We start from the raw sequence: 56,130 nt of genomic DNA, 5'->3' as shown, positions 1-56,130 counted from the left end.
GTTCGGGCAGGTGAACGGCTGGGAGCGGCCGAACTATTACGGTCCCGTCGATGCGCCGGCGGACTTCGACCATGACGGCCGCTCGTTCCGGCGCGGCACCTGGTGGCCCCATGCCGAGGCCGAGGCGAAGGCGATCCGCGAGGGCGCGGGCCTCATCGACGCCACCGCCTTCACCAAGCACTGGGTGAGCGGCCCCGGCGCGACGGCCTTCCTCGACTGGTTCACGACGAACAAGCTGCCGAAGGTCGGCCGCATCAACCTGACCTACGCCCTCACCGACGCCGGCACGACGCGAACCGAGTACACGATCGTCCGGCGCGAGGAGAACGGCTACTACCTCGTCTCCGCCGGCGCGTCGACGGCCTACGACGCCGACTATCTGCAGAAGTCGATGGAGGACTGGATCGCGAACGGCGGCGCCTGGGTCATGGCCCACGACGTGACGACGCAGTGGGGCGTCTTCGCCCTCGCCGGGCCGAAGTCGCGGGACATCCTCAAGGCGCTGGTGAAGGATGCCGACCCCGCGACGGCCCTGTCGAACAAGCGCTTCCCCTGGCTGTCGGCCCGCGACATCGAGCTCGGCATGGTGCCGACGCTGGCGATCCGCGTCGCCTACACCGGCGAGCTGGGGTGGGAGCTGCACCACCCGATCGAGATGCAGACCCACCTGTGGGACCGCCTGATGGAGGCGGGGGAGCCGCACGGCCTGACCCTCGTCGGCGCCCGGGCGCAGAACTGGCTGCGGCAGGAGAAGAGCTACCGCGCCTTCGGCACCGAGCTCGGCCGCGACGCGACGCCGCTGGAGGCGGGGCTCGACCGGTTCGTGGACCTCGAGAAGGACTTCCGCGGCAAGGCGGCGATGGAGGCCCTCGGCGTCCGGTCGAAATGCGTGACCCTGCTGATCGACGGGCCGGCCGACGCCGACCCGTGGGGCAAGGAGGCGCTGTTCGCCGATGGCGAGCGGGTCGGGCGGCTGACCTCGGGCGGCTGGTCGGTGGCCTTCGGCAAGCAGATCGGCATGGGTTACGTCCGCCCCGACCTCGCCGCGCCGGGGACGAAGCTGCAGGTGCGGATGTTCCGCGAGCTTTACGAGGCCGTGGTCGCCGAGGATTCGCCCTACGATCCGACCAACGCCCGTATCCGCGTCGACGGCTGACCCGGCGGAGCGGCTGACGCCGCATGCTCCCCCTCTCGCCCCGGCCGGTCGGCCGGGGCTCGGCGCGGGTGGCGACGTGACGCGCCATGGTGCGTGGCGGCGCGAGACGCCGATGTCGGAGGGGGGCTGTCTGCCCCCCGCGGCTCACGCCGCCCCCCCCGAGGAATATTTATGGCTCGATGAGAGGGAGAAGGGGCGTCTCAGCGCCGGTTGCGGCGGGCCCGCATCTTCAGCTCCCACCAGCGGCGGACGCGGATCATCATGGCGGTGACCGGGCCCTGCAGCACCGGCAGGTCGATGGCGAGGAGGATCAGGCCGATCGGCAGCATCCACAGCCCGAAGACCGGCAGGATCGCCAGGAATGCGCCGACGATGAAGATCAGCGCCAGCGGAACCCGGACCACCCACCAGCCGCGCGCCCGGATCCGCTCCAGCGGTCGCCGCAGCCAGGGGAGGGTCCGGTAGATCTGCTGGAACTGGCGGTCGAAGCGGCGGCGCAGAAGCTCGCGCCGGAGCTCGGGGTTGGGGGACTCCTCCATGATGCGCATCACTTGGAGCGGCGCACCGGCGCGGTCAAGGTGTCAGCCGGGCTGCCGCCGCGCCGCCAGCCACGCCCGCCACGACTGTGCGCTGCCGGAGAAGCAGTTGAGGTCGCAGTTCCCCGTGACCCCGTCCACGATCCCGGTCCCCGAATACTGCCAGAAGTGCCAGAGCGCGTCGTTGTAGGCCTCGTCAGGATGCATCGTCACCGCCCGCAGCCAGCGCTCGCCGCCGATCGCCTCGATGCCTGTCTCGGCCCAGAAGTCGCGGGTGGTGTAGATCAGCGGTCGCCGCCCGTAGTGGGCGGCGAGGATGCCGACGAAGCGGCCGATCTCGGCCTGCACCTCCGCCGCCGGCGGGCGCAGGGTGCAGGTCGGCGACAGGTGGTTCCACTCCAGGTCGACGACCGGGGGCAGGGCGCCCGGCATCTTCGGCACGTTCTGGATGAACCAGGCCGCCTGCTCGTGCGCGGGGCGGCAGAAGTAGTAGAAGTGGTAGGGTCCGGTGACGATGCCCGCCGCCGTCGCGCCCCGCGTGTAGTCGAGGAACCGCGGATCGGTGCGGTCGCCGCCTTCGGTCGCCTTCAGGAACGCGAAGTTCACCCCCGCGGCCCGGGCCCGGCGCCAGTCGATGTCGCCCTGCCAGCGCGAGACGTCGATGCCGTGCACGGCGTACTGCGACGGGGTGCGGCCCGGCCAGTCGACCGGATGGCTCTCGCCGAAGTTCGGCGGGATCACGCGGATGTCGCTCTCCATCCGGGGCGGCGGCGCGGCGGCGGGGCGCCGGCCGCAGGCGGCGAGGGCGAGGGCGCCGGTCAGGGCGGCTCTGCGGGTCAGCATCATCGGAACCTCGACGGGGACAGGGCAACAACGGTGGCGGGATCGAGCTCGGGCGTCCGCCCGCCCACCAGGTCGGCGAGCAGGCGCGAGGCGGCGGGCGACGACTGGAAGCCGTAGCCGCCCTGGCCCGCGCACCAGACGAAGGACGGGTCGGACGGGTCCGGGCCGAGGACCAGCTGCCGGTCGGGGGCGAAGGTCCGCAGGCCCGCCCAGTTCGCCAGCATCCGCGTCACCGGCGCCGTCACGTGCGCCTCGTAGCGGGCCAGCCCTTCGGCCAGCACCATGTCGTCGGCCCAGGCATCGTGCGGCTCCGCCGGGTCCTCGTCGGCGGGCGAGACGATGAGCGCCCCGGCGTCCGGCTTCATGTACCACGCCTCGCCCGCGCCGAAGACCATCGGCCAGCCGCCGGGGTCGAGGCCCTCGGGCGCGGCGATCCGCGCCATGGAGCGGCGGAGCGGCGTGAAACCGATGGGGGCGATCCCCGCCATCGACGCCACGACGTCCGCCCAGGCGCCCGCCGCGTCGATCAGGACCGCGGCCTCGTGCTCCTCGCCGGCCGTCACCGACCAGCCGGCATCCGTCCGCCGGATCGCCGTGACCTCGGCGCCGGTGACGATGCGCCCGCCCGCCTCGCGGATGTCGCGGGCGAAGTCCTGCACCAGCTTGTCGGTGTCGATGTCCCAGGCGTCCGGGCTGTGCGCGACCGCCGTGACGCTGGCGGTGTCGAGGATCGGGAAGAGGGCCGTCGCCTCCTGGGGCGAAATCTCGTCCAGCTTCATCGCCGCCACGTCCTCGCGGTAGGCGGCCTCCGTCTCCGGCGTGCCGACGAGCATCAGGCCGCGCGGCGACAGGACGCCGCCACGGGCCGTGCGGTGATGCTCGCGGCTGGCGTGGTTCAGGGCGATCACCGCGGGCTTGCCGTAGTTCGCCTCGAACAGGGCCGCCGACCGGCCGGACGCGTGGTAGGCCAGCGCCGGCTCCCGCTCCAGCACCGTCACGCGGCCGAGTTCGGCCAGGCGTGCGCCCGCGCTGATGCCGGCGATCCCGCCGCCGATGACGAGGAAATCGCTCACGCCTGCTCTTCCAGTCTGTCGGTGGCGGGGGGCGGCGTCGGCGTCAGCGCGCAGAGGCGGGCGTAGAGGTCGGCGTCCATCTCGAACGACAGCGCCGCGAGCGACGGCTGCAGCTGCTCGGTCGAGCGGCCCGAGACGATGGGCATCGGTCCCGCGGCATGTGCCGCGACCCAGGCGACGGCGAGCGTCGCGGGATCCGTTCCGACCTCTGCCGCGATGTCGCTGAGGCCCTTTGCCGCCGCGTGCATCCAGTCGGGCGCGTAGCGGCGCCCGTACATCGCGTTCTCGGCCAGCCGCCCGCCCTCGCCGCGGGCGTACTTGCCGGTCAGCAGGCCGCCGCCGAGGGGCGAGTAGGGCAGGGCTGCGAGGCCCTGGTCCGCCGCCATCGGCAGGATCTCCACCTCGGCCTGGCGCTTGACGAGGTTGTACATCGGCTGGATCGCGTCGATCCGGGTGCCGAGGCTCGCCGCCACGGCCTGTGCCTTCATCACCTGCCACGCGGCGTAGTTCGACACGCCGATATGCCGGATGGCCCCGTCCGACTGCAGCCGCGCCAGCACCTCGAACTGCGCCTCCAGCGGCGTCTCGGCGTGGAAGCGGTGCAGGTAGAGGAGGTCGACGCTGTCGAGGTCCAGCTGGCGCCGGCTGCGGTCCCAGTGCGCCAGCAGGGCGTCCCGGCTGCCGTCGCCGTCGTAGCCGATCTTCGTCGCGACGTAGAGCTGGTCGCGGTCGCCCCGCGCGATGCGTCCGAGGATCTCCTCGGACCGGCCCTCGGTATAGCCGACCGCGGTGTCGAAATGGTCGATCCCGGCGGCGCGGCAGGCATCGTACATGCGCCGCGCCTCGTCCTCGGAGGCGCCGGCGCCCCATTGCATGGTGCCGAAGGCGAAGCGCGAGGCGGGGCGGCCGGAAGCGAGGGTCAGCGTCATGGCCGGGACAGTCGCATGGGCTGCCCCACCCGTCGAGAGGTCCGCCGGGGCAGGCGCGGGAGGACGCCGATCCCGCGTCCGGCGCGCCACGATGATTGTTAGGTGAATGCCTGACTTTGCGCTTGCCGCCGACGGCCGGTCGGCATAACTTAGGTAAATGCCTAACCAAACCGCCCTCGATTCGACCTTCCACGCCCTCGCCGATCCCACCCGGCGCGCCGTCCTCGCCGCGCTGGCGGACGGCCCGCGGGCCGCCTCGGACCTCGCCAGCCCGTTCGATATGGCGCTGCCGTCGTTCCTGCAGCACCTCAAGGTGCTGGAGGACAGCGCCCTGATCGCGACCGAGAAGCAGGGCCGCCGCCGCGTCTGCCGGCTGCGGCCCGAGACCTTCGCCGCCACCGCCGACTGGATGGCGGCGGAGCGGGCGCGTTGGGAGGGCCTGCTGGATCGCCTCGGCGACTGGCTGGACCGGACCGCTGCGCCAGACACACACTCCGAAAGGACCAAGGAATGACCGCCCCGACACTCGACAGCCCCCGCGACACCTGGGACATCGACCGCGAGATCGTCCTGACCCGCGTCTACGACCACCCGATCGAGCGCGTCTTCGCCGCCTGGACCGAGCCGGAGGCGATCACCTCCTGGTTCTCTCCCGCCGGTTTCACCTGCGAGACGCTGGACTGCGACATCCGCGAGGGCGGCCTCTGGCGGTTCGTCTACAACGGCCCCGACGGCACACGCTGGGGCAACCGGATATTTTTCCTCTCGATCGATCCGCCCCGCCGCCTCGTGATGGATCACGGCAGCGACACGGACGACGACCCGAACCGCTTTCGCGTGACCGTCACCTTCGATGCGCAGTCCAACGGCAAGACGGTGGTCTCGCTGCGCCAGCTGCACCCGACGACGGCGCAGCGCGACGGCGCCATCGGCTTCGGCGCGGTCGAGATCGGCAACACCACGATGGACGGCCTCGCCCGCTACCTGGACGGCTGACCCTTGCGCCTCCGGCCCGGGGGGATATCTCGGCCCCCGGGGAACAGGAGTGACGCGCATGATCCACGACCGGCCGCTGGCGCACGAACCGCTCGAGGCGCTCACCGTCGAGCGCGGCACCCGCCCCGCCGCGCCGCCGATCGCGGGCGTCACTCCGGCCCAGCGCGAGGCCGGCGGCCACCTCGCCGCGATCCACCGCTACCACCTGATGGAGATCGCCCGCCTGACCCGCGTCATGGACGCCCTCGAGGCGGGCGAGTACCAGCCCGGCAAGCTGGCCGAGACGCTGCACGAGACGCAGATGCTGCAGAACCTGCGCGCCGTCGGCACCCTCTGCGGCCGCGAATGCATGGCCCTCACCGCCCACCACGACATCGAGGAGGCGCACATGTTCCCCGGCCTCTCCGCCGTGGGCGTGGCGGCGCTGACCGCCGTCGTCGACCGGCTGAAGGAAGAGCACCTCGTCGTTCACGAACTGCTCCACCGTTTCGAGGAGGCCGCCCGCGCCCTCGACGCCGCGCCGGGCGCCGACACGTTCGCCGATGCGCGTGCCGTGCTGGAGAAGCTGGCGCAGGTCGTCGCCAGCCACTTCGGCTACGAGGAGACCGAGCTGCGCGACGCCATCGGCGTGCACTTGGGGGGGATCTGAGGGCGGCCGGTCCAGGCCGCTCGGTCACTGGACGAGACGGAAGTAATCCACCTCGAAGTTGTTCTCCATCCCGTCGCCGCAGAAGCCCATCCGCATGTTCGAGGTGCCGTGCACCTCGCCGCCCGCGACAATCGAGATGCCGCGGATGCCGTCGGCGTTGGCGGCGTAGTGCACGTCCCCCGCCGCGACGAGCTGGCCGTTGTAGGCGGTCAGCGAGGACGCTACGTCGATCCCGCCAAGCGTCAGGAGTTGGGCGCCACCACCGTCGGCGCAGTCGTCGTTGCGACCGATCTGCAACCCATTTGGAGCGGACATCGACTTGTCGTTGATGCTTGTGGTCGCGACCACCGCGTCCTCGAGAATGACGCCGTTCGAGAACTTCACGTCGCAGGGGGTCACGATGACCACCGACTGGTAGGTGCCGGCGTCCAGGGTGAGATTGCTGCCGTTGCACGCGATGAAGTGGGTCGTCCCGGGGGTCAGGTCCGCCGGCGCCACCTTGCGGACGTTCGTGATGGAGCGAACCAGGGCGGACGAGATATAGTCCGGCGTCCATTCCGTCCCGCGGGTCCGCAGGTTCTCGATGATCTGCGGCAGCTGGTTGATCAGGCGCAGGCGGTAGGCGCCCGACCGCAGCGCGGCCTGAAGTCCCTCGTTCTTCTCGAAGCCGGAGTTCGGAAGGTCGATGTCCTCCTCGTTCGGCATCGACACCACGGTGCCCGGTTCGAAGAAGTTGTTCTGGTTCAGCGAGACATACTCGTTAGAATGGACGCAGAAGCCCGCGTAGAAGCCGTTGTTCGACTGCAGGTCGACGACGCCGTCCGCCGCGATACCCTCACGAAAGCATGCGGGTCGATAGGTGGCGTAGACCGCCCGGGTCACGACGTCCCAATCGTCCTTGCCGATCATCCGGTACAGGAAGCTGTCGACCGGGTTGTTCGACGCATCCGAGCGGTGGGTCGTGACCATCACCGCGCTGCGGCTGTTCGCCAGCGGCGAAAAGGCGCCGTTCTCGTACACGCCGAAGACGATCTCGGGCGTGTCGAGGACATCGCCGAAGCTTTCCTCCGGCATGCCGTACCGGACCGCCTCGATCGCGGTCAGCCGGGCCGTGTTCTCGGACCGGCTCTCGCGCGTGTAGATCGCCGCGTGTCCGGCAAGGTCCGCGGCCACCTGAAGCTGGGTCCGGGCCGCATAGAGGTGCGTGACATCCAGCGCCATGCCCCCGATGACGCAGGTCGTGACGAACAGGAACATCCCGAAGATGGTCATGCCACCGTCCTCGGCACGGGTCTTGCGGAACCCTGTCTTGGCAGCGCAGTGGGACATTCAGGACTCCAGCAGATGTTGGGACATCACCGATACGTCAAATCCGGTCAGACCGGGAATCGTCCCGACCGCCATAAGGTCGTCGATCGGCAGCAGCACGCGGGAGCGAATAACGCCCAGTTCCAGGGTGGTTTCGACCTCGGCGTTCGGGGATAGCCCGGACAGGGCGGAGCGGATGAAGGCCATCGTCTCCGCCTCGTCGGCCAGCCGTCCGACCGAGAAGGCACGATTGGCGTCCTGGACGATGCGCATCGTCTCGGCCCGCCCGTAGAATATGAACGAGACGTCCGTGATCAGGATCAGCAGCATGGCCAGCATTGGCACCCAGAGGACCGCCTCGACCGTCGACGATCCGTCGTCGTCGCTGAAGAACTTCTTGGGTGACCGCCTGCTCATTCTTGCCCCGTTCAAGATGCCACACAAGCCTATTAAGGCCATCGTGGCGCCTTTGTGGCGGCGCCGGGGCAGACGAGAGGCTAACCCCGGGTTGCGTAAAAAAAAACCCGCGCCGAGGATCGGCGCGGGTCCGGGATCGGCGTCAGTTCGGGATCTCGCCCGTCATCCCCTCGACGTAGAAGTCCATCGAGACCAGCTGCTCGTCCGTCGCGACCTCGCCCTCGGCCAGCCACGGCGTGCCGTCCTGCTTGTTGATCGGGCCGGTGAACGGGTGATACGCGCCCGACGCGATGTCGGCGATCATCTGCTCGGCCTCGGCCTTCACCTCGGCGGGCACCGCGTCGGTGATCTCGCCGATCTCGACCTCGCCGTCGCCGATGCCGCCCCAGGTGTGGGTCGATTCCCAGGTGCCGTCCATCAGCGCCTGGATGCGCTCGATGTAGTAGGGCGCCCAGTTGTCGATGATCGACGCGATCCGCGGCGTCGGCTTGAAGGCCGCCATGTCGGACGCCTGCCCGAAGGTGTAGACGTTGCCCGCCTCGGCCGCCGCGGCCTGCGGCGCGGTGCTGTCGGTGTGCTGCAGGATCACGTCGACGCCCTGCTCGAGCAGGGCCTTGGCGGCGTCGGCCTCCTTGGCGGGGTCGATCCAGGTGTAGGCCCAGACCACCACCATTTCGACGTCCGGGTTCACCTTCCGCGCATGCAGGAAGGACGAATTGATGCCCTGGATCACCTCGGGGATCGGGAACGAGCCGATGTAGCCGATCTTGTTGGTCTGGGTCATGTGCCCGGCGATGGTGCCGATCACCGCCCGGCCCTCGTAGAAGCGCGCGTCATAGGTGGCGACGTTCGGCGTGTTGCGCATGTAGCCGGTCGCGTGCTCGAACTTCACGTCCGGGAACTGGGCGGCGACGTTGTTGGTCGCCTCCATGTAGCCGAAGGATGTGGTGAAGATGATGTCCGCGCCCTGCAGCGCCATCTGCGTCAGCACGCGCTCGGCGTCGGGACCTTCGGGCACGCTCTCCTGGTAGATCGTCTCCACCTGGTCGCCGAAATGTTCCTCCAGCGCCAGACGACCCTCGTTGTGCTGGTAGGTCCAGCCGCCGTCGCCGATCGGGCCGACATAGACGAAACCGACCTTGATCGGCTCCTGCGCCCGCAGCGGGCTGCCGAGCGCGGCGGCGAAGGCGGTGCCGGCGCCCGAGATCAGTAGCGTTCTTCTTTTCATTCCCTGGTGCTCCCTGAGTGGTCGTGGAATGGGACGGCCCGTCAGCGGGCCGCGTGGAAACTCCGGCCGAGACACCCCGGGGCGCGCCCGGCCGAGAGAAGGACGAGGACGAGGATCGTCGCGATGTACGGCGACATCGACAGGATCTCGACCGGGACGCGGACGCCCGCGGCCTGCAGGTTCAGCTGCAGCTGGGCGACCCCGCCGAAGAGGTAGGCGCCGATCACCAGCCGCCCCGGCCGCCACGAGGCGAAAACCACGATGGCGAGCGCGATCCAGCCGGCGCCGGCGGTGATCCCGTCGGTCCAGGTCGGCACCCGCACGAGCGACAGGTACGCCCCGCCCAAGCCCGCCATCGCGCCGCCGAACAGGATCGCCAGCACCCGCACCCGCACCACCCGGTAGCCGAGCGCGTGCGCCGCGTCGTGGTTGTCGCCCACCGCCCGCAGGATCAGTCCGCCGCGGGTGCGGTTCAGGAACCACCAGACGCCGAGGCAGACCAGCAGGCCGAGATAGACCATCGGGTCGTGCCGGAAGAGGACGGGCCCGAGGACCGGGATGTCCCGCAGCGGTCCCAGCGGCAGATCCGGGACCGACGGCGCCCGGATCCCGACCCAGCCCTGCCCCAGCAGCGAGGCGAGTCCGAGGCCGAACAGCGTCAGCGCGAGCCCCGTCGCCACCTGGTTGGACAGCAGGTACTGCGTGAGCGCCGCGAACAGCAGCGACAGCGCCGCGCCCCCCACCGCCGCGCCGGCGAAGCCGAGGAGCGGGCTGCCGGTCTGCACCGCCACGATGAAGCCGCAGACCGCGCCGGTGATCATCATCCCCTCGACGCCGAGATTGAGGACTCCCGCCCGCTCCACCACCAGCTCGCCGATCGCGGCGAACACGATCGGCGTCGCGGCGACCATCAGCGAGGCGAGCAGCAGCAGCGGGTCGATCGAGCCGAACATCAGCCGCGCGCCCCTCTCATCGAGCCACAAATATCCTCTGGGGGTCCGGGGGGCGAAGCGCCCCCGGGGGTGCTGCCAGGACCGACGCCGAGAACGCTCACGCCGTCCCCTCCCGCGCCCGCCGCACCCGGTAGTTCGTCAGCACGTCCACCGCGAGCAGGAAGAACAGCAGCATCCCCTGGAACAGCTGGATCGCCGCCACCGGCAGGCGCAGCGTCAGGCTCGCCACCTCGCCGCCGATGTAGGTCAGCGCCAGCAGCAGCCCGGCCAGCAGGATCCCCACCGGATGCAGCCGCCCGAGGAACGCCACGATGATCGCGGTGAACCCGTATCCGACGTTGAAGTCGATCGAGACCCGCCCCGACGGCCCGGTGATCTCGAACATCCCCGCCAGCCCCGCCAAGGCCCCCGAGGCGCCCATGCAGATCAGGATCAGCGCGCCCGGATTGACCCCCGAGAACGCCGCCGCCCGCGGGCTCTCGCCCGTCAGCCGGATGTGGAAGCCGAGCAGGTGCCGCGACAGCAGCACGTAGGCCGCGATCACCGCCAGCAGCGCCGCGACCACGCCCCAGTGCATCCCCGTCCCCGCGATCAGCTCGGGGTTCGCCGCGGCCGGATACTGGGCGAGATTGCGCGAGCCGGGAAAGCCCATGCCCTCGGGGTTCCGCAATGGCCCGAGCGCCATCCACGACTGCACGTTCTCGGCCACGTAGACCAGCATCAGCGAGACGAGGATCTCGTTGGTCCCGAACCGGACCTTCAGCAGCCCCGGGATCATCGCCCAGAGCAGCCCGCCGAGCGCGCCGGCGACGATCATCAGCGGAAAGATCACCCACCGCGCCTCGGACGGGTAGAAGGCCAGCCCCACCGCCGCGGCGCAGAGCGCGCCGACGATGTACTGCCCCTCCGCCCCGATGTTCCAGATGCCGGCCCGGAAGCCGAGCGACAGCCCGATCGCGATCAGGATCAGCGGCCCCGCCTTCACCAGGAGCTGCGGCCGCGAATAGCTCGCATACTGCCCGAACAGCGGGTCCCAGAAGATCGTGCGGATCGCCTCCACCGGGTCCTTGCCCAGCGCCGCGAACAGCAGCCCGCCCGCGATCATCGTCAGAACCACGGCGAGCACGGGCGTCGCCCAGGCCCACGCGCGGCTGGGCTGGGGGCGTTTCTCCAGCCTCAGCACGGCGCGCCACCCGGTGCACGGGTCGTGCACGCCCGGTGCACGGGCTGTGCCGGTGCCTCACGCCTCCACATGGGCGACCTCCATGTCGTGCGCGCCGCCCAGCATCAGCCCGATCCGGTGCACCGTCAGCCCTCCGGTCGGCACCGGCGCCGACAGCGCCCCGCCGTTCAGCGCCGCGAACCGGTCGGATATCTCCATCAGCTCGTCGAGGTCCTGACTCACCACGATCACCGCCGCCCCGCCGGCTGCGAGATCCAGCAGCGCCTGCCGGATCGCCGCCGCCGCCGCCGCGTCCACGCCCCACGTCGGCTGGTTCACCACCAGCACCTGCGGCGCCTGCAGGATCTCCCGCCCGATGACGAATTTCTGCAGGTTTCCCCCCGACAGCGACCGCGCCGCCGCCCCCGGCCCCGGCGTGCGCACGTCGAAGCCGCGGATCACCTCCTCGGCGAAGCCCCGCGCCTTGCCCCAGTCGAGAAAGCCCTTCCGGATCATCCCCTTGCGCACGCCGCCCGTCAGCAGCGCGTTCTCCGTCAGGCTCATGTCCGGTGCGCTGGCATGGCCGTTGCGCTCTTCCGGCGCGCAAAGGAGGCCAAGGCGCCGCCGCGCCGTCGGCCCCAGCCGACCCACCGGCGCGCCCTTCAGGCGCACCATTTCCGCCGCCGTCCGCATCTCCCCCGACAGCGCCAGCAGCAGCTCGTCCTGCCCGTTCCCGGCGACGCCGCCGATCCCCAGAACCTCGCCCGCCCGCACCTCGACGCTCACGTCCTTCAGCGCGGTCCCGAAGGGCCGCGGGCTTGCCGCCGTCAGCCCGTCCAGCTGCAGCACCACCTCGCCCGGCGCCTTCGCCGCCCGCGCCGGCCTGTGCAGCGCGCTGCCCACCATCATCTCCGCCATCTCCCGCGCCGACGCCTCGCGCGGGTCGCAGGTGGCGACGACCTCGCCGAGGCGCAGGATCGTCGCGTGTTCGCAGAGGGCGCGGATCTCCTCCAGCTTGTGGCTGATGTAGAGGATGGACGTACCCTCGCTGCGCAGCTTGCGCAGCGTCTCGAACAGGATCTCCACCTCCTGCGGGGTCAGGACGCTCGTCGGCTCGTCCATGATGAGGAGCCTGGGATCCTGCAGCAGGCATCGGACGATCTCCACCCGCTGCCGCTCCCCGGCGCTGAGGTCGCCGACGATCCGGCCGGGATCCAGCGGCAGGCCGTAGGTGTCGCTGACCTCGCGGATGCGCGCCGCCAGTTCGCCCATCGGCGGCGGATTCTCCATCCCCAGCGCCACGTTCTCGGCCACGTCCAGCGCGTCGAACAGCGAGAAGTGCTGGAACACCATCGCGACGCCCGCGGCCCGCGCGTCAGACGGCTTGCCCGGCGCGAAGGGCGCGCCCCGCCACGCCATCCGGCCCTCGTCGGGCTTCACCAGGCCGTAGATCGTCTTGACCAGGGTCGACTTGCCGGCGCCGTTCTCGCCCAGCAGGGCGTGGATCTCGCCGGGCCGGATGTCGAAGCTGACGCCCCTGTTGGCGACGACGCCGGGATAGGCCTTGGTCAGCCCCGAAAGGCGGAGCAATGGCTCCGTCATGCCGCGCCGTCCCCCTGTCGCACGTCCGTCCCCGCCGACCTCAGTAGCGCGGCCACCGTCCCCGCGGCAATGGCCTCGGGCCGCTTGCCGAGGGCCTTGTCGCCTATCGGACAGGCAATGCCCGAAATATGGGCGTCGTCATGGCCCAGTTGCCGGAGGCGGCTGCGGAACCGCGCCCACTTCGTGTCGGACCCGATGAGCCCGCACGAGGCAAAGCCCCGTCGCAGCAGCGCGTCGCACAGGGCGAGGTCGATGTCGTGGGAGTAGGTCATGATGAGGTGGTGCGCCTGCACCGGCGCCCGCGCGGCGAGCAGCGGCAGGTCCGCCGCCGGCAGCACCCGCGCCCGCCGGGCCGCCCACTCCGGGAACCGGTCGGCCGCCGTGTCGGCCCAGGTGATCCGCACGCGCGCCGGGGCCGCCCGGACGATCGCCCGCCCGACATGCCCCGCGCCCCAGAGCCACAGGTCGAGGCCCGGACCCGCGTCCTGCGCGGCCGGCAGCAACGGCACCGGATCCACCGCCCGCCGCTCCCGCGTGAAACGCAGCGTCACCGCTCCGCCGCAGCACTGGCCGAGGCCCGGCCCCAGCGGCCACGTCTCCTCCCGCTCCGCCGCGCCGTCCGACAGCATCGCCCGCGCCGTCTCCATCGCCCGCCATTCCAGGGCGCCGCCGCCGATCGTCCCCTCGGCCCCCTCGGCCGTCACCTTCATCGCCGTCCCGGCGTCCCGCGGAGTGGAGCCGCGGGTCCGCACGATCTCGACCCACAGCGCCCCGCTCATCCCCGAGCCCGCTTCACCGCCGCCAGCACCCGCTCCGCCGTCGCGGGCGCGTCGAGCGCCGGATAGTGCGGCCCGCACGCCGCGCAGGCGTCCGACAGCGCCAGGAACGCCGAGATGCCCAGCATGAACGGCGGCTCCCCCACCGCCTTGGAGCGGTAGATCGTCGCCTCCGGGTTCTCGCCGTCCCACAGCTCCACGTTGAAGACCGGCGGCCGGTCCGAGCAGGCGGGGATCTTGTAGGTCGACGGCGCGTGCGTCCGGAGCCGACCCTTGTCGTCCCAGACCAGCTCCTCCGTCGTCAGCCACCCGGCGCCCTGCACGTAGCCGCCCTCGATCTGCCCCCGGTCGATCGCCGGGTTCAGCGAGGCGCCCACGTCGTGCAGGATGTCGGCCCGCAGGATGCGGTTCTCGCCGGTCAGCGTGTCGATCGCCACCTCGGTCACCGCGCAGCCATGGGCGAAGTAGAAGAACGGCCGCCCCTGTCCGCGGATGCGGTCCCAGGCGAGGTCGGGCGTGCGGTAGAACCCCGTCGCCGACAGCGAGACGCGGTTTTCGTAACACAGCGTCGCCGCCTGGGCGAAGCTCATCGCCGCCTCGCCCACCCGCACCTCGCCGCCCTCGAAGACGACCGCCTCGGGCTTCGCCTGGTGCAGCCCCGCCAGGCACTCCGCCATCCGCTCCCGGATCGCGTCGCAGGCGGCCATCGCCGCCATGCCGTTGAGGTCCGTGCCCGAGGACGCCGCCGTGGCCGAGGTGTTCGGCACCTTCGCCGTGTCGGTCGCGGTGATCCGCACCTGCGCCACGTCCACCCCGAACCGCGCCGCCGCCACCTGCGCGACCTTCTGGAACAGGCCCTGTCCCATCTCGGTCCCGCCATGGTTCAGGTGGATCGACCCGTCCTGGTAGACGTGCACCAGCGCGCCGGCCTGGTTGAGGTGCGTGAGCGTGAAGGAAATCCCGAACTTCACCGGCGAGAAGCCGATCCCCCGCTTCAGGATCGGCGAGCGCTCGTTCCACGCCCGGATCGCCGCCCGCCGCCCGGCATAGTCGCAATCCGCCAGCAGCTTCGCCGTCATCCCGTTCAGCAGGAAGTCCTTCACCTCCATGCCATAGGGCGTGGTCTGCGGCTCCACCGGCCGCGCCACCGGCGAATGCTCCGCCCCGAACCGCTTGCCGGCCCCGGCGAGCGCGCCGCTCATGGCATGTCCCGACCCGGGGCTCCTATCTTGCTCCAAATACCTCTCGGGGGGGCTCGGCGCAGCCGAGCGGGGGGCAGACGGCCCCCCTCCGCCGCCGCCGCCCGCGCAATCGGCGTAGTAGTTGACCCGCCGCACCTCCACCGGGTCGATCCCGAGGACATGGGCGATCTCGTCCATCATCCGCTCGATCCCCAGAACCCCCTGCGGCCCGCCGAAGCCGCGATAGGCGGTGGCCGAGCACATGTTGGTCCGCAGCCGGTGCGAGGTGATGCGGCAAGCGGGCAGGTGGTAGGCGTTGTCGGCGTGCAGCATCGCCCGGTCGGCGACCGGCAGCGTCAGGTCCATCGACCAGCCGCCCCGCGTCACCTGCGTGAAGTCGATGCCCGCGATCCGCCCGCCGTCGTCGTAGCCGACGTCGTAGTCGATGCGGAAATCGTGGCGCTTGCCGGTGATCACCATGTCGTCGTCGCGGTCGTAGCGCATCTTGCACGCCCGGCCCGTCAGCTTCGCCGCCACCGCGCAGGCGACGGCGAGCGCGTTGCCCTGGCTCTCCTTGCCGCCGAAGCCGCCGCCCATCCGCCGGCATTCCGAGCGCACCATCGCCATCGGCAGGCCGAGGGCGTCGGCCACCTTGTGCTGGATCTCGGTCGGGTGCTGCGTGGACGTGACGACATGCATCGCGCCGCCGTCATCGGGGATCGCCAGCGCGGCCTGCCCTTCGAGGTAGAAGTGCTCCTGCCCGCCGATCTCGATCCGGCCCGTCAGGCGCCGCGGCGCCGCCGCGATGGCCGCGCCCGCGTCGCCCTTCTGCCAGACCCGCGGCTCGGCCTCGAACTCGGCCCCGGCGGCCAGCGTCTCGTCGTAGGAGAGGAGCGGCTCCATCTCCTCGTACTCCACCTTGCCGAGCCGCGCCGCCTTGCGGGCGGCGAGGTGGCTGGTGGCGATGACGAGGAACACCGCCTGCCCGGCGTAGAAGACCTCGCCCTCCGCCAGCAGTGGCTCGTCGTGGGCGCTGGGCGAGGTGTCGCAGGCGTTCGGCAGGTCCTCCCGCGTCAGCACCCGCACCACCCCGGGCGCGGCGCGCACCGCGGCGAGGTCCATCGCCTTGATCCGTCCGCGCGCGATGGGCGACAGGCCGAAGGCCAGGTGCAGCGTGCCGGCGGGGGCAGGGATGTCGTCCACGTATCGGGCGCGGCCGGTGACGTGGAGCGGGGCGCTGTCGTGGGGCAGGGGGGTGGCGACGCTCATGCCGTGATCTCCCGCACGTCGGTCGCCTGCCCCGACATGTCGGCGAAGTACCGGCGCAGCATGTTCCCCGCCGCCTCCAGCCGGTAGGCGGCGGAGGCGCGCATGTCGCTCATCGGCGCGAAGTCCTCGGCGAAGGCGGGCAGGGCCGCCGTCACCGTGTCTTCCGTCCACGGCCGTCCGGTCAGCGCCGCCTCGACGGCCGCCGCCCGCTTCGGGATGCCGGCCATGCCGCCGAAGGCGATCCGCGCCGCCGTCACGGTGCCGTTCTCCACGGCCAGATTGAACGCGCCGCAGACGGCCGAGATGTCCTGGTCGAAGCGCTTGGACAGCTTGTAGACCCGGAAGGCCGGGGCCGAGGCCGGCAGCGACACCGCCTCGACGAACTCGCCGGGGCGCCGATCCTGCCTGCCGTAGTCGAGGAAGAAGTCCTCGAGTCTCATCTCGCGCCTTTCGTCCCCCCGCCGCAGGTGCAGGGTCGCCCCCAGCGCGATCAGCGCCGGCGGGTTGTCCCCGATGGGCGAGCCGTTGGCGATGTTGCCGCCGATGGTGGCGGCGTTGCGCACCTGCTCGGACCCGTAGCGGCGGACCATCGCGGCGTAGCTCGGATGCGTCTCGCGCAGGACCGCAAGGACGTCGGTCATCGACACCATCGCGCCGAAGCGGATCGTCTCCGCCGTCCGCTCCACCCGCTTGAGGTCGGCGCAGCCGCCGAGGAAGGCGACGGAGCCGATGTCACGCAGCGACTTCGTCACCCACAGGCCGACATCGGTGGCCCCGGCGACCAGCACGGCGTCCGGGTTCTCGACATACCAGGCCGCCAGCGCGTCCGCGCTCTCCGGCCGGACCGCCTCCGACGCCTCGCCCGGGTCACCCTCGCGCGACGCGCCGGTCGCCGCCATCGGCGCCGTGTGGCCCCAGTCGCCGCCGGTGTCGGCGTAGCCGCCCGGCGCGTCGGGCGCGCCGCCCTCTGCGACGGAGGTCGCCGACCGCGCCTCCGGCGGCACGTCCCGCATCCAGTCCGGCGCCGGCTCTTCCGCCGCCGCCTCCGCCGCCCGCACGATGGGCGCGTAGCCGGTGCAGCGGCACAGGTTCCCCGCCAGCACGTCGTCCCAGTCGGTCCGCCCGTTCAGGTGCCCCACCGCCATCGAGACGACGAAGCCCGGCGTGCAGAAGCCGCACTGGCTCCCGTGTTCGGCGACCATCGCCCGCTGGACCGGGTGCATCTGCCCGTCGGGGGCCGAGATGCCCTCGACCGTCCGCACCGCGCGCCCCTCCAGCTGCGGCAGGAACAGGATGCAGGCGTTCAGCGCCCGCGCCCCGGCCTCGTCCGTCACCATGACCGTGCAGGCGCCGCAATCGCCCTCGTTGCACCCTTCCTTGGTGCCGGTGAGCCCGCGCTCCTCGCGCAGCCAGTCGAGCAGCGTCCGCGTCGGCGGCGCCTCGACCTCGCAAGGCTCCCCGTTCAGAGCAAACCTGATCCGCATTGGACGACCCGCCGCCTTACCCGAGTGAGGGGTCCTCCCGCGCGGTCGATGCGGCGTAGACCGCGGCGCCCCTGTCCCGGGGGCATGAAAGCGCGGCGGGGCGCGGTTGGCAAGGTTCGCCGGGCGGGGGAGACGCCGCCCGCCCGGCGACATGGCGTCAGAGGCCGGCCTCGGCCATCTCCTTCAGCTGGTCGGCGACCTGGCCCCAGCCGTCGTGGAAGCCCATTGCCTCGTGCTTCTTCATGTCCGCCTCGCTCGCGTGCAGCGCTGTCGCGGTGTAGCGGCATCCGGTCGCCGTCGCCTCGATCTCCATGATCGCGGTCAGCGGGAAGTCCATCTCGCCGGTCTTCACCGCATTGGGGCGGAAGCCGGGGCCGAGCGCGCTGGTCCAGGCGATCCGCTTCTCCGGCTCGGCGATCAGGACGCAACCGGCCGGCTCTTCCATGACTCCCATCTCGGGGATGTCCATCGCCAGAAGCCAGATGCCGCCGGGCGTCGGGTCCAGCTCCAGCTTCGTGATCGTCACCGGGCGCGGCGCGAACCACTGCTTCAGCAGCTCCGGCTCGGTCAGGCAGCGCCAGACGGTCGCGGGACTGGCCGCGATCTCGCGGCTGAGGGTCAGGTCGTAGGGCATCATGGCTCCTTGGGTGGGGATTCGGTTTCCAGCCGTTCGGCCAGCGCATCCAGCCGGTCGAGCCGCGCCTCCCAGATCCGGCGCTGGCGCTCGATCCAGCCTTCGGCGTCGGCCAGCGCCAGCGCCTCTATGTGGACCGTGCGCACCCGCCCGGCCTTTTCGGACCGGACGAGACCCGCGGCCTCCAGCACCTTGAGGTGCCGCAGGAACGTCGGCAGCGCGATGTCGTGCGGCGCGTGCAGCTCGCTGACCGGGGCGGGCCCGCGGACCAGCCGCTCGATCACCGCGCGGCGCGTCGGATCGGAGAGGGCGGAGTAGAAGGCATCGAGACTGTTAGTCATAAGGCTAGGTATCTCGATGTCGGGGCCTTGTCAAGATACCTAGTCGAACGGCTACCTATGGGGGCGACGCTGAGTAAGGAAAGCCTCACTGTGCGGCGAGGGGCCGCGGCCATAGAAGCCGCCATCCGAATTTCCGACAGGGAACGACATCTGAAATGGACCTCTATACCGCACTGAAATTCCTGCATGTCATGGCTGCCGTCGTCTGGGTTGGCGGGGGCCTGTGTTTCACCATCCTCACCATTCTCGCCGGCCGCGACGGCCGGCGCCTGCTGTCGCTGCTCGAGACGCTGGCGCCCCTCGGCCTCGTCATGATGCCGGCGAGCCTGACCGTGCTGCTGACCGGCGGCGCGCTCGTCTGGATCGGCGCCTGGGGCTTCCAGGCGTGGATCGTGCTGGCGCTGGCCGCGGCGCTGATCAGCTTCGTCATGGGCGCGACGATCCTGGGGCCGACGCTGAGCCGGATCGCGACCCTCAAGGCCGAGGGCGACGTCGTCGGCGCGCTGGCGCAGGCCGACCGGCTGGTCTGGCCGGGCCGAGCCGAGCAGGCGCTGTTCATCCTCGTGGTCTGCCTGATGGTCGCCAAGCCCGGCTGGGCCGAGATGCCCGCCATCGGCGCCCTGGCCGTCGCGCTGTTCGCCGGCGTGGTGCTGATCAATACCCGCGGTCCCCGGCCCACGCTGGCCTGAGGCGCGGCACTTGATGCGACGGCCCCGGGCAGCGATGTCCGGGGCCTTTGCTTTTTCCCGCGCCCTGCCGGCAACGCCTCTGCCCGGAATCAGCCGCGCGAGCGGCCCGGGCAGCGTCTGGCCGCCCCCCGGCCAGACGCTTCCTCGCCCCCTGCGAGACGATCGAGATCGTCCGGGGGACGCCGGATAAAGTGCGCCTACCACTGCGTCGGGGCGTCTGACCGCGGCCAGACGCCGCCCTCCGTCGATCCTAGACGGAGCCGAGGCGCCAAGCCGGACCCGCCCCGCCCACCGCCGGGTCGCGGTTGCCCCGGTCAGGGGACACAAGATACTGTGGCTCCATGGCCCAGCAGCCCCGATTCATCCACCTGCGCACCCACACCGAATATTCGCTCCTCGAAGGCGCGATCCCGGTGAAGAAGCTGCCCGAGATGGCGAAGACCGCGGGCATGCCCGCCGTCGCCGTGACCGACAGCGGCAACATGTTCTGTGCGCTGGAATTCTCGGAATACGCGTCGAAGGCCGGCATCCAGCCGATCCTCGGCTGCCAAGTCCCGCTGCGCTACCTGACGCCGGAGCCGGGCAAGCGGCCGGACCTGCCCGCCGGCCTCGTCCTCCTCGCCCAGTCCGAGCGGGGGTACGAGAACCTGATGAAGCTAAACTCGGCGCTGTACCTGACCGAGAGCGACGAGATTCCGCAGGTCACGCTCGACGACCTCGCCGCCCATGCCGACGGCCTGATCTGCCTCACCGGCGGCCCCGACGGCCCGGTCGGCCGCCTGCTCCGCGCCGGCCAGCGCCCGAAGGCCGAGGCGCTGGTGCGGCGCCTGTCGGAGATCTACCCCCAGCGCCTCTATGTGGAGCTGCAGCGCCATCCCGGCGAGGCCGGCCTGCCGCCCGCCGAGAAGGCCAGCGAGCGCGGCCACGTCGAGATCGCCTACGACATGGACCTGCCGCTGGTCGCCACCAACGACTGCTACTTCCCCAAGCCCGACCTCTACGAGGCGCACGACGCGCTGCTCTGCATCGCCGAGGGCTCTTACGTCGACCAGCAGGAGCCGCGCCGCCGCCTGACGCCGCAGCACTACTTCAAGAGCGCGCAGGAGATGGCGACCCTGTTCGCCGACCTGCCCGAGGCGCTGGAGAATACCGTCGAGATCGCCCGCCGCTGCGCCTACAAGGCCGAGAAGCGCAAGCCGATCCTGCCCAAGTTCGCCGACGACGAGGTGGAGGAGCTGCGCCGGCAGGCGAAGGAGGGCCTCGACGCGCGGCTGAAGGTGATCGACGCCGCCGCCCCGCGAGAGGAGTACGACGCGCGGCTGGAGTTCGAGCTCGGCATCATCGAGGGGATGGGCTTTCCCGGCTACTTCCTGATCGTCGCCGACTTCATCAAGTGGGCCAAGGACCACGACATCCCCGTCGGCCCCGGCCGCGGCTCCGGCGCCGGATCGCTCGTCGCCTATGCGCTGACCATCACCGACCTCGACCCCTTGCGCTACTCGCTCCTGTTCGAGCGGTTCCTGAACCCCGAACGGGTGTCGATGCCCGACTTCGACATCGACTTCTGCATGGACCGCCGGGAAGAGGTGATCCGCTACGTGCAGGAGAAGTACGGCCGCGAGAAGGTGGGACAGATCATCACCTTCGGCGCGCTGTTGTCCAAGGCCGCGGTGCGCGACGTCGGGCGCGTGCTGCAGATGCCCTACGGGCAGGTGGACCGCCTGTCGAAGATGATCCCGGTGGAGGGGGTCAAGCCCGTCTCCATCGGCAAGGCGCTGGCCGACGAGCCGCGCCTGCGGGAGGAAACGCGCGAGACCGAGCAGGACCGCCGCGAGGGGCGCCGCAACCCCGCCGCGCGGCTGTTCGAATATGCCGAGAAGATCGAGGGGCTGCTCCGCAACGCCTCCACCCACGCCGCGGGCGTGGTCATCGGCGACCGGCCGCTGGATGCGCTGGTCCCGCTCTACCGCGACCCGCGCTCGGACATGCCGGCGACGCAGTTCAACATGAAGTGGGTGGAGCAGGCGGGGCTGGTGAAGTTCGACTTCCTCGGCCTCAAGACGCTGACCGTCATCCAGAACGCCGTCGACCTGATCCTGAAATCCGGCCGCCCCCTGCACCAGGCGGCGGACGGCACGGTCCTCTACACCCCCGCGCCGGGGGCCGAGAACCAGATGAACCTGATCCCGCTGGACGACGAGAAAAGCTACCGCCTCTACTCGAAGGCCAAGACCGTCGCGGTGTTCCAGGTGGAATCGTCGGGCATGATGGATGCGCTCAAGCGCATGAAGCCGACCTGCATCGAGGACATCGTCGCGCTGGTGGCGCTCTACCGCCCCGGCCCGATGGAGAACATCCCGGTCTACTGCGAGGTGAAGAACGGCCTGCGGGAACGGGAATCCATCCACCCGCTGATCGACCACATCCTGGAAGAGACGCAAGGGATCATCGTCTACCAGGAACAGGTGATGCAGATCGCGCAGGAGATGGCGGGCTATTCGCTCGGCGGCGCCGACCTGCTGCGCCGGGCGATGGGCAAGAAGATCGCCGAGGAGATGGCCAAGGAGCGCCCCAAGTTCGAGGCCGGCGCGATGGCGAACGGCGTCGACAAGCAGAAGGCGTCCGAGGTCTTCGACCTTCTGGAGAAGTTCGCCAACTACGGCTTCAACAAGTCCCACGCCGCCGCCTATGCCGTGGTCAGCTACCAGACGGCCTGGCTCAAGGCGAACCACCCGGTCGAGTTCATGGCCGGCGTGATGAACTGCGATATCCATCTGACCGACAAGCTGGGCGTCTACTTCCAGGAGGTCCGCAAGGGCCTCGGCATCGAGGTGATCCCGCCGTGCGTGAACCGGTCGCAGGCGACGTTCGACGTGGTGGACGGCAAGCTGGTCTACGCGCTCGGCGCGCTGAAGAACGTCGGCGTCGACGCGATGCGGCTGGTGGTCGAGGGCCGCGACGGCCACAGCGACACCCGTCCCGGGCTCGACCCGGGACCTCGCGCAAACGAGGGTGCCCGGTCCGGCGAGGCCCCGGGTCAAGCCCGGGGCGGTTCGAGCGAGACGGCGGGTGCAGGGACCGCCCGTCCCGGGCCTGACCCGGGACCTCGCGCAAACGGAAGCGCCCGGCCGGGCGAGGCCCCGGGTCAGGCCCGGAGCGGGTCGTCGAAACCGTTCGTGAACCTCTTCGACTTCGCCCGCCGGGTGGACCTCAAGCGCGTCGGCAAGCGCCCGCTGGAGATGCTGGCGCGGGCCGGCGCCTTCGACCAGCTCGACCGCAACCGGCGGCGGGTGTTCGATTCGCTCGACCAGCTGGTCGCCTATTCCGCCGCCGTCCACGAGCAGCGCCAGTCCTCGCAGGTCTCGCTGTTCGGCGAGGGCGGCGACGACCTGCCCGAGCCGCGCCTGTCGGCCGCCGCCGACTGGCTCCCGGCCGAGCGGCTGGCCGAGGAATTCACGGCGATCGGCTTCTACCTGTCGGGCCACCCTCTCGACGACTACCTGCCGGCGCTGAAGCGGCGGGACGTGTCGACCCTCGACGAGGTGACGGCCAAGGCCGAGCGCAGCCCCTGCATCGCCAAGATGGCCGGCACCGTCGCGGGGAGGCAGGAGCGCAAGTCGGCCCGCGGCAACCGCTTCGCCTTCGTCCAGCTGTCGGACCCGACGGGGCAGTACGAGGTGACCGTCTTCTCCGACACGCTGGAGGCGTCGCGCGATCATCTCGAGACCGGATCGCAGGTGATCCTGACCGTGGAGGCGAACATGGAGGCCGACCAGCTGAAGCTGCTCGCGCGGTCGATCGCGCCGATCGACAGCGTGGTGGCGAGCGGCGAGAGCGCGGGCCTGCGCGTCTTCGTGGAGGAGCCGGCGGCCGTCGGCCCGGTGGCGCAGCTGTTGCAGAAGGCGGCGAAGGACGGGCTGAAGGGCGGGCGCGGGCCGATCTACTTCTGCCTGATGGGCGAGGGCCTGCCGGGCGAGGTGGAGCTCGACTGTGGCAGCACCTTCCCGGTCACGCCGCAGATCAAGGGCGCGCTGCGCAGCCTGCAGGGCGTGGTCGAGGTCGAGGACCTCTGACCGGATCCCGATGCAGACGATCCTGATCGCGATCCTCGCCACCCTCGCCCTGGTGGCCGTCTTTCTCGTGCTGCTCGGCCGGCGGATCTGGAGTCTGCCGGACCTGTCGCGCCGGATCGACCCGCCGCCCGCCCCGGTGCCCGAGGGCGGCGCGCTGGCCGAGGCGTTCGGCGCCGCCATCGCCGCCCATCCCGGCCGGTCCGGCGTCATGCCGATCCCCGGCGGCCCCGGCGCCTTCGCCCTGCGGGTGGCCCTGATCCGTGCGGCGGCGCGGCGGCTGGACGTGCAATACTACATCTGGCAGCGCGACGTGACCGGCCTTCTCCTGCTGGACGAACTGCGCAAGGCGGCCGACCGCGGCGTCAGCGTCCGCCTCCTGATCGACGACAACGGCATCCCGGCGCTGGACGACCTGCTGGCCGAGCTGGACGCCCAGCCGAACGCCGAGGTGCGTCTCTTCAACCCGTTCGTCCTGCGGCGGCCCAAGGCGCTGAACTACCTGTTCGACTTCCCCCGCCTGAACCGGCGGATGCACAACAAGTCGCTGACAGCGGACGGCATCGCCACCATCGTCGGCGGCCGCAACATCGGCGACATCTACTTCGGCCACGGCGAGGCGCATTACCGCGACCTCGACGCGCTCGCCGTCGGGGAGGGCGCGGCCGAGACGGCGCACGATTTCCAGCGCTACTGGACCTCGGCGTCGGCCTATCCCGCCGGCTGGCTGCTGGCGCCGCCGCGGCTCGGCAGCCTCGACTCCGCGTTGGTGCCGTACCGCGCGGGGGGCGAGGTGGCGCGCCTCCTGGCCGAGGTCGAGGCACGGGGGCCGATGGACGCGATCCTGAAGGGCGAGCTGCCCCTCGACTGGTGCCGCGTCGACCTCGTCAGCGACGATCCCAGGAAGGCGCTGGGCGACGGCAAGGATCCGTCGCGCCTGCTCGACCGGCTGATCGAGGGACGGGTCGCGCCGAAGCGGTCGCTCACCCTCATCTCGGCCTACTTCGTGCCCGAGCGGCGCGGCGCGGCCTACCTGATCTCGCTGGCGCGGGCCGGGGTCAGGGTCCGGGTCCTGACCAACGCGCTGGAATCGACGGACGTCACGCTCGTCCATTCCGGCTACATCCGCTACCGCCGCGCGCTCGCCCGCGCCGGCGTGCAGCTGTTCGAGCTGCGGCCCGTCCTCGGGCGCGAGGAGGCGCGGCGCGTCGACACCCGCCTGATCGGCAAGGGCACGGCCAGCCTGCATGCCAAATCCTTCTCGGCCGACGGGGCGCGGGTCTTCATCGGGTCCTACAATTTCGACCAGCGCTCGCTGAACCTGAACTGCGAAAACGGGGTGCTGATCGAGAGTGAGCGCCTTGCGGCGGTGCTGGAGGAGCGGTTCGACAGCGAGATCCGCCCGCTGGCGTGGGAGGTAACGGCGGCGCCGGGCGGCGGGCTGACCTGGACCGGCTCGGATGGGGCGGTCTGGCGGCACGATCCGGGCACCCGCGCCGGCACCCGCCTGCTGGTCCGCGCGGCAAGCCGCCTGCCGATCGCCTGGCTGCTGTAGACGGATTCGACCGCGCCGCCGGCCCGTGCTATCTGCTCGCCGATCCGAGGGGGATGCGAGATGATGATGAGAACCGGTCTGGCGGCGCTCTGCGCCGTGACGCTTGGCGCCTGTTCCGGCGCGGTGTCGCCGAACGTGGCAGGCCTGGCGATGACTCTCGTGGCCGTGGCACCGGGGCAGAACCTGCCCTACGGCGAGTTCGCCACCTCCTGCGAGACGCCGGACGCGGACCTCGGCACGCGGATCGCCACGGCGGCGGGGTTCGAGCTGTACGACACGCAGCCGCAATCGACGACGCTGCGGACCCACTACCTTACCGGGTTCAACGACGGCTGCCCCCGGCAGTTCACCGCCGCGCTCGCGCTGTTCGGCGACGTCGCGACGCACGAGGCGCTGCGCTACGGCGACGGCGGCGGCGCGTTCACGCCGACGGACGCGGCCTACGAGCAGGTCCGCGGCTGCGGCAGCGCCGGGCAGGCCTGCGAGTCGGGCCTGGAGGGCGTGGCGCAGCAGACGGCGTTCCTGACGGTCTACCGCGCCTTCGGCTCGTCCGGCGACTGGGCCGACGTCCTGCTCTCGGGCGGCGAGATCGTGGCGATGGACTTCGAGAACTAGGCTCTCACCAGTGCGGCGGCGGCGTGATCGGCGTGTCCTGCGCCACCTCCCGCTCGGCCTCCCGCTCCATCAGCACCTGCACCCGCCGCGTCAGCGCCGCGATCTCGCGCTCCTGCCGGGCCACGACGTCGCTGAGGTCGTCGCAGGTGCGCGTCAGGTGCGCGATCTTCTCTTCGATGTGTCGGATATCGGTCATGCCGCGGAGGTAGGAAACGTGACCGGCGCTGCCAAGGGGGGGGCGGATGCCGGCGAACCGGAACACCCGCCCCGGGCCTGACCCGGGGCCCCGCGCGATCGGAGCGCCCGGCCCGGCCGAGGTCCCGGGTCAGGCCCGGGACGCGCCACTCTACGCCGCCGGGTCGAAGGCCGGGGGCAGGTCGCCCAGCTCCTTCGCCCGCGCGACCGCACCTGCGATGTCGGCGTCGAGCAGGCCGGCGAGCTGTTCGAAGCTGTCGATGACGAAGTAGACCGGCTGCACGATGTCGATGCGGTAGGGCGTGCGCAGCACCTCCATCAGGTCGAAGTCGCGCATCTCGGCCCGGCCGGAGAAGGCGTTCTCCAGCTCGGACGGCGACGAGGCGAGGCCGGCGCCGTAGGCGCGCAGGCCCTCGTCCGTGCGGATCATGCCGAACTCGACGGTGAACCAGAACAGGCGGAACATCTGCCAGTTCATGCCCCTGGGCAGCGACAGCGCAGTCTGGCCGAACCGCTCGACGAAGTCGGCGTAGGGACGGTTCGTCAGCAGCGGGCAGTGGCCGAACACCTCGTGGAAGAGGTCCGGCTCCTCGATGTAGTCCATCTCCTCGCGGCGGCGCAGGAACGTCGCGATCGGGAACTTCCGCTGGGCGAGCAGGCCGAAGAACTGCTTCGGCGGGATGATCGCCGGCACGCCCTCGACGCCGGCGCCGGTCAGCGCGGCGAGACGGGGGTCGATGTCGGCGACCTGCGGGACGCGGGCGTTGGTGAGGCCGAGCTTCTTCACGCCGTCCAGGTAGTCCGGCGTCATCCGGCCGGGCAGGGTGGTCATCTGGCGGTCGAACAGCTCGCCCCAGACGGCATCCTCGTCCGGCGTGTAGGCGTAGCGGCCGTCGGGACCGGCGTCCTTCGAGCGGTAGGCGGTGTCCTTGGCCATGGCGGGTCTCCTCTCGCCGTTCAATGTGGCCCCCGGGCAGGAAGATTTCTTGCCGGATCGTGCGGATGGGGGCAGTCTGTGGAGCAGACATTTCGTTGAAGGCCGCATTGTGAAACTGACCGATCCCGAGCGTGCGCTCCTGAAGGAGCTGCAATCCGACGCGTCACAGCCCGTGGCGGAGCTGGGCCGGCGGGCCGGCATGGCTGCCTCGACCGCGTGGCGCAAGCTGAACGAGTTCCAGGAGGCGGGGCTGATCCGGGCACGGGTGGCGCTGCTGGACCCGAAGAAGGCGGGCGCGGGGCTCTGCGTGTTCGCCCAGGTGACGCTGGAGGACCATTCCGAGGAGGCGCTGGCCGGCCTCGCCCGGATCGTCGAGACCCATCCCGAGATCATGGAGGCGCACGCAATGGCGGGGACGGCGGACTACATGCTGAAGATCCGCTGCGCCGACGTCGAGGCGTACGAGCGGTTCATGACCCACGCCCTCCTGCGCGCGCCGCACGTGCGCTCGGTCGTGTCCGCGTTCTCGCTGCGGCAGATGAAGTACACGACGGCGCTGCCGCTCTGATCCGGCGGAGCGCCTTGCGGCGCATTTTCCTTGCGTTCGGGGGGCGTCCCGCCCCCGTCCGGCCTGAGGGGCCGGACTCCCCCTGGGGATATTTATGGCTCGGTGAGAGGGACAAGGGGAGCGGCGGACCGGGAGGTGCCTCGGGCCCGCCCGCCCCGCCGCCGAGAGGACGACGGGTCCCCTCTCACGTCGCACGGTCATCGGCTTCCCAGCCTGTACCGCGTCGCCAGCGTGCCGCATTAACCTTAACGCGCCCCTAATTTCCTCTCACCGAGCCATAAATATCCTCGGGGGGGGGTGTGCGCCAGCACGCGGGGGGCAGAAGGCCCCCCTCCGACAGCAGCCACCGGCGCTCCGCTTGGAGGACAGCCCGCCGCCCCGCGCTTGCCGCCCCGCCGCCGCTGCGGTAGAGCCGCCCGCGACCTCACCAGACGCAGCCGGGAGCCCGCCTGATGGCCAAGGACAAGGGACCGCGCCGCCCCCGGGCCGAGACGCCCAAGGGGTTTCGCGACTATTTCGGTGCCGAGGTGACCGAGCGCGCGGCGATGCTGTCGACCATCGCGGGCGTCTACCACCGCTACGGCTTCGACGCGCTGGAGACGAGCGGCGTCGAGACGGTGGAGGCGCTGGGCAAGTTCCTGCCCGACGTGGACCGCCCGAACGAGGGCGTCTTCGCCTGGCAGGAGGACGAGGGCGCGGAGAAGGCCGGCGACTGGCTGGCGCTGCGCTACGACCTGACCGCGCCGCTGGCGCGGGTCTTCGCGCAGCATCGCAACGATCTGCCGACGCCCTACCGGCGCTACGCGATGGGGCCGGTCTGGCGGAACGAGAAGCCGGGGCCGGGGCGGTTCCGGCAGTTCTACCAGTGCGACGCCGATACGGTGGGCACCGCGTCCGTCGCGGCGGACGCCGAGATCTGCATGATGCTGTGCGACACGCTGGAAGAGGTCGGCATCCCGCGCGGCGACTACGTGGTGAAGGTGAACAACCGCAAGGTCCTGAACGGGGTGATGGAGGTCGCAGGCCTCGGCGGCGAGGACAGGGCGAATGAGCGCGGCATCGTGCTGCGCGCCATCGACAAGCTGGACCGGCTGGGCCCGAAGGGCGTGCGGGCGCTGCTGGGCGAGGGGCGCACGGACGAGAGCGGGGATTTCACCAAAGGTGCGGGTCTGGGGGACGAACAGGCCGATCTGCTATTTCGCTTCATCGATGCCAGCGATGACGTCAGGCGCCTGAACACCGGTGAAGTCATCAATCGAGATCAACCGATCTACGGTGCCTCAATTCTCGACTGGAACAGGAAGATACTCGAGTCACTCGGGAGGCTTGTAGCGGATAGCAAGGAGGGTACCGCCGGCGTAAGCGAACTCCTTGAAATTGTAGGCTACGCTGAAAACCAGGGCTATTCAGAAAAGCAAATCTCGGTCGACCCCTCCGTCGTCCGCGGCCTCGGCTACTACACCGGACCCGTGTTCGAGGCCGAGCTGACCTTCGAGATCGCGGACGAGAAGGGGCGGCCGCAGCGGTTCGGCTCGGTCGCGGGCGGGGGGCGGTACGACGACCTCGTGAAGCGCTTCACCGGGCAGGAGGTGCCGGCGACGGGCGTGTCGATCGGCGTCGACCGGCTGCTCGCCGCGCTGCGCGCCAAGGGGCGGATCGGGGGCGCGGCGGCGCGGGGGCCGGTCATCGTGACGGTGATGGACCGGGAGCGGATGGCTGACTATCTCGCCATGGCGGCGGAGTTGCGGAGCGCGGGCGTCCGGGCCGAAGTGTACCTCGGCAACCCCAAGAACTTCGGCAACCAGCTGAAATACGCGGACCGGCGCGGCAGCCCGGCGGCGGTGATCGCCGGCAGCCAGGAGTTCGAGCGCGGCGTGGTGCAGGTGAAGGACCTTGTCCTCGGCGCGCGGATCGCGGCCGACGCGTCCCTGGAGGAGTGGAAGGAGAACCCCTCCCAGGTCGAGGTGCCGCGCGGCGACCTCGTCGCCACCGTCCGGGCGATGCTGGACCGGTGACCGCCGCCCCCACCCCTGACCTGCGCGCCGAGGCGGCGCGGCTGTCGGTGCATTTCCGCGCCGCCGGGGCGCAGCCCGTCGAGGCGGCGATCCTGCAGCCGGCCGACGTCCTTCTCGACCTCTACGGCGAGGATATCCGCGCGCGGGCCTACGTCACTGCCGATCCGCTGCGGGGCGAGATGATGCTGCGCCCCGACTTCACCGTGCCGGTGGTGCAGATGCACATGGAGAGCGGCGCCGACCCCGCCCGCTACACCTATGCCGGCGAGGTGTTCCGGCGGCAGGAGGTCGACGAAGCCCGGGCCAACGAATACGTCCAGGTGGGCTTCGAGCTGTTCGGCGGCGACGATCCGGCCGAGGCCGACGCCGAGGTCTTCGCCACCGTCGCGGGCGCGCTGTCGGGCCTCGGCCTGACGGGTGCGATCGGCGATGTCGGCCTGCTGATCGCGGCCGTGCGGGGCCTGCGGACCACCGAGGCGCGCAAGGCCGCGCTGCTGCGGCACATCTGGCGGCCGCGGCGCTTCCGGGCGCTGCTCGACCGGTTCGGAGGGCGCGGCGCGGTGCCGCCGAGCCGGGTGCGCCTGCTCGGCCTCGGCGACCCGTTCGACGGGGCCGGTCCCGACATCGGCAAGCGCTCGCGGGCCGAGGTGGAGGCGCGGATCGCCGCCCTGCGCGAGGATGCCGCCGCGCCGCCCTTGTCGGACGAGGAGCGCGCGCTGCTGGACGAGATGGTGGCGATCCGGGCGCCGGCGCCCGACGCGCTCAGCCACCTGCGCGACCTCGCCGTCGACCTGCCGGCGACGCGGCCCGCGGTGGCGCGGATGGCGGCCCGGCTGGACGCGATGGCCCGGCGCGGCATCGACGTGGGCACCCTGCAGTTCGAGGGCAGCTACGGGCGCACGGCGCTGGAATACTACGACGGCTTCGTCTTCGGCCTCGTCGCCGAGGGCCGGCCGGAGCTGCCGCCGGTGGCGACCGGCGGGCGCTATGACGCGCTGACGAAGGTGCTGGGGCAGGGGCGGTCCGTTCCCGCGGTGGGCGGCGTGATCCGGCCCGACCTCGCGCTGGTGGCGGGGGGCGGCGCATGATCCGGCTGGGCGTGCCGTCCAAGGGGCGGCTGATGGACAAGACCGTCGCCTGGTTCGGCGAGCGCGGCATCGGCCTGCGCCGCGCCGGGTCCGAGCGCGACTATGCCGCCGTCGCCGAGGGGATCGACGGGCTGGAGCTGATCCTGCTGTCCGCCGGCGAGATCCCGCGCGAGCTGGCGGCCGGGCGGCTGCATCTCGGCGTCACCGGCTCGGACCTGGTGCACGAGAAGGTGCCGCTGTGGGAGCTGCGGCTGACCGAGCTGGCGCCGATGGGCTTCGGCCGGGCCGACCTCGTCGTCGCGGTGCCGCAGGCCTGGGTGGATGTCGACACGCTCGACGACCTCGACGCCGCCGCCGCCGCCTTCCGCCACCGCCACGGCCACCGCCTGCGGATCGCGACCAAGTACCACCGCCTGGTGCGCGAGTTCCTGCGCGAGCACGGGGTCGCCGACTACGCCCTCGTCGACAGCCAGGGCGCCACCGAGGGCACCGTCGGGGCCGAGACGGCCGAGGCGATCGCCGACATCACCTCCACCGGCGAGACGCTGCGCGCGAACGGCCTCAAGATCCTCGCCGACGGGATGATCCATTCCAGCCAGGCGACGCTGTGGCAGTCGCGCACGGCGGACTGGACCGACGAAGGACGGCGCACGCTCAAGGAGCTTGTGACGCGCCTCGGGGTGCAGTGAGCCGTCGGCCGCTCACGCGCAGGTGAGCCGGCCGTCACATGCGGGAACGTTCTACTTCCTCCGGCATTGTCAGCGCGATGGACCGGCAGGGGCCGGCCGCCTGAAGGAGAGTAAAGATGACCCATGTGACCAAGTTCGCCGCGGCCTTCGGCCTGGCCCTGACCCTCGGTGGCGCCGCGTTCGCGCAGCAGGACGACGGCAACGTCGAGGCGCTGGACCTCGTCGGCGTGGACTGCGGCGACTTCCTGGAAGCGGAAGCCTCGACGCAGACCGACTACGCCGAATCGCTCGGCGTCGACATGGCGGCGATGGTCGAGCTGCCGGACGACGCGATCGGCGACGTGGACACCATCAACGACAACGTCCGCGCCATCGCCGCGGCCTGCGAGGGCCACGAGGAAGTGGAACTCCTGGACCTCGAGACGGTGGTCGTGGAGATGAACGGGATGGACTCCACCGAGTCCAACTGATTTCCCGATCCTGACGACGATGAAGGGCCCCTTCGGGGGTCCTTTTTCGTGTCTACAGCAGGCCCATCTCCTCCAGCGCCTTCGACAGGCCGGGCGGCAGGGGCTCTTCCTGCTCGCGGCCGGGCGGCAGATCGGGCGGGGCGTCGGCCGGGGCCAGGTAGCGCCAGCCCTGGAACGGGCGGCGCGGGACCGACGCGGTGCGATGCAGTTCGGGATCGAGGACGAGGGCGCAGCGCAGGATGCCGTCGCCGCCCCGCTGCTCCTCCAGCCCCACGATCCGCTGCCGGCAGAGGATCAGCCCCTTGATCACCCAGTAGATCGACCCGCCGGCCAGCACCTCGTCGCCGCGCTTGGGCCACATGCGGGTGACGTGGCGGTTCAGGCCGTCGGCGGACTGCGCCCGGCGCGACGCCTGCCAGCGGGCTAGGTCCGCCACGTCGTCGGTGCCGACGGACAGTTTCATCAGGTTGACGTAGCCTGCTGACCCCACGACTGCCCTTCCGTTCTTCTTTTGCCCCTATATCTGGTGTAGGGTAGGTCTCCGCCTCCGATTCTTCCAGCACCCGGGCCGTCACGATGTCGAAAGACCACGCCATGAGCCGTTTCGCCGCGCCCATCGCCGAGCAGATCTGGGACATGAAGTACCGGTTCAAGCAGCCGGACGGCACGCCGCTGGACGAAACGGTGGAGGACAGCTGGCGCCGCGTCGCCCGCGCGCTGGCGTCGGTGGAGGCCGACCCCGCCGCGTGGGAGGGCCGGTTCTACGCCGCGCTCGAGGATTTCCGCTTCCTCCCCGCCGGCCGCATCCTCGCCGGCGCGGGCACGGCGCGGACGGTGACGCTGTTCAACTGCTTCGTCATGGGGACGATTCCGGACAGCATGGGCGGCATCTTCGACGCGCTGAAGGAAGCGGCGCTGACGATGCAGCAGGGCGGCGGCATCGGCTACGACTTCTCCACCCTGCGGCCCAAGGGCGCGGCGGTCCACGGCGTCGGCGCGGACGCTAGCGGGCCGCTGTCGTTCATGGACGTCTGGGACGCGATGTGCCGCACCATCATGTCCGCCGGCAGCCGCCGCGGCGCGATGATGGCGACGCTGCGCTGCGACCATCCCGACATCGAGGCCTTCGTCGCCGCCAAGTCCGACCCCGCCCGCCTGCGCATGTTCAACATGAGCGTGCTGGTGACGGACCCGTTCATGGAAGCGGTGAAGGCCGACGCCGACTGGCCCCTCGTCTTCGGCCGCGAGACCTACCGCACGATCCGCGCCCGCGCCCTGTGGGACGCGATCATGCAGGCGACCTACGACTACGCAGAGCCGGGCGTGATCTTCATCGACCGCATCAACGCGATGAACAACCTCGCCTATGCCGAGACCATCGCGGCCACCAATCCTTGCGGCGAGCAGCCGCTGCCGCCCTATGGCGCGTGTCTCCTGGGGTCGGTCAACCTCGCCCGGCTGGTGAACGACCCGTTCGGCGCGGAGGCGGAGCTGGACGAGGCGGCGCTGGACGAGCTGGTCGCGGTGGCGGTCAGGATGATGGACAACACCGTCGACGCCAGCCGCTTCCCGCTGCCCGAGCAGCGGGCCGAGGCGCAGGCCAAGCGGCGGATCGGGCTCGGCGTGACCGGCCTCGCCGACGCGCTGGCGATGGTCGGGCTGCGCTACGGGTCGGACGAGGCGGTGGCGCGGACGGGGGAGTGGATGCGGCGGATCGCGCGGGCGGCGTACCTGGCCAGCGCGGAGATCGCGAAGGAGAAGGGCGCCTTCCCGCTGTTCGACGCGGACGCCTACCTTTCTTCCGGCACGATGCAGAAGATGGACGAGGACGTGCGCGCCGCGATCCGCGAGGGCGGCATCCGCAACGCGCTCCTCACCTCGGTCGCGCCGACCGGGACGATCTCGCTCTATGCCGGCAACGTCTCGTCGGGGATCGAGCCGATCTTCGCCACCGCCTACACCCGCAAGGTGCTTCAGCGCGACGGCACGAGGACCGAGGAGGAGGTCGTGGACTACGCCGTGCAGATGTGGCGCGACACGCACGGCGAGGCGGACCTGCCCGCCCATGTCGTGGACGCCCAGACGCTCGCGCCCGAGGATCACGTCCGGATGCAGGCCGCCGCGCAGGAATGGGTGGATTCGTCCATCTCCAAGACGATCAACGTCCCCGCCGACATCTCGTTCGAGCGGTTCAAGGACGTCTACATGCTGGCCTGGGACACCGGCTGCAAGGGCTGCACGACCTATCGCCCGAACGAGGTGACGGGGAGCGTGCTGTCGCTGGCGCCGAAGCCCGAGACGGCCACCGCGCCAGCCTCGGAGGTCGTCGCCGACACCCATGCCGGCGATCTGATCTACGCGCCCGAGCCCGAACCGATCGACCGCCCGACCGAGCTGGAGGGCGCGACCTACAAGCTGAAATGGCCGGACAGCGAGCACGCGATCTACATTACCGTCAATGACATCGTCGTCGGCGGCCGGCGCCGGCCGTTCGAGATCTTCATCAACTCCAAGAACATGGAGCATTTCGCCTGGACCGTGGCGCTGACCCGGATGATCAGCGCGGTGTTCCGGCGCGGCGGCGACGTGTCGTTCGTGGTGGAGGAGCTGAAGGCCGTCTTCGACCCCCGCGGCGGGGCGTGGATGGGCGGCAAGTACGTGCCCTCGATCTTGGCCGCGATCGGCGGCGTGATCGAGACGCACCTCGTCGCCATCGGCTTCCTCGCGTCCGAGGGGGCGGGCCTGAAGGCCGACCCCCACGCCGAGGTCACGCCGCTCGGCCGGCGCCCGTCCGCGGCTTGCCCGTCCTGCGGCTCCTTCGACGTGCGCATGGTCGAGGGCTGCCTGACCTGTAGCAACTGCGGCTATTCGCGCTGCGGGTGAGGGCCGGCTTCAGGCTACTACTTCTTCTTCCCCGCTCAGCCGGGCGTCCCACGACTGGCCCGCCCCGGCCCTCGAGCCGGAGCCACCGGCAGCGTGGCGTGCATCGATCGGCGAGGTCCCGGGTCAGGCCCGGGACGGGATCGCCCCGGCTTCAAGGTACGGCCCCCGCCGGGGCAACCGGCTCCGCCCCGGGCACCGCGGCGACCAGTCCAGCATGCCCGGCCCGTCAGGTGGCGAGCACGTTCCGGAACTGCCAGGGGTCGCTGTCGTCGATGTCCTCGGGAAAGTGCTCCCACCGGTCCTGCAGGGGCGTCCAGTCGGTATAGTGCGCCTCGACCGGGCCGAGGTAGGGGCGCTGCACCTCGAGGCACCTGGCGTGGTCCATCTCGTCGGTCTCGACGATGCCGGCGCCGGGGTTCTCCAGCGCCCAGACCATGCCGGCCAGAACCGCCGACGTCACCTGCAGGCCGGTCGCGTTCTGGTAGGGGGCGAGGTCCTTCGTCGCCTCGTTCGACAGGCGCGAGCCGAACCACAGCGCGTTCTTCTCGTGGCCGTAGAGAAGCACGCCGAGCTCGTCGATGCCCTCGACGATCTCGTCCACGTCCAGGATCTCGTGCACCGTCTGCTGCCGGCCGGAACCGAACATCTCGTGCAGCGACAGGACGGCGTCGTCGCAGGGGTGGTAGGCGTAGTGGCAGGTCGGCCGGAACTCCGGTGCTCCGGCCTCCCCCACGGTGTAGTAGTCCGCGATCGAGATCGCCTCGTTGTGAGTGACGAGAAAGCCGAACTGCGGCCCCGGCGTCGGGCACCAGGTGTGGACGCGAGTGATCGCGCCCGGCCGCTCCAGCCAGATCGCGCTGCGGCAGCCGGTGTCGTGGCGGTGGCCGTTCTCGGGGAACCACGTCTCGTGCGTGCCCCAGCCCAGCTCGGCGGGCTGGAAGCCCTCGGCGATGAAGCCCTCGACCGACCAGGTGTTGACGAACGTGCCCCGCGGCCGCGGCCGGCGGCGGACCTGGGTGTCGCGCTCGGCGATGTGGACGCCCTTGACGCCGAGGGACTGCATCAGCCGCGCCCAGCCGGCGCGGTCGGTCGGCGCCGCCGCGTCGCGGCCGGTGTCGCGGGCCAGCGTCAGCAGCGCCTCCTTCACGAACCACGAGACCATGCCGGGGTTGGCGCCGCAGCAGCTCACCGCCGTGGTGCCGCCGGGATTCGCCGCCTTCTCGTCCCGCACCGCCTGCCGCAGGGCGTAGTTGGTGCGCGCCGCGTTGTCCTGCGTGTCGAAGTAGTAGCCGGCCCACGGCTCCACCACGGTGTCGATGTAGGGCACGCCGATCTCGCGGCAGAACCGCAGGATGTCGAGCGAGGAGGTATCGACCGACAGGTTCACGACGAAACCCTTGCCCGGCTCCAGCAGGCGGCCCAGCACCTCGCGGTAGTTGGTCGGCGTCAGTCGGTCGGCGACGTGGTTGATCCGGTGCTGGCGCAGGAAGGTGTGGTTGCGCTCGTCCGGCTCGATCACGACGAAGCGGTCTGCGTCGTAGTCGAAGTGGCGCTCGATCAGCGGCCAGGTGCCCTTCCCGATGGAGCCGAAGCCGATCATCACGATGGTGCCGTCGATCCGGGCGTGGACCGGGTGGTCGGGATGTTCCTGGGCCATGCGTCGCTCCTGCTGCCGGCACCCGTCGCGGGCGCGGGCCCCGTATAGGGTCCGGAATACCGGAAGGAAACCGCGTGCCCCCTTGCCGGAAGACGGGGCGCCGTCGCAGGATCGGTCGAGTTGAGCTCAATATTTGGACCTGTCCGATGTCTCTTTCCGCCCGCCTCGCCCCCCTCGCCCTTGCGCTTCTGCCCCTGGGTCTGCCGACCGGCGCCGCCGCCTACGACCAGCGGCTCGATTGCTGGGACACCGACGGCCTGCCGGCCCCGGTGATCGCCCAGTGCCTCAAGGCCGCCTCGAACATCGACGCGAGCCGCGCCGCCTACCAGGCGCAGAACTATGCCGTCGCGCGGGCCGAGGCCCTGGCCGCGCGCGACCTCGTGCCGGACTGGCACGTGCCGGTGATCGACCTCAGCTGGATCGAGGCGGCGGAAGGCAACGTCGAGGCCGCGGTCCTCCTCGCCGAGGAGGGGCTCGCCCTCGCGCCCGGCAATCCGTGGGCGCTGGAGCAGGCGCTGATGACCCGCCGCGATGCCGGTCGCGGCGACGAGTGCGGCCCGGCCGCGGCGCTGCTGGCGGTGGTCGCCCCGCCCACCGACTCGCACATGTTCGGCACGGTCGCCCTGTGCATGCAGGACATCGCCGCCTGGCCCGAGGCGAAGGTCGCCTACGAGCACGCCCTCGTCGTGGGCGAGGACGTCTACTGGGCGAACCTCCGCCTCGCCGAGGTGAACGCCCAGCTGGACGACTGGCCGGCGGTCGAGGCCGCGGCCCGCGCCGCGCTGGAGGCGTCGCCGTCCGAGCTCGAGCCGGTCCGCCACCTTGGGCATGCGCTCGTCCGGCAGGACCGCAACGACGAGGCGCTGGCGCTGTACCGCCAGCAGGAGGCGGCGATCCGCAGCGCCGAGGACGATTGGGGCGTCCCGAACGCCATCTCGTGGGACCTCTACCTCGACGGCGACCTGACGAACGCGCTGATGATCATGGAGCGCTGGGCCGAGGACCAGACCGACCCGGTGGATGCCTATCAGGGCTACGACACGCTGGCCCATGTCTACGCCGCGACCGGCCGCCCGGACGAGGCGCTGCGCTACTTCACCCTCGCGCTCGACGACTGGCCCGAGGGGATGGAGCCGTTCTACCGCGAGCGGCTGGCGGCGCTGGGGATCACGGCCGGCCCGGACCGCGCCGGCCTTCTCGCCGGCCTCGGCGACTGCGCCCGCCGCGGCGCGGCCTGCCGCCTGTACGACGGGCGCTGATCGCCACGACGGGACGCGGCGACACGACGCGCCCTTTCGTCGGCGCGTCGTGCAACTTTCATTCGTCGCTCGTCGTGACTCGGGTCCGAGGCGGTGCACAGAGCGCCGCTCCGCAACCCGAAAGGATCGACATGAAAGCCCACCTTCTGACCACCGCCGCCCTTCTGACGACGGGCGCCACGTCCGCCCTCGCGGAAGCCCACGCCGGTGGCGCCATGGGGTTCGCTCTTGCCGATGACGGCGCGACGCTCGTCACCATGGCCGATATCGCCGCGCCCGGTGAGGTCGAGACCGTCGCCCTGTCGACCAGCGTCCGCGCCATCGCCTATCGCCCGGTGACCGGCGACCTGCTGGGCTTTGCGGACGGGATGATCGTCTCCATCGACCCGGCCACCGGCGAGGTGACGGACCTCGGCGCCACGTTCGCCGAGGATGCCGCCATCGGTGCCGACGGCGCCGTGGCGTTCGACTTCAACAACGCGATCGACGCGGTGCGGGCGGTCGGCTCCGACGGCGCGAACCTCGTCTACTTCCCCGACGGGTTCGGCGACGGCGACGAGCGCGCGAACCAGGTGATGCGCTTCACCGACGCCGCCTACGGCGCCGGCGACGCCAACGAAGGCACGTCGCCGATGGTCTTCGCGAACGCCTACACCAACGCGGTCTCCGGGGCGACGGCGTCCGAGACGGCGCAGTACGCGCTGGACGCCGAGACCGACTCGCTGGTGACGCTGGCGAACAACGACGGGACGCTCGGCACCGTGGGGCCGGTGACGGTGGACGGTGCCGAGGCCGACCTCTCCGCTTTGGGCGGCTTCGACATCCTGTCGATGGCCGAGGGCGAGAACGAGGGCTACGCGATCCTGCAGATGGAGGGTGCCGAAACGGCGGGCCTCTACATGATCGACCTTCAGACCGGCGCGGCGACGATGCTGGCCGACCTCGGCATGGGCGGCATCAGCGGGTTCGCGGTCGCCCCGGCGATGTGAGTCCGTAGCCCGGAACGAGGAAGGGCCGCCCCGAGGGGCGGCCCTTCGCATGCCGGCCGGTGGGGCCGGATCAGTTCTTGGCGTAGAATTCGACGACGAGGTTCGGCTCCATCACCACGGGGTAGGGCACGTCGGCCAGCTGCGGCGCGCGGGTGAAGGTGGCGGTCATCTTGGAATGGTCGGCCTCGATGTAGTCGGGCACGTCCCGCTCGGCCAGGCCGACGGCTTCCAGCACGATGGCGAGCTGGCGCGACTTGTCGCGGACCGAGATCACGTCGCCTTCCTTGACGCGGTAGGAGGGAATGTTGACCCGGCGGCCGTTCACCTCGACGTGGCCGTGGTTCACGAACTGGCGCGCGGCCCAGACGGTGGGCACGAACTTGGCGCGGTAGACGACGGCGTCGAGCCGGCGCTCCAGCAGGCCGATGAGGTTCTCGCCGGTGTCGCCCTTCACGCGCTCCGCCTCGGCATAGATGCGGCGGAACTGCTTCTCGGTCAGGTCGCCGTAATAGCCCTTCAGCTTCTGCTTGGCGCGCAGCTGGGTGCCGAAGTCGGACATCTTGCCCTTGCGGCGCTGGCCGTGCTGGCCGGGGCCGTACTCGCGGCGGTTCACCGGGGACTTCGGGCGGCCCCAGATGTTCTCGCCCATGCGGCGGTCGATCTTGTACTTGGCAGAGGTGCGTTTGGTCACCGTCTGATCTCCTTCATGCATGCCCCGTGCGGGGCGGAAGGGCGTTGTCCTCTGGGCAGTCGGCCACGCGGCCTCGTCCCCGACAGGCATCCCCTCGCGGGGGCCACCAACACCAACGAAGCGCGCCTTCTAGACGACGGGCGGGGGGAGTCAAGCTGCTTCGGCCGCTGCCGGGGCGGAGAGACCCGGGGCGCTGCCCCGGACCCCGGGATATTTATGGCTCGATGAGAGGGAAGAGGGCGCCGCGCCGTCTCACCCCGCGGGGGCGGGCCGGCCCGTCGACGTGATCCTCCAGCGGCGCCCGGCCGCCACCCGGCACAGCCGCGGGAGCAGGTCCGGGTTGCGCCCGGCGGTGCGCCGGGCATTGTCGCAAGCGGCAATTCGGGGAGGCGCGGCATGCGGCACGGCGGACAGATCCTGGTGGACCAGCTGGCGCGGCTGGGAACGACGCGCGTCTTCTCGGTTCCGGGCGAGAGCTTTCTCGCGGTGCTCGACGGCCTCGTCGACAGCGGCATCGACAACGTCGTCTGCCGGCACGAGGGCGGCGCGGCGATGATGGCCGAGGCGACGGGCAAGCTGACGGGGCGGCCCGGCATCGCCTTCGTCACCCGCGGCCCGGGCGCGACCAACGCCGCCGCGGGCGTGCACGTGGCGCGGCAGGATTCCACGCCGATGATCCTCTTCGTCGGTCAGATCGACCGGGGCCACCGCGATCGCGAGGCGTTCCAGGAGGTGGACTTCCGCGCCATGTTCGCCCCGCTGGCCAAGCGGGTGGCCGAGGTGGACGACACCGCCCGCCTGCCGGAATACATCGGCCGCGCCTGGCGCGAGGCGACGTCGGGGCGTCCGGGTCCGGTGGTCCTTGCGCTGCCGGAGGACGTCCTGTCGGCGCGCGCCGAGGTGCCGGACCTGACCCAATCCCCCAGCGACATCCGTCCCACCTATCTCGGCGTCGCCGAGGATGCGATCGGCTGGCTGGCGCAGGCGGCGCGGCCGTTGGTCGTCGTCGGCGGGCCGGGCTGGACCGCCGAGGCCGCGGACGACCTCGCCGCCTTTGCCGAGGCGCAGAACGTGCCGGTCGCGACCGCCTTCCGCCGGCAGGACTACCTCGACAACCGTCACCCGAACTGGGTCGGCGACCTGTCGGTGGGGATGAACCCGAAGCTGGCCGAGCGGATCCGGCAGGCCGACCGGCTGATGCTCGTCGGCACCCGGTTCGGCGACATCGAGAGCCGCGGCTACACGCTCCTCGACCCGGCCGGACACGCGCAGAAGGTCCTGCACGTCCACGCCGACCCGGGAGAGCCCGGTCGCGTCTGGCGCGCCGACGTCGCGGTGACGGCGACCGGTCCCGACTTCATCCGCGCCCTCGCCCAGCACGAGCCGGCGGGCCGCGACTGGACGCGCTGGACCACGGCGGCCCGCGCCGAACAGGAGGCGTGGGAAGACCCGCGCGAGAGCCCCGGCGCGGTGAAGCTGGAACGTGTGATCCGCTGGCTTTCCGACACCCTGCCCGAGGACGCGATCCTGACCAACGGCGCCGGCAACTACGCTGCGTGGCTGCACCGCTACTTCACCTACAAGCGCTTCGGTACCCAGCTGGCGCCGACCTCCGGTTCCATGGGCTACGGGTTTCCCGCCGCCGTCGCGGCGTCGCTGGAGCATCCGGGCCGCACCGTCGTCTGCCTCGCCGGGGACGGTTGCTTCCAGATGACGCTGAACGAGATGTCGACGGCGGTGCAGCACGGCGCGACGCCGGTCGTCGTGGTCGCCAACAACGGCCGCTACGGCACGATCCGGATGCATCAGGAGCGGACCTATCCGTCCCGCGTCTCCGGCACCGACCTCGCCAATCCGGACTTCGCCGCGCTCGCCCGCGCCTATGGCGGCTTCGGCGCGACGGTGGAGGCGGACGCGGGTTTCGCCGAGGCGTTCGAGGCGGCGCGCGCCTCCGGGCTGCCGGCGGTCATCGAGCTGCGCCTCGATCCCGAGGCGCTGTCGACCGGCCAGACGCTGAGCGAGGCACGGGCGGCGGGCGCGGCGCGGGGCTGACCCGTCAGCCCGGCGGCGACAGTCCCGCCATCGCGAGCTGGCGCGTCGTGATGTCCGGCATGTCGGGCGGCAGTGCGTCCGGCGGGAAGGCGCGGACCTCCTCGATCTCCAGCGAGACGCGGGGCGGCGCGTAGCGCACGTCCCGCACCTCGAAGACCTGGGCGATCCCGCGGCGGAAGTCCGGCCGGTGGTGGATCTCGCCCAGATGCGTCACCGCGCCGTGGCCGGTCAGGCCGATCTCCTCGCGCAGTTCGCGCAGCGCCGCCGCCTCGGCCGTCTCGCCGGCGTCGATGCCGCCGCCCGGCAGGCGCCAGCCTTTGGCGTAGGTCAGCCGCACCAGCACCACCTCGCCCTCGGGCGTGCGCGCGATCACGTGGGCGCCGCGGGTCTCGGGCCGTGTGAAGAACCAGACCGAGCGGCGGCAGAGGCGAAAGCCCCACATCGCCCCGCGCAGCAGCGGCCGCGACAGGACGCGCAAGGGATTCAGAACTCCACCCCGATCTGCGCCTTGATGCCCGAGCGGAACGGGTGCTTCACCAGCTCCATCTCGGTGACGAGGTCGGCCGCCTCGATCAGGTCGGGATGGGCGTTGCGTCCCGTCAGGACGACGTGGGTCATCGGCGGCTTTTCCTCGGCCAGGAACGCCAGCACCTCTTCGATGGCGAGATACTCGTACCGCAGCGCGATGTTGATCTCGTCCAGCAGGACCATGCGGTTGCCGGGATCGCGGATCAGCTCCTTCGCCTTCTCCCAGGCGGCCTGCGCCATCTCGATGTCGCGGGCGCGGTCCTGCGTCTCCCAGGTGAAGCCCTCGCCCATCGCGTGGAACTGGCAGAGGTCGGAGAAGCGCTCCTGGATCAGGTCGCGCTCGCCCGTCGACATGCCGCCCTTGATGAACTGCACGACCGCGCAGGGCATGCCGTGGGCGATGCAGCGGAAGATCATGCCGAAGGCGGCGGTGGACTTGCCCTTGCCCTTTCCGGTGTGGACGATCACCAACCCCTTCTCGTCGGTCTTGGTGGCCATGATCTTGTCGCGGGCGGCCTTCTTCTTGGCCATCTTCGCGGCGTGGCGCTCGTAGTCCTCGGTCATGGCAGCTCCTTCTCGAAGGTGAGGCTGGTGGGCGAAGCGTAGCCCGGGTGCGCGGTCGCGCCCACCCGGACGAATCCGAGCGCGGCGAAGGTGGCGTGGTTGGCGACGAGCTCGGTCCGGCTCTGCAGCCGAAGGCGGGGCAGGGCGAGCGCGCGGGCGCGTGCCTCGGCATGGGTCACCAGCAGCCGGGCGAGCCCGCGGCCGCGCGCGGCTTCGGCGACGGCGAGCTTGCCGAGGTTGAGGGCGTCCTGCTGCGGCGTCAGCGTCACGCAGGCCGCCACCGGGTCTCCGGCCGCCCAGACCTCGCCGTCCGTCGCGGCCGCCTCCATCGCTTCGTCCAACAGGCGGTGGATCGACGAGGGCGGGTCGACCACCCCGTCCATGTAGGCGAAGGCCGCCCGCACCAGCGCCAGCGCCTCGGCCAGCGCCGGGTCCCCCGGGCGCAGGCGGCGTGGCCGCGGTGCCTCGGTCACGGATGCCACGAGCGCGATGCCGCGAGGGAACCAGACCCGGCGCCTGAGCGCTGTGCGATCAACGCCGCGTGATGCGGCCGTGAACTCTGGAGACGGGTGATGCAGTACTTCACGCTCGGTCTTCTCGTCTGCTACATCGGCGTCGCGGCATTCGCCGTGGGCTGAGCCGACAGAAGACCCTCGATCCGCGCACGCGCGGAGTTCGACCGCGGCACCCAAAGGCCGCGGTCGATCGCTTCCTGAAGCCTCTGTGCGATGTCCACCAGTGCCGGCGCGTTCGCCTCCGCGATGAAGTCCCGGGTCGAGTCGTCGGCGAGGAACGCCTCCTCGACCAGGTCGAAATGGTGGTTCGCCACCGCGCCCGTCGTCGCGGCGAAGGCGAAGAGATAATCCACCGTCGCCGCGATCTCGAACGCGCCCTTGTAGCCGTGCCGCTTCACCCCCGCGATCCACTTGGGATTCACCACGCGGCTGCGCACCACGCGGGCGAGCTCGTCCTCCAGCGGGCGGACGACGGGGCGTTCCGGCCGGGAATGGTCGTTGTGCCAGACCGGGCGCGACCGGCCCTGGAGCAGTTTCACCGCCGCGGCCGCGCCGCCCTCGAACTGGTAGTAGTCGTCGCTGTCCAGCAGGTCGTGCTCGCGGTTGTCCTGGTTCTGGACGATGCCCTCGGCCTGTCCCAGCCGCTGCTCCAGCCCCGCCCGGTCGGCTGCGCCCTCCTGTCCTGCGCCATAGGCGTAGCCGCCCCATTCAAGGTAGGCGCGGCCGAAATCCTCCGTCTCGCCCCACAGCCGCTCGTCGATCAGCGCCTGCAGGCCGGCCCCGTAGGCGCCGGGCTTGCTGCCGTAGACCCGCGCCTGCCCCTCGCCGGCCCGGGCGCGGGCGGCGGCGGGGTTCTCGTCCGCCGGCTCGTCCAACGCCTGCACCGCGCGGGCCGCGCTGTCGACGAGGGCGATGATCTGCGGAAAGGCGTCGCGGAAGAATCCCGAGACGCGCAGCGTCACGTCCACCCGCGGCCGCCCGAGGATGCCGAGCGGCAATATCTCGAACCCCGTCACCCGCCGATTCGCGTTGTCCCAGGTCGGCCGAACGCCCATCAGCGCCAGCGCCTGCGCGATGTCGTCGCCGCCGGTGCGCATGTTGGCGGTGCCCCAGGCGGTGACGAACAGGCTGCGCGGCCAGTCGCCCTCGCGCTGGAGATGCGCCTCGACCAGCAGCTCCGCCGACTTGCGTCCCAGCGCCCAGGCGGTGGGCGTGGGCACGGCGCGGCTGTCCACGGAATAGAAGTTGCGCCCCGTGGGCAGCACGTCCGGCCGCCCCCGCGTCGGCGCGCCGGAGGGGCCGGGCGGGATGGCGCGGCCGTCCAGCGCGGTGAGCAGTCCGGCGCCTTCCGCCGGCCCGCAGGCGGCGAGGGTAGGGGCGAGGTCGCGGGCGATCCAACCCAGGACGTCGCGCGACGCCGGCCCGGGAGGCAGAATTCGCGCGGATTCTGCCTGCGAATTCTGCGCAGAGTTCGCCTTCGGAAGCTGCGCAGCTTCCGATCCGATGTCCGATCCGGACATCGACTCCGCCACCAGCCGCTGCGCCAGAAGTTCCAGCCGCTCCACCGTGTCGCCGAGGCTCCGCCACGCGTCCCCCGACAGCCCCGCCAGCGCCTCGGGCCGCTCCGCCGCCGGCGCCGACAACTCGCAGTCCAGCGGATCGAACCCCAGCCCCAGGTCAGCCGCCAGCGCCCGGATCAGCGAGGCGTTCGCCCCCTTGCCGTCCCCCCGCGGCACCCGCGCCAGCGCCACCAGCAGATCCCGCGCCAACCCGCCCTCCGGCGACTGCCCGAACACGTGCAGCCCGTCGCGGATCTGCGCCTCCTTCAACTCGCACAGCCACGCGTCGAGCTTCGCCAGATCCCCCTCCGCCTCGCCCGACAGCCCTGCATCGCGGCCGATCCCCGTCGTCTCGGTCAGCCCCAGGATGTCCCGCCGCAGCCTGTCCGCCCGCCGCGCATCGACCCCCGCCGCCTCGTAGTACTCGTCCACCAGCGCCTCGAGGTCGCGCAGCGGCCCGTAGCTCTCGGCCCGGGTGAGCGGCGGCGTCAGGTGGTCCACGATCACCGCCTGCGCCCGCCGCTTGGCCTGGCTCCCCTCGCCGGGGTCGTTCACGATGAACGGGTAGACGTGCGGCATCGGCCCCAGCGCGATCTCCGGCCAGCACGCCGCCGACAGCGCCAGCGCCTTGCCCGGCAGCCATTCCAGGTTGCCGTGCTTGCCCATGTGGACGATCGCATGCGCCCCCATCTCCTGCCGCAGCCAGGCGTAGGTGGCGAGGTAGTTGTGCGGCGGGACGAGGTCGGGGGAGTGGTAGCTGTCGGTGGGATCGACGTTGTAGCCGCGCGCCGGCTGCAACGCGACGGCGACGTTGCCGAACCGGTGGATGGCGAGCTTGAAGCGCCCGCAATCGACTTCGCCTTGCTCGAAGAAGGGGTCGGCCTCCGGCGGGCCCCAGCGCTCCTCCATCGCCTGCCGCACCTCCCACGGCAGGGCGCCGTAGAACCTGTGGTACTCCGCCAACGGCAGGTCCGCGCCGCCCTGCCGCTCCACCCGGTCGGTCAGCCAGTTCGTCGGCCCCGCGAGCAGCCGCTCCATCAGCGCGGCGGCGTCCTCCGGCGCCTCGCCGGTCCGATAGCCCGCCTCGCGCAGCAGCCGCAGGACGTGCACCGTCGCGGCCGGCGTGTCGAGGCCGACGCCGTTGGCGAGTCGCCCGTCCCGGTTGGGATAGTTGGCCAGCACCAGCGCCACCTTCCGATCCGCCGGCGCGGCCCGCCGCAGCCGGGCCCAGCCGGCCGCCAGCTGCGCCACGAAGTCGATCCGGTCACCGACCGGCCGATAGGTCGCGATGGCGGACTCGGTGGCCTCATCGAAATACGCCTCGCCCTTGAAGCTGACCGCGCGGGAGAGGATGCGCCCGTCCACCTCCGGCAGCGCGACGTTCATCGCGATGTCGCGCCCTGACAGCCCGGCCTTGCCCTCCCGCCACGCCTCCTCGGCGCCGCCCGAGAACACGACCTGCAGCACCGGCGCCCCGTTCGCGCCCGTTCCGGCCAGCGGGTTCGCCGCCCCGTCCTCGCCCTCGTGCGGGGTGCCGGTGGCGAAGGCGGTCGCGTTCAGGATCACCTCCGGCGGCGCCCGGCCGAACAGCTCCGCCAGCGTCGCCGCGCTGACCGGGTCCTTCAGCGAAGCGACGAAGACCGGCAGCGGCGCCAGCCCCTCGCGCAGCAGCGCCTTGACCAGCCGGTTCACGGGCCCCAGCCCCGCCCCCTGCACCAGCGCCCGGTAGAATACCACCGGCACCACCGGCGCCCCCTCCGGCCAGTGCCGGCGCAGCGTGGCGAGGTCCGTCGGCCCCTGGCCCGGCCAGTAGGCCCCCGCCTTCAGCAGCGGCGCCGCCGCGGCCGGCGCCTCGGTCCCGTCCAACATCGCCCGCGCGTGGCGAAGGAAGTTCGCCGCGTTTCCCGCGCCCCCCTCCACGAGGTAGGCCCACAGGGCGTCGTAATCCGCGTCCGCGACGGTGGAGAGCGACCGCAGCTCCGGATCCTCCCGGTCGTCCCCCGGCAGCAGCGCCAGCGGCACCTTCGCCTCGCGCAGCCGGGCCGCGAACTGCTCCGCCCCGTAGCGCCAGTATCCGAGCCCGCCGAGAAGGCGGACGATCACCAGCCGCGACCGCGTCGCGCAACGCTCGAGATGCAGGTCCACCGACATCGGATGCGCCAGATGTCCCAGATTGGCGAGCCGCAGCGACGGCGCCCCCGACTCGCTTCGGGCCAAAGCCGCCCGCGCCTCCGCAAGCAGCGCCAGCTCGGTATCGGCGGCAGAGACCAGCACCACGTCCGCCGGCGTCTGACCGAGATCGACAGGCTCGGTCCCGTCGGCGATCTGCCCGGGCGTCGCGGCGAGAAGATGCATCAGGCCCCCCGGAACGCCGGGGCGGCGGCCGGCGTTCTCCACCCATGAACAACAAGATCGACGACAGCCGCGACCTCGACCGCCCCTCCCGGCCGGAAGACGACACCGCGACCGACGAGGAGAAGGGCAAGCCGCTGCGCGGCCCCGAGGACATCGACAGCCCGGACCACGACCCCAAGGAGAAGCACCCGGGCGAGCGGTCGACGGGCCATACCGGCACCGGCCCGGAGAAGGTGGACGAGTAACGCGCCGCCCCTTCCCCCTCTCATCGAGCGGTAAATATCCCCGGGGGAGTCCGGCGCAGCCGGACGGGGGCGGGCAGCCCCCCAAACGCCAGGACATGCGCCGCCGGCGCTCCGCCGGATGACCGGCCCGCGGCTCACGCCAGCCTCTTTTCCATGAAGACCGACGAGCCGTTCACGACGTAGTCGCCGAACGGCCCGCAGACCACGAAGCCGGCCCGCGCGTAGGCGCGCTGCGCCGCCTCAAGCAGGTCACCCGTCTCCAGCCGCAGCCAGGGCAGCCGCGCCGCCTCCGCTTCCGCCTCGATCCGCGCTAGCAGCGCGGCGGCAACGCCCCGCCCGCGGGCGGCCTCGTCCACGAACATCGACTTCACCTCGCCGTAGCCGTCCTTCAGCGCCAGCGCCGCGGTGCCGAGGACGGCTGTGCCGTCGCGGGCGGTGAAGAAGCGGATGTCCGGCCCCTCCAGCTGGTCCAGCGACAGGAAGTGGTTCACCTCGAACAGCCGCCGCATCAGCGCCTGGCTCTCCATGAGCAGCCGGCTCGCCCCCGGCTCCCGGGGCGAGGCGGGGGCGACCTCGATCCCGTTCACGCCGCCAGCGCCGCCTCGATGGCGCCCCGGTCTAGGCCGGCCTCGCCGATGACCACCAGCCGGGTCTGCCGTGTCTCGGCGCCGAAGGGCCGGTCGTAGTAGGTCTCGATCCGCGGCCCCACCGCCTGCAGCGTCAGCCGCAGCGGCTTGCCCGCGACGGCGGCGAAGCCCTTCAGCCGCAGGATGTCGTGGGCGCGGACGATCTGCGCGACCTTGTCGGCGAAGGCAGCGGGGTCGGCGATCTCGGGCAGGGTGACGACGAAGGTCTCGAACTCGTCGTGGCCGTGCTCGTGCTCGGGATCGTCCGCGTCGTCGTGGTGGTGATGGTGCACCTCGGCCCGCGCCTCGGTATCCCCTTCGGCGGCCTTCGCCTGGCCGAGTAGCACGTCCGCCGGCAGCGCGCCCTTCACCGCCTTCAGCACCTGAACGCCCGGCCGCGCCTCGCCCTTGAGCCGCGCGGTCAGGGCCGCCGCGCCGTCCTCGCCGAGGAGATCGGCCTTGTTCACCACGATCATGTCGGCGCAGGCGATCTGGTCCTCGAACAGCTCCGACAGCGGCGTCTCGTGGTCGAGGTTGTCGTCCAGCGCCCGCTGCGCGTCCACCGCGCCCTCGTCGTGGGCGAAGCGCCCCTCGTCGACCGCCTTGCCGTCGACCACCGTCACCACGCCGTCCACCGTGACCCGGGTCGCGATGCCCGGCCAGTTGAAGGCGCGGACCAGCGGTTGCGGCAGGGCGAGGCCAGAGGTCTCGATCACGATGTGGTCGGGCGCGTCCTCGCGCTCCAGCAGCTTCTCCATCGTAGGGATGAAGTCCTCGGCCACGGTGCAGCAGATGCAGCCGTTCGACAGCTCCATGATGTCCTCGTCGCGGCAGCTCTCGACGCCGCAGCCGCGCAGGATCTCGCCGTCGACGCCGAGGTCGCCGAACTCGTTGATGATGAGGGCGATGCGGCGGCCGTTCGCGTTCTCCAAGAGGTGGCGGATCAGCGTCGTCTTCCCGGCGCCGAGAAAGCCGGTGACGATGGTGGCGGGGATCTTGGCGGGCATGTCTCTACCTGGAATAGGGGACGGCCCCCGCGGGATGCGGGGGCCGGAAAGGTCGGAAGGCAGGTGGATCAGGCGGCGGCGAACAGCCGCGGCGTGACGAGGCCCGACCGGGCGAGGCCGCGGGCGCCCTTGGCGGCGCCGAGGACCGCGAGGTCGACGAGCGGCTCGATCAGGACGACCAGCATGTAGGCCGCGCCGAACGTGACGACGGACGACAGGCCCGCGACCCCCTGGCCGTAGATCGCCCAGAAGGCGACCCAGGCGACCACGCCGCCCTGGAACGCGGTCGAGAGCTTCAGCGCCTGCGCGTAGGTCAGGTCCACGTAGGCCGTGCCCGGAGCGATCACCCGGCGGGCGAGGGCGGCGACGGCGAACAGCGGCACCAGCAGCGTCGTGACGTTCATCCCGTACTGCGGCAGGTCGAACGGCGCGAAGAACAGGCCCTGCAGCAGCAAGCCCATCGCGAGGCCGATCGCGGCCGGCGCGGCGCCGAGGATCAGGAACAGCGTCGAGCCGAGGATGAAGTGCACCTCGCTGACGCCGACCGGGTAGTGCGGCAGCAGCTGGAAGAAGGTGAAGGTGGCGGCGGTGGCCATCGCCGCGCGCGCGGCGACCGAGGCGACGCCGCTCTCGCGCAGCGCGTCCCAGGCCAGCTTGCCCGCGACGGCGGCGCTGCCGACGGCGGTGACGGTGCCCAGCACCAGCTTGGCGCCCGTGACGATGCCGTGTTCGATATGCATGTGTGGTCTCCCGTGGCCGCCATCCCCGGCGGCAGGTTGCATGTCGCTAAAGGCCGGTCTCCTGGCTCGCGGGTCGCTGCGCACCTGCCGCCTTCCCGGGGCGCTCCCCAGTGGCCGTTGGCAGGCCGCTCGCCGCTTACAGTCGCGGGGGCGGCTGCGGCCTTGGGCCCCCGTCAGGGTCGGCCCGCACCGCATTCCCGTTTCATCCCCGGGCCCGTGGCGGGCCCGGACGGGGAACCTTTGCATGTCCGACAGTGCGCCCCGGCGGCCGGAGGGGTCAAGGCGGAAAGCGACGTGATCGGGGGTGGACGCGGCTCAGCGCAGTTCCGGCGCGACCCAGTCCGCCGCGGGGCGGTTCCAGAAGCGGCGCGGGTTGTCCTCGTCGAGGCCGCGGCGGTGGAGGCCGCGGAACGACGGCGTCAGGAGGGCGACGACCTCCTCGTAGGGATGGTCGGCATAGACGGCGCGCATCGCCGCCTCGACCGCGTCCGCCGGGACGAAAACCCGCAGGTTCACGCAGGGCACCGCGACGACCGCCTCCGTCGGCGCGTTCCGCCCGGTCCCGAGCGAGCGGTAGTACTGCGTCCCCGCCGCGCTCTCGAAGGCGACGCCGTCGTAGTCGCCATACGCCAGTCCGATGGCCCGCGTCAGCGCCTCGCGGAGCGAGGCCGCGTCCTCCGCCGGCACCTCGACCGACAGGACGTAACCCGCCTCGATGTCGTAGCGGTCGGTCGGGGCGGGATCGGGCATGACGGTTCTCCTTCGGCTGCATGCCGAACGTAGAGGGAACGTGGCGGCCCGTCCATGCGCGCAGCCGATATGTTGTGGATAAGGTCCGCCGATCCGCCGCATCTGGTGGCCGGTTTCGTTGACTTGCAGGGGCCCCGTCCGCACACTCGCCTCCAAACAGGGGAATCGGGCAGAGGCATTCCCAATGCGCTTCACGCGGCTGCGGCTGAACGGCTTCAAGAGCTTCGTCGATCCGACGGACCTCATCATCCACGACGGCCTGACCGGCGTCGTCGGCCCCAACGGCTGCGGCAAGTCGAACCTCCTCGAAGCCTTGCGCTGGGTGATGGGCGAGAACCGACCCACCGCGATGCGCGGCGGCGGGATGGAGGACGTGATCTTCGCCGGCGCCTCGACCCGGCCTGCGCGGAACTTCGCCGAGGTGTCCCTCTCCATCGACAACTCCGAGCGCCTCGCTCCGGCAGGCTTCAACGACACCGACGCGCTGGAGATCGTGCGCCGGATCACCCGCGACGCGGGATCGGCCTACAAGGTCGGGGCCAGGGACGTGCGGGCGCGCGACGTGCAGATGCTGTTCGCCGACGCCTCCACCGGCGCGCATTCGCCGGCGCTGGTGCGGCAGGGGCAGATCTCCGAACTCATCAATTCCCGCCCCACCGCGCGGCGGCGCATCCTGGAGGAGGCGGCGGGCATCTCCGGCCTGTACGCCCGCCGGCACGAGGCGGAGCTGAAGCTGCGCGGGGCGGAGCAGAACCTCGCTCGGGTGGACGACGTGGTGGAGCAGCTGGCCGGGCAGCTGCAGTCGCTGGCGCGGCAGGCCCGGGCGGCGGCGCGCTACCGCGAGATCGGGGCAAAGCTGCGCTGGGCCGAGGGGCTGCTGCTGTATCGCCGCTGGAAGGAGGCGGACGAGGCGCTGGCCGCCGCGGCGGCCGAACTGAAGGCGCGGACCGTGGCCGCGGCGCAGGGCGAGGCCGGGGCGCGCGCGGCTGCGAAGGCGCGCGCCGACGCCGAAGCCGCGCTGCCGCCGCTGCGCGAGGAGGAAGCGATCGCCGCGGCCGTCCTGCAGCGGCTGGAGGTCCAGCGCGGCGCCCTCGACGACGAGGCGGCCCGCGCCGCGCAGGCGATCGAGACGCTCACCGGCCGGATCGCCCAGCTCGGCCGCGACATCGAGCGCGAGGAGGCGCTGAATCGCGACGCCGGCGAGACCATCGCCAAGCTGGAATGGGAGGCGAAGGAACTCGCGAAGGCGGGCGAGGGCCACGACGGACGGCTCGCCGCCGCGGTGGAGGCGGCGCGCGAGGCGGGCGAGGTCCTGTCGGAGCGCGAGGGCGACCTCGGGCGCGCGACCGAGGACATGGCCCGCCTCGCCGCGCGCCACCAGTCGGCGCAGCGCCTGCTGGAGGACAGCCGCCGGACGCTCGACAAGACGAACGCCGAGGCGGCGCGGGCGAAGGCGCAGCTGACGGACGCCACCGCCGCGGCCGAGCGGGCCGAGGCCGAGCTGGCGGCGGCAGCGGAGGAAGAAACGGCCGCCGTCGCGATGGCGAAGCGCGCCGACGAGGCGCTTCTAGGGGCCGAGAAGGCCCGGTCCGAGACGCAGTCGCGCGAGTCGGACGCCCGCGCCCGCCGGTCCGAGGCCGAGGGCGAGGCGTCGGCCCTGCGGGCCGAGGCGCAGGCGCTGGCGCGGCTGGTGGACCGCGACGCCGGCGACGGCACGCAGGTGATGGACCGCCTATCCGTCGCGCCGGGCTACGAGAAGGCATTGGGTGCCGCGCTGGCCGACGACCTGCGGGCGCCGGCGGTCGGCGCGGACGCGGCGTCGGGCTGGGTGGAACTGCCGGGGTACGAGGCGCCGCAGCCGCTGCCGCAGGGCGTCGATGCGCTGACGAACTGGGTCTCGGTCCCTGGCGTGCTCGCCCGGCGGATGGGGCAGGTGGGCCTGATCGACGCCGCCGACGGCCCCCGCCTGCAGGCGGCGCTGCGTCCCGGCCAGCGCCTCGTCAGCCGCGAGGGCGACCTCTGGCGCTGGGACGGCTTCCGCGTCGGCGCGGCGGACGCGCCCTCGGCGGCGGCGCTGCGCCTGCAGCAGCTGAACCGCCTCTCCGAACTCCGCAACGATCTGGAGCACACCGAGGCGCAGGCCGCCGGCGCCCGCCAGGCGCACGAGGCGCTGGGCCGGCGCCTCGCCGAGCTGACCGAGGCGGACGCCAAGGCCCGCACCGCCCGCCGCGACGCCGACCGCCTGGTTGCCGAGGCGAACCGCCGCCTCAACCGCGCCGAGGCCGACCGCGACCTCGCCCGCGGCAAGCGCGAGAACGGGGCGCTGGCGCTGCGCCGCTACGAGGAGGAGGCGATGGCCGCACGCAAGGCGCTGGCCGAGGCCGAGGCGGGGGCGAAGGGCCTCGGCGATCTCGCCGCCGCCCGCAGCGGGGTCGAGGACCTCAAGACCACGGTCGAGGCGGCGCGGATCACCATGATGTCCCGCCGCTCCGCTGAAAGCGAGCTGCGCCGCGAGGGCGAGGCGCGGACCCGCCGGGCGCAGGAAGTCGCGAAGGAGGTGTCGGGCTGGAAGCACCGGCTGGAGACCGCCTCGAAACGCACCGCCGAACTGGCCGAGCGCCGGGACGAGGCCGCGGCGCAGCTGGCCGAAGCGCGACAGGTGCCGGCGGACGTGGACCGGCGCCGCGCCGATCTGGACGCCAAGTCCGCCGAGGCGACGGCCCGCCGCGCCAAATCCGCCGACGCCCTCGCCCTCGCCGAGACCGCCGCCCGTGACGCCGCTCTGTACGAGCGCGACGCCGAGCGCGCCGCCTCCGAGGCCCGCGAGGCCCGCGCCCGCGCCGAGGCGAAGGCCGAGGCCGCGCAGGAGACGGTGACCGCCGCCGCCGCCCGCATCGAGGAAGAGCAGGAGACGACGCCGGCCGACCTGCTCGCGCGGCTGGACGCCGACCCGATCGACCTGCCGGGCGTGGAGGCGATGGAGAGCGAGGTCGCCGCCCTCCGCCGCCAGCGCGACGCCCTCGGCGCCGTGAACCTGCGCGCCGAGGAGGACGCCCGCGAGGTCGAGACCGAGCACGACACGCTGGTCCGCGAGAAGGCCGACCTCGAAGAGGCGATCCGCACCCTCCGCAGCGGCATAGCCTCGCTCAACCGCGAAGGCCGCGAGCGCCTGCTGACCGCCTTCGAGCAGGTGAACGAGAACTTCTCGATGCTCTTCACCCACCTCTTCGGCGGCGGCGAGGCGCGGCTGGAACTGGTGGAGTCCGACGACCCTCTGGAGGCGGGGCTGGAGATCATGTGCCAGCCGCCGGGCAAGAAGCTGTCGACGCTGTCGCTGCTGTCCGGCGGCGAGCAGACGCTGACCGCGCTGGCGCTGATCTTCGCCGTGTTCATCGCCAACCCGGCGCCGATCTGCGTCCTCGACGAGGTCGACGCGCCGCTCGACGACGCGAACGTCACGCGGTTCTGCGACATGCTGGACGAGATGTGTCGCCGGACCGAGACGCGCTTCCTCATCATCACCCACCACGCGGTGACGATGGCCCGGATGGACCGCCTGTTCGGCGTGACCATGGGCGAGCAGGGCGTCTCTCAGCTGGTGTCGGTCGACCTGCGCAAGGCCGAGCAGCTGGTCGCCTAGGGGCAGCGCAGGAAGATCTGCGCGGGTCCGCCGACGCCCTCGACCACCAGCACGTCGGGGTGCGGCTGGAACAGCAGGACGTGCGCGCGGGCCCCGGCAGCGTTCAGCGTGCTCACGATCATCTCGGGCCGGATCGTGTCGAGGCCCTGCGGGAACAGCACGGACAGCATCCCTTCGGCGTCGACCGACCGGACGAAGGTCCGCCCGGACATCAGCGTGTAGGTGTAGGTCCAGTCCGTCGCCTCCCCCGACTGCAGCCGCGTCGCGGTGAAGGCGAACGGCCCGTCGGGGACGAAGGCGTAGGCGGCCCGGTTGCAGGCGCTGTCGCGGAGGTCGGGATCGACGGTGCCCGACGTGAACAACAGCTGGCCCTCCACCCAGTTGCCCCCGAGCGCCGCGATCATCTCCATCGACGGCAAGGGCGACGGCACACCGTCGGCACCGCCCGGCAGGTGATAGGCGAAGGCGTCGGCGAACGCGCCTGCGGCATCCTGCGCCGCGGCGGGCGCGGCGAGGACGGCGAGGACGGCGGCGAGGGTGCGGGCGATCGGCATGGGGGCCTCCGGGTTGCTGCCGGAAGGACCTTCCCCCAGAGGAGGAACGTGATCAATCCAGTCGCCGCGCTCGCCCCATCGGCGAAGGGCCGCGCAGGCGCACGCTGGTCGTGGACCCGCTGCATTAATATTGATATCAATGCATATCTGCCGCAGGAGACCCCGATGCCCAAGGATGCTTCGCTCGAACCCGTGGAGGCCATGGCCGCCCGGAACCCCCGCCGCGTGCCCGGCGAATCGGACGCCTACCGCGCCGCACGGCAGGCGCTGCTGGCGATGGAATACGCCCAGCGCCGGATGAACGAGGAGGTGGCGGAGGCCCGCCGTGCGCTGCCCGAGGGGCCGCAGGTGCGGGATTACACCTTCACCGGCGAGGCGGGGGAGGTGCGGCTGTCCGGCCTCTTCGGCCCGCACGACACGCTGATCGTCTACAGCTACATGTTCGGCCCGCAGCGAAAGGCGCCGTGCCCGATGTGCACCTCGCTGATGACGGCGAGCGCCGGCCGGGTGAGATCGGTCCGGAAGAATGCCGCCATCGTCTTCGTCGCCCGCTCTCCGATCGAGCGGCTGGTGGCGGCGAAGCGGGACTTCGGAATGCCGGACCTGCCCGTCGTCTCCGATGGCTCCGGCGACTACACCGCCGACTGGGTGGGCGACCGCGACGCGGACATGCCTGCGCTGAACGTGTTCACGCGCAGGGACGGGGTCCTGCGCCTGTTCTGGTCCGCCGAGGGCGGCGAGGCCGATCCGGGGCAGGACCCGCGCGGCGCGGTGGAGTTCGACCCGCTCTGGGCCTTCCTCGACATCACCCCCCGGGGCCGGCGGCCCGACTGGTATCCTTCGCTGGAAGAATTGCGCGCCTGACGCAACAAGCCTCAGCCCGCCAGCCAGATCAGCGTCCACAGGCCCATCACCGCCATCATCGCGCTCTCGGTGAAGCTGACGAAGCCGAGCGGCACCTCGCTGTCGCCGCCGACGCAGGCGCATTTCAGCTCGCGCTTGTCGATCCAGACCGCCTTGGCGACCGAGACCGCGCCCTCGATGCCGATGACGAGCGCGATGGGCGCCGACAGCCAGGGCGCGAGGTGGCCGACCATCAGGACACCGGCGAGGGTCTCCAGGAACGGATAGACGTAGGCATAGCGCGGGTCGCGCATGGACAGCAGGTCGTAGCCCACGAACATCGTCTGGAAGCTCTCGACGTCCTGCAATTTCTGGATGCCGAGGAGGGTCATCCCGAACGCGATGAAGAGGCCGAGCCAGCCGGCCGGCCGCTCCAGCGCCTCGGGGTAGCCCCAGACCATCGCGAGCGCGAGCAGCGCGGCGACCGCGAAGATGGCGAGCACCGGCTGGTAGGCGCCGCCGAGGGCGGCCTCGCGGTGGTCCAGGCGCTCGGCCAGTTCGCTGTAGCCGCCGACCCGCTCGTCGCCGATCCAGGTCTGCGGCGTCGTCTCGACCCCGTGCCGCTCCATGAAGGCGTCGGTCTCGGCGCGGGAGGTGAGGAGGTGGTCCTCCACCTCGTAGCCCCGGCGCTGCAGCAGCCCGCGGGATTTGAGGCCCCACGGACAGACATGGCCCGGCATGACCATGCGGTAGAGGCGGGCCTTCGGCTTCGCGTCGTCGCGGGGGCGGGCGGCAGGGGCGGTGGCGTCGGTCATGGAGAGGGTCTCCCGGTTTGGGAAACCAATCGCGACGTGCCGGCGGGTGTTCCATGTCGGGGAGGGACGACGTCTGGCGGACCCCAAGGATTCACCCGCCCCGGGCCTGACCCGGGGCCCCCGATCCGTCAGGCGACGACCGTGCGGCGCGAGGTCCCTGTCTAACGAAATCATGTCAATGTGCTGGTGGCGGACGGCATCCCGTGAGGTCCCAGGGCTTGGAGCCCGCGAGCCGGCGCGGGAGCCGTCCGCCTTTGGATCGTCAACCTGAACAGTTGCTTGGGGCTGCGTGACCAGACCCCGCACCGACAGGGACAGGAGAAGATCATGACAGAAGAGTGCATCGGCGTCGACGTCTCGAAGCGGTGGATCGACGTGCATCATCCGCAGACCGGACCGGCCCGTCTGGCCACCGAGCCCAAGGTCCTTC

At 71.5% G+C, this 56,130-nt stretch carries 50 protein-coding genes and 1 riboswitch (1 of these 51 only partly in view); of the genes, 20 read left to right on the top strand and 30 right to left on the bottom strand.

Annotated features, from left to right (window positions below):
* Window positions 1-1,156: the final stretch of a GcvT family protein gene (locus A37W_RS0108910; RefSeq protein WP_026198390.1), read on the top strand. Its footprint begins 1,343 nt before the window's first position; 1,156 of the gene's 2,499 nt are visible here — the last part of the coding sequence; its start codon lies off the left edge, out of view; the stop codon is at window positions 1,154-1,156.
* A 200-nt stretch (window positions 1,157-1,356) separates the two neighbouring features.
* Here A37W_RS0108910 and A37W_RS0108905 read toward each other — a convergent pair whose 3' ends face one another.
* From A37W_RS0108905 to A37W_RS24280, 4 genes are read right to left on the bottom strand one after another with little or no spacing between them, the layout of a single operon-like run.
* The gene (locus tag A37W_RS0108905; protein ID WP_018302684.1) at window positions 1,357-1,704 is read right to left on the bottom strand and encodes a hypothetical protein; all 348 of its coding nucleotides are present in this window, start codon (window positions 1,702-1,704) and stop codon (window positions 1,357-1,359) included.
* Window positions 1,705-1,737: 33 nt separating this feature from the next.
* Window positions 1,738-2,535, bottom strand: coding sequence for a glycoside hydrolase family 25 protein (locus tag A37W_RS0108900; protein WP_018302683.1), 798 nt, complete (start codon window positions 2,533-2,535; stop codon window positions 1,738-1,740).
* Window positions 2,535-3,608 carry an NAD(P)/FAD-dependent oxidoreductase gene (locus A37W_RS24285; protein WP_018302682.1) on the bottom strand — a complete coding sequence of 358 codons (1,074 nt, stop codon included), beginning with the start codon at window positions 3,606-3,608 and terminating at the stop codon, window positions 2,535-2,537. The genes A37W_RS0108900 and A37W_RS24285 overlap by 1 nt, the downstream gene beginning before the upstream one ends.
* Window positions 3,605-4,537 carry an aldo/keto reductase gene (locus A37W_RS24280; protein ID WP_018302681.1) on the bottom strand — a complete coding sequence of 311 codons (933 nt, stop codon included), beginning with the start codon at window positions 4,535-4,537 and terminating at the stop codon, window positions 3,605-3,607. Before A37W_RS24280 ends, A37W_RS24285 begins: the two co-directional genes overlap by 4 nt.
* A 157-nt stretch (window positions 4,538-4,694) precedes the next feature.
* On the opposite strand from A37W_RS24280, the gene A37W_RS0108885 reads away from it, so the two are divergent.
* From A37W_RS0108885 to A37W_RS21365, 3 genes are read left to right on the top strand one after another with little or no spacing between them, the layout of a single operon-like run.
* Window positions 4,695-5,051, top strand: coding sequence for an ArsR/SmtB family transcription factor (locus A37W_RS0108885; RefSeq protein WP_018302680.1), 357 nt, complete (start codon window positions 4,695-4,697; stop codon window positions 5,049-5,051).
* Window positions 5,048-5,533 (top strand): SRPBCC family protein, encoded by a 486-nt coding sequence (locus A37W_RS0108880; protein ID WP_018302679.1) that lies wholly within the window; start codon window positions 5,048-5,050, stop codon window positions 5,531-5,533. The genes A37W_RS0108885 and A37W_RS0108880 overlap by 4 nt, the downstream gene beginning before the upstream one ends.
* Window positions 5,534-5,591: 58 nt before the next feature.
* Window positions 5,592-6,182, top strand: coding sequence for a hemerythrin domain-containing protein (locus A37W_RS21365; RefSeq protein ID WP_018302678.1), 591 nt, complete (start codon window positions 5,592-5,594; stop codon window positions 6,180-6,182).
* A 24-nt stretch (window positions 6,183-6,206) separates the two neighbouring features.
* On the opposite strand, the gene A37W_RS0108870 is transcribed toward A37W_RS21365, so the two are convergent.
* From A37W_RS0108870 to A37W_RS0108820, 11 genes are all read right to left on the bottom strand, one after another.
* Window positions 6,207-7,454, bottom strand: a complete 1,248-nt coding sequence (locus A37W_RS0108870) for a Tad domain-containing protein (protein WP_018302677.1) — start codon at window positions 7,452-7,454, stop codon at window positions 6,207-6,209.
* A 57-nt stretch (window positions 7,455-7,511) separates the two neighbouring features.
* Window positions 7,512-7,907, bottom strand: a complete 396-nt coding sequence (locus A37W_RS0108865; RefSeq protein WP_018302676.1) for a TadE/TadG family type IV pilus assembly protein — start codon at window positions 7,905-7,907, stop codon at window positions 7,512-7,514.
* A 142-nt stretch (window positions 7,908-8,049) separates the two neighbouring features.
* Window positions 8,050-9,135, bottom strand: a complete 1,086-nt coding sequence (locus tag A37W_RS0108860; RefSeq protein WP_018302675.1) for a BMP family ABC transporter substrate-binding protein — start codon at window positions 9,133-9,135, stop codon at window positions 8,050-8,052.
* A gap of 41 nt (window positions 9,136-9,176) precedes the next feature.
* A complete protein-coding gene (locus A37W_RS0108855; protein ID WP_018302674.1) occupies window positions 9,177-10,088 on the bottom strand; it encodes an ABC transporter permease in 912 nt (303 codons plus the stop codon).
* Between the two features lie 97 nt (window positions 10,089-10,185).
* Complete coding sequence (locus A37W_RS0108850; RefSeq protein WP_026198389.1) at window positions 10,186-11,271, bottom strand: ABC transporter permease; 1,086 nt, start codon at window positions 11,269-11,271, stop codon at window positions 10,186-10,188.
* 57 nt (window positions 11,272-11,328) lie between these two features.
* Window positions 11,329-12,852, bottom strand: a complete 1,524-nt coding sequence (locus A37W_RS0108845) for an ABC transporter ATP-binding protein (RefSeq protein ID WP_026198388.1) — start codon at window positions 12,850-12,852, stop codon at window positions 11,329-11,331.
* A complete protein-coding gene (xdhC, locus tag A37W_RS0108840) occupies window positions 12,849-13,631 on the bottom strand; it encodes a xanthine dehydrogenase accessory protein XdhC (RefSeq protein ID WP_018302671.1) in 783 nt (260 codons plus the stop codon). The genes A37W_RS0108845 and xdhC overlap by 4 nt, the downstream gene beginning before the upstream one ends.
* Window positions 13,628-16,078, bottom strand: coding sequence for a xanthine dehydrogenase molybdopterin binding subunit (locus A37W_RS0108835; protein ID WP_018302670.1), 2,451 nt, complete (start codon window positions 16,076-16,078; stop codon window positions 13,628-13,630). The genes xdhC and A37W_RS0108835 overlap by 4 nt, the downstream gene beginning before the upstream one ends.
* The gene (gene xdhA, locus A37W_RS0108830) at window positions 16,075-17,562 is read right to left on the bottom strand and encodes a xanthine dehydrogenase small subunit (RefSeq protein WP_018302669.1); all 1,488 of its coding nucleotides are present in this window, start codon (window positions 17,560-17,562) and stop codon (window positions 16,075-16,077) included. Before xdhA ends, A37W_RS0108835 begins: the two co-directional genes overlap by 4 nt.
* 157 nt (window positions 17,563-17,719) lie before the next feature.
* Complete coding sequence (locus A37W_RS0108825; protein ID WP_018302668.1) at window positions 17,720-18,196, bottom strand: SRPBCC family protein; 477 nt, start codon at window positions 18,194-18,196, stop codon at window positions 17,720-17,722.
* A complete protein-coding gene (locus A37W_RS0108820) occupies window positions 18,196-18,537 on the bottom strand; it encodes an ArsR/SmtB family transcription factor (protein WP_018302667.1) in 342 nt (113 codons plus the stop codon). Before A37W_RS0108820 ends, A37W_RS0108825 begins: the two co-directional genes overlap by 1 nt.
* 155 nt (window positions 18,538-18,692) lie before the next feature.
* On the opposite strand from A37W_RS0108820, the gene A37W_RS0108815 reads away from it, so the two are divergent.
* From A37W_RS0108815 to A37W_RS0108800, 4 genes are all read left to right on the top strand, one after another.
* Complete coding sequence (locus tag A37W_RS0108815; RefSeq protein WP_018302666.1) at window positions 18,693-19,226, top strand: hypothetical protein; 534 nt, start codon at window positions 18,693-18,695, stop codon at window positions 19,224-19,226.
* Between the two features lie 341 nt (window positions 19,227-19,567).
* A complete protein-coding gene (dnaE, locus tag A37W_RS0108810; RefSeq protein WP_018302665.1) occupies window positions 19,568-23,299 on the top strand; it encodes a DNA polymerase III subunit alpha in 3,732 nt (1,243 codons plus the stop codon).
* A gap of 10 nt (window positions 23,300-23,309) precedes the next feature.
* Complete coding sequence (locus A37W_RS0108805; protein WP_018302664.1) at window positions 23,310-24,851, top strand: phospholipase D-like domain-containing protein; 1,542 nt, start codon at window positions 23,310-23,312, stop codon at window positions 24,849-24,851.
* Between the two features lie 60 nt (window positions 24,852-24,911).
* Window positions 24,912-25,466 carry a hypothetical protein gene (locus A37W_RS0108800; RefSeq protein ID WP_018302663.1) on the top strand — a complete coding sequence of 185 codons (555 nt, stop codon included), beginning with the start codon at window positions 24,912-24,914 and terminating at the stop codon, window positions 25,464-25,466.
* A gap of 4 nt (window positions 25,467-25,470) precedes the next feature.
* On the opposite strand, the gene A37W_RS0108795 is transcribed toward A37W_RS0108800, so the two are convergent.
* The gene (locus A37W_RS0108795) at window positions 25,471-25,662 is read right to left on the bottom strand and encodes a SlyX family protein (protein ID WP_026198385.1); all 192 of its coding nucleotides are present in this window, start codon (window positions 25,660-25,662) and stop codon (window positions 25,471-25,473) included.
* A 150-nt stretch (window positions 25,663-25,812) separates the two neighbouring features.
* Window positions 25,813-26,598: a phenylalanine 4-monooxygenase gene (locus A37W_RS0108790; RefSeq protein ID WP_018302661.1), complete on the bottom strand. Its 786-nt coding sequence runs from the start codon at window positions 26,596-26,598 to the stop codon at window positions 25,813-25,815.
* Window positions 26,599-26,707: 109 nt separating this feature from the next.
* Here A37W_RS0108790 and A37W_RS0108785 point away from each other — a divergent pair, with 109 nt between their 5' ends.
* From A37W_RS0108785 to A37W_RS0108765, 5 genes are all read left to right on the top strand, one after another.
* Window positions 26,708-27,166: an Lrp/AsnC family transcriptional regulator gene (locus A37W_RS0108785; RefSeq protein ID WP_018302660.1), complete on the top strand. Its 459-nt coding sequence runs from the start codon at window positions 26,708-26,710 to the stop codon at window positions 27,164-27,166.
* 452 nt (window positions 27,167-27,618) lie between these two features.
* Window positions 27,619-29,181, top strand: coding sequence for a histidine--tRNA ligase (gene hisS / locus A37W_RS0108780; protein ID WP_018302659.1), 1,563 nt, complete (start codon window positions 27,619-27,621; stop codon window positions 29,179-29,181).
* Entirely contained in the window at window positions 29,178-30,269 is a 1,092-nt protein-coding gene (locus A37W_RS0108775) for an ATP phosphoribosyltransferase regulatory subunit (protein WP_018302658.1), read from the top strand. The genes hisS and A37W_RS0108775 overlap by 4 nt, the downstream gene beginning before the upstream one ends.
* On the top strand, window positions 30,266-30,958 hold the full coding sequence (gene hisG / locus A37W_RS0108770; protein ID WP_018302657.1) for an ATP phosphoribosyltransferase: 693 nt from the start codon (window positions 30,266-30,268) through the stop codon (window positions 30,956-30,958). Before A37W_RS0108775 ends, hisG begins: the two co-directional genes overlap by 4 nt.
* A 116-nt stretch (window positions 30,959-31,074) precedes the next feature.
* A complete protein-coding gene (locus A37W_RS0108765) occupies window positions 31,075-31,428 on the top strand; it encodes an HdeA/HdeB family chaperone (RefSeq protein ID WP_018302656.1) in 354 nt (117 codons plus the stop codon).
* Window positions 31,429-31,480: 52 nt separating this feature from the next.
* Here the strand turns inward: A37W_RS0108765 and A37W_RS0108760 are convergent, their stop codons facing one another.
* Window positions 31,481-31,891 (bottom strand): DUF1489 family protein, encoded by a 411-nt coding sequence (locus A37W_RS0108760; protein ID WP_040753759.1) that lies wholly within the window; start codon window positions 31,889-31,891, stop codon window positions 31,481-31,483.
* Between the two features lie 131 nt (window positions 31,892-32,022).
* Here A37W_RS0108760 and A37W_RS0108755 point away from each other — a divergent pair, with 131 nt between their 5' ends.
* A complete protein-coding gene (locus A37W_RS0108755) occupies window positions 32,023-34,311 on the top strand; it encodes an adenosylcobalamin-dependent ribonucleoside-diphosphate reductase (RefSeq protein WP_018302654.1) in 2,289 nt (762 codons plus the stop codon).
* 226 nt (window positions 34,312-34,537) lie between these two features.
* On the opposite strand, the gene A37W_RS0108750 is transcribed toward A37W_RS0108755, so the two are convergent.
* Window positions 34,538-35,968: a homospermidine synthase gene (locus A37W_RS0108750; protein ID WP_018302653.1), complete on the bottom strand. Its 1,431-nt coding sequence runs from the start codon at window positions 35,966-35,968 to the stop codon at window positions 34,538-34,540.
* Window positions 35,969-36,114: 146 nt separating this feature from the next.
* On the opposite strand from A37W_RS0108750, the gene A37W_RS0108745 reads away from it, so the two are divergent.
* Together A37W_RS0108745 and A37W_RS0108740 are read left to right on the top strand one after the other, a co-directional pair.
* On the top strand, window positions 36,115-37,227 hold the full coding sequence (locus tag A37W_RS0108745; RefSeq protein ID WP_018302652.1) for a tetratricopeptide repeat protein: 1,113 nt from the start codon (window positions 36,115-36,117) through the stop codon (window positions 37,225-37,227).
* Window positions 37,228-37,358: 131 nt separating this feature from the next.
* Window positions 37,359-38,216: a DUF4394 domain-containing protein gene (locus tag A37W_RS0108740; RefSeq protein ID WP_018302651.1), complete on the top strand. Its 858-nt coding sequence runs from the start codon at window positions 37,359-37,361 to the stop codon at window positions 38,214-38,216.
* Between the two features lie 70 nt (window positions 38,217-38,286).
* Here A37W_RS0108740 and rpsD read toward each other — a convergent pair whose 3' ends face one another.
* Window positions 38,287-38,907: a 30S ribosomal protein S4 gene (gene rpsD / locus A37W_RS0108735; protein WP_026198384.1), complete on the bottom strand. Its 621-nt coding sequence runs from the start codon at window positions 38,905-38,907 to the stop codon at window positions 38,287-38,289.
* Between the two features lie 396 nt (window positions 38,908-39,303).
* On the opposite strand from rpsD, the gene A37W_RS0108730 reads away from it, so the two are divergent.
* A complete protein-coding gene (locus tag A37W_RS0108730; protein ID WP_018302649.1) occupies window positions 39,304-40,959 on the top strand; it encodes a thiamine pyrophosphate-binding protein in 1,656 nt (551 codons plus the stop codon).
* A gap of 4 nt (window positions 40,960-40,963) precedes the next feature.
* On the opposite strand, the gene A37W_RS0108725 is transcribed toward A37W_RS0108730, so the two are convergent.
* From A37W_RS0108725 to cobN, 4 genes are all read right to left on the bottom strand, one after another.
* Window positions 40,964-41,437 (bottom strand): NUDIX domain-containing protein, encoded by a 474-nt coding sequence (locus A37W_RS0108725; RefSeq protein ID WP_018302648.1) that lies wholly within the window; start codon window positions 41,435-41,437, stop codon window positions 40,964-40,966.
* A gap of 5 nt (window positions 41,438-41,442) precedes the next feature.
* Window positions 41,443-42,051 (bottom strand): cob(I)yrinic acid a,c-diamide adenosyltransferase, encoded by a 609-nt coding sequence (gene cobO, locus A37W_RS0108720; protein ID WP_018302647.1) that lies wholly within the window; start codon window positions 42,049-42,051, stop codon window positions 41,443-41,445.
* Window positions 42,048-42,533 (bottom strand): GNAT family N-acetyltransferase, encoded by a 486-nt coding sequence (locus A37W_RS0108715; protein WP_018302646.1) that lies wholly within the window; start codon window positions 42,531-42,533, stop codon window positions 42,048-42,050. Before A37W_RS0108715 ends, cobO begins: the two co-directional genes overlap by 4 nt.
* 122 nt (window positions 42,534-42,655) lie before the next feature.
* Entirely contained in the window at window positions 42,656-46,480 is a 3,825-nt protein-coding gene (gene cobN / locus A37W_RS21360; RefSeq protein ID WP_040753756.1) for a cobaltochelatase subunit CobN, read from the bottom strand.
* A gap of 44 nt (window positions 46,481-46,524) precedes the next feature.
* Here cobN and A37W_RS0108705 point away from each other — a divergent pair, with 44 nt between their 5' ends.
* Window positions 46,525-46,725, top strand: a complete 201-nt coding sequence (locus A37W_RS0108705) for a hypothetical protein (protein ID WP_018302644.1) — start codon at window positions 46,525-46,527, stop codon at window positions 46,723-46,725.
* Between the two features lie 134 nt (window positions 46,726-46,859).
* Here the strand turns inward: A37W_RS0108705 and A37W_RS0108700 are convergent, their stop codons facing one another.
* The 4 genes from A37W_RS0108700 to A37W_RS0108685 all read right to left on the bottom strand — a co-directional run bounded on the left by A37W_RS0108700 (window position 46,860) and on the right by A37W_RS0108685 (window position 49,848).
* Window positions 46,860-47,312, bottom strand: a complete 453-nt coding sequence (locus tag A37W_RS0108700; protein WP_018302643.1) for a GNAT family N-acetyltransferase — start codon at window positions 47,310-47,312, stop codon at window positions 46,860-46,862.
* Complete coding sequence (gene cobW, locus A37W_RS0108695) at window positions 47,309-48,358, bottom strand: cobalamin biosynthesis protein CobW (RefSeq protein WP_018302642.1); 1,050 nt, start codon at window positions 48,356-48,358, stop codon at window positions 47,309-47,311. Before cobW ends, A37W_RS0108700 begins: the two co-directional genes overlap by 4 nt.
* 68 nt (window positions 48,359-48,426) lie before the next feature.
* The gene (locus tag A37W_RS0108690) at window positions 48,427-49,098 is read right to left on the bottom strand and encodes an energy-coupling factor ABC transporter permease (RefSeq protein WP_018302641.1); all 672 of its coding nucleotides are present in this window, start codon (window positions 49,096-49,098) and stop codon (window positions 48,427-48,429) included.
* 35 nt (window positions 49,099-49,133) lie between these two features.
* A riboswitch (cobalamin riboswitch) is annotated at window positions 49,134-49,355 on the bottom strand.
* A 58-nt stretch (window positions 49,356-49,413) separates the two neighbouring features.
* Entirely contained in the window at window positions 49,414-49,848 is a 435-nt protein-coding gene (locus A37W_RS0108685; protein ID WP_018302640.1) for a YqfO family protein, read from the bottom strand.
* Window positions 49,849-50,032: 184 nt separating this feature from the next.
* Here A37W_RS0108685 and smc point away from each other — a divergent pair, with 184 nt between their 5' ends.
* Window positions 50,033-53,488 carry a chromosome segregation protein SMC gene (gene smc / locus A37W_RS0108680; RefSeq protein WP_018302639.1) on the top strand — a complete coding sequence of 1,152 codons (3,456 nt, stop codon included), beginning with the start codon at window positions 50,033-50,035 and terminating at the stop codon, window positions 53,486-53,488.
* On the opposite strand, the gene A37W_RS0108675 is transcribed toward smc, so the two are convergent.
* Entirely contained in the window at window positions 53,485-54,042 is a 558-nt protein-coding gene (locus A37W_RS0108675) for a hypothetical protein (protein WP_018302638.1), read from the bottom strand. The two genes, smc and A37W_RS0108675, sit on opposite strands and share 4 nt — an antisense overlap.
* 165 nt (window positions 54,043-54,207) lie before the next feature.
* On the opposite strand from A37W_RS0108675, the gene A37W_RS0108670 reads away from it, so the two are divergent.
* Window positions 54,208-54,906: a DUF899 family protein gene (locus A37W_RS0108670; RefSeq protein WP_018302637.1), complete on the top strand. Its 699-nt coding sequence runs from the start codon at window positions 54,208-54,210 to the stop codon at window positions 54,904-54,906.
* 11 nt (window positions 54,907-54,917) lie between these two features.
* Here A37W_RS0108670 and A37W_RS0108665 read toward each other — a convergent pair whose 3' ends face one another.
* Window positions 54,918-55,700 (bottom strand): MauE/DoxX family redox-associated membrane protein, encoded by a 783-nt coding sequence (locus A37W_RS0108665; RefSeq protein ID WP_018302636.1) that lies wholly within the window; start codon window positions 55,698-55,700, stop codon window positions 54,918-54,920.
* Between the last annotated feature and the right edge of the window lie 430 nt (window positions 55,701-56,130).

Origin of the sequence: Wenxinia marina DSM 24838 (assembly GCF_000379485.1) — a bacterium.
In the GTDB taxonomy this organism is placed as follows: domain Bacteria; phylum Pseudomonadota; class Alphaproteobacteria; order Rhodobacterales; family Rhodobacteraceae; genus Wenxinia; species Wenxinia marina.
The sequence above is the reverse complement of the archived record's forward strand: the minus strand, read 5'-3'. Positions and strand labels throughout refer to the sequence as shown.

Excerpts from the sequence above, each read along its gene's own strand:
- A37W_RS0108755 (WP_018302654.1), top strand. The coding sequence starts at position 32,023 with ATGAGCCGTTTCGCCGCGCCCATCGCCGAGCAGATCTGGGACATGAAG.
- A37W_RS0108880 (WP_018302679.1), top strand. The coding sequence starts at position 5,048 with ATGACCGCCCCGACACTCGACAGCCCCCGCGACACCTGGGACATCGAC.
- A37W_RS0108750 (WP_018302653.1), bottom strand. The coding sequence starts at position 35,968 with ATGGCCCAGGAACATCCCGACCACCCGGTCCACGCCCGGATCGACGGC.
- A37W_RS0108865 (WP_018302676.1), bottom strand. The coding sequence starts at position 7,907 with ATGAGCAGGCGGTCACCCAAGAAGTTCTTCAGCGACGACGACGGATCG.
- A37W_RS0108805 (WP_018302664.1), top strand. The coding sequence starts at position 23,310 with ATGCAGACGATCCTGATCGCGATCCTCGCCACCCTCGCCCTGGTGGCC.
- xdhA (WP_018302669.1), bottom strand. The coding sequence starts at position 17,562 with ATGCGGATCAGGTTTGCTCTGAACGGGGAGCCTTGCGAGGTCGAGGCG.
- A37W_RS0108690 (WP_018302641.1), bottom strand. The coding sequence starts at position 49,098 with ATGCATATCGAACACGGCATCGTCACGGGCGCCAAGCTGGTGCTGGGC.
- A37W_RS0108795 (WP_026198385.1), bottom strand. The coding sequence starts at position 25,662 with ATGACCGATATCCGACACATCGAAGAGAAGATCGCGCACCTGACGCGC.
- A37W_RS21365 (WP_018302678.1), top strand. The coding sequence starts at position 5,592 with ATGATCCACGACCGGCCGCTGGCGCACGAACCGCTCGAGGCGCTCACC.
- A37W_RS0108885 (WP_018302680.1), top strand. The coding sequence starts at position 4,695 with ATGCCTAACCAAACCGCCCTCGATTCGACCTTCCACGCCCTCGCCGAT.
- A37W_RS0108845 (WP_026198388.1), bottom strand. The coding sequence starts at position 12,852 with ATGACGGAGCCATTGCTCCGCCTTTCGGGGCTGACCAAGGCCTATCCC.
- A37W_RS0108835 (WP_018302670.1), bottom strand. The coding sequence starts at position 16,078 with ATGAGCGTCGCCACCCCCCTGCCCCACGACAGCGCCCCGCTCCACGTC.
- cobW (WP_018302642.1), bottom strand. The coding sequence starts at position 48,358 with ATGCCCGCCAAGATCCCCGCCACCATCGTCACCGGCTTTCTCGGCGCC.
- A37W_RS0108665 (WP_018302636.1), bottom strand. The coding sequence starts at position 55,700 with ATGACCGACGCCACCGCCCCTGCCGCCCGCCCCCGCGACGACGCGAAG.
- dnaE (WP_018302665.1), top strand. The coding sequence starts at position 19,568 with ATGGCCCAGCAGCCCCGATTCATCCACCTGCGCACCCACACCGAATAT.
- cobO (WP_018302647.1), bottom strand. The coding sequence starts at position 42,051 with ATGACCGAGGACTACGAGCGCCACGCCGCGAAGATGGCCAAGAAGAAG.
- A37W_RS0108685 (WP_018302640.1), bottom strand. The coding sequence starts at position 49,848 with ATGCCCGATCCCGCCCCGACCGACCGCTACGACATCGAGGCGGGTTAC.
- A37W_RS24280 (WP_018302681.1), bottom strand. The coding sequence starts at position 4,537 with ATGACGCTGACCCTCGCTTCCGGCCGCCCCGCCTCGCGCTTCGCCTTC.
- A37W_RS0108670 (WP_018302637.1), top strand. The coding sequence starts at position 54,208 with ATGCCCAAGGATGCTTCGCTCGAACCCGTGGAGGCCATGGCCGCCCGG.
- xdhC (WP_018302671.1), bottom strand. The coding sequence starts at position 13,631 with ATGAGCGGGGCGCTGTGGGTCGAGATCGTGCGGACCCGCGGCTCCACT.
- A37W_RS0108855 (WP_018302674.1), bottom strand. The coding sequence starts at position 10,088 with ATGTTCGGCTCGATCGACCCGCTGCTGCTGCTCGCCTCGCTGATGGTC.
- A37W_RS0108815 (WP_018302666.1), top strand. The coding sequence starts at position 18,693 with ATGGACCTCTATACCGCACTGAAATTCCTGCATGTCATGGCTGCCGTC.
- smc (WP_018302639.1), top strand. The coding sequence starts at position 50,033 with ATGCGCTTCACGCGGCTGCGGCTGAACGGCTTCAAGAGCTTCGTCGAT.
- A37W_RS0108860 (WP_018302675.1), bottom strand. The coding sequence starts at position 9,135 with ATGAAAAGAAGAACGCTACTGATCTCGGGCGCCGGCACCGCCTTCGCC.
- A37W_RS0108790 (WP_018302661.1), bottom strand. The coding sequence starts at position 26,598 with ATGGCCAAGGACACCGCCTACCGCTCGAAGGACGCCGGTCCCGACGGC.
- A37W_RS0108760 (WP_040753759.1), bottom strand. The coding sequence starts at position 31,891 with ATGAAACTGTCCGTCGGCACCGACGACGTGGCGGACCTAGCCCGCTGG.
- A37W_RS0108905 (WP_018302684.1), bottom strand. The coding sequence starts at position 1,704 with ATGCGCATCATGGAGGAGTCCCCCAACCCCGAGCTCCGGCGCGAGCTT.
- hisG (WP_018302657.1), top strand. The coding sequence starts at position 30,266 with ATGATCCGGCTGGGCGTGCCGTCCAAGGGGCGGCTGATGGACAAGACC.
- cobN (WP_040753756.1), bottom strand. The coding sequence starts at position 46,480 with ATGCATCTTCTCGCCGCGACGCCCGGGCAGATCGCCGACGGGACCGAG.
- A37W_RS0108745 (WP_018302652.1), top strand. The coding sequence starts at position 36,115 with ATGTCTCTTTCCGCCCGCCTCGCCCCCCTCGCCCTTGCGCTTCTGCCC.
- A37W_RS0108820 (WP_018302667.1), bottom strand. The coding sequence starts at position 18,537 with ATGACTAACAGTCTCGATGCCTTCTACTCCGCCCTCTCCGATCCGACG.
- A37W_RS0108765 (WP_018302656.1), top strand. The coding sequence starts at position 31,075 with ATGACCCATGTGACCAAGTTCGCCGCGGCCTTCGGCCTGGCCCTGACC.
- A37W_RS0108825 (WP_018302668.1), bottom strand. The coding sequence starts at position 18,196 with ATGCCCTACGACCTGACCCTCAGCCGCGAGATCGCGGCCAGTCCCGCG.
- A37W_RS0108705 (WP_018302644.1), top strand. The coding sequence starts at position 46,525 with ATGAACAACAAGATCGACGACAGCCGCGACCTCGACCGCCCCTCCCGG.
- A37W_RS0108870 (WP_018302677.1), bottom strand. The coding sequence starts at position 7,454 with ATGACCATCTTCGGGATGTTCCTGTTCGTCACGACCTGCGTCATCGGG.
- A37W_RS0108800 (WP_018302663.1), top strand. The coding sequence starts at position 24,912 with ATGATGATGAGAACCGGTCTGGCGGCGCTCTGCGCCGTGACGCTTGGC.
- hisS (WP_018302659.1), top strand. The coding sequence starts at position 27,619 with ATGGCCAAGGACAAGGGACCGCGCCGCCCCCGGGCCGAGACGCCCAAG.
- A37W_RS0108675 (WP_018302638.1), bottom strand. The coding sequence starts at position 54,042 with ATGCCGATCGCCCGCACCCTCGCCGCCGTCCTCGCCGTCCTCGCCGCG.
- A37W_RS0108730 (WP_018302649.1), top strand. The coding sequence starts at position 39,304 with ATGCGGCACGGCGGACAGATCCTGGTGGACCAGCTGGCGCGGCTGGGA.
- A37W_RS0108740 (WP_018302651.1), top strand. The coding sequence starts at position 37,359 with ATGAAAGCCCACCTTCTGACCACCGCCGCCCTTCTGACGACGGGCGCC.
- A37W_RS0108900 (WP_018302683.1), bottom strand. The coding sequence starts at position 2,535 with ATGCTGACCCGCAGAGCCGCCCTGACCGGCGCCCTCGCCCTCGCCGCC.